Origin of the sequence: Streptomyces sp. NRRL F-5123 (assembly GCF_000721495.1) — a bacterium.
Lineage (GTDB): Bacteria > Actinomycetota > Actinomycetes > Streptomycetales > Streptomycetaceae > Actinacidiphila.
Window position 1 is genome coordinate 1 of the sequence record NZ_JOHY01000035.1, and the last position, 57,383, is coordinate 57,383.

Below are 57,383 nucleotides of genomic sequence, written 5' to 3' on the forward strand. Positions count from 1 at the left end.
GAGGAACCGGTGGCGTTCGACGGTCCGGAAGGCCTCGGTGACCGCGTGGGTGCGCAGGTGGCCGCTTTCGGTGAGGCGGTTGAGGAGCGCTTCGCGCAGGGCGGCGGGGGTGGTGCTCTCGGGGGTCAGCGTCTTCTCCATTTCGGTGAGGCTAGGGGTGGCGCGGAGGGCTTGGCGGGGGGACACGGCGTCTTCCGCTCGTTCGGGGAAGGCCACTGCGCGGCCCAACCAGGCTGCTGCGGCCTGCTGGTGGGCGGGTACGCCGGCGCGGTTGAAGGTGAAGACCGCGTGGTGGGCGAGGACCGGCGAGGACCGCGCGAAGGCCGCGGGTCAGTAGTCCGTCAGAGGCGAGCTGCTTGAGCTGCCGCCCAGCGCGCTCGAACGCGGCGACGCGCTCCGTCCAGCCGGTCTCGGGAGCCTGCCGGCGGGCGGCATCCGCGGTCATCAGGTGTCGCATGGATGTCACCGCGCGCTTGAGCGTTGCGCCGGTCGGCGGGATGGGCGGCGGTCGCAGGGCGCCGAGCTGCGCCCATACGTCTCCGGTCTCGAACGGATCCTGTCCGGCCGAGCGGAACATGGCGGACAGCAGCAGGATCGAGCGCTCGCGGCCTCCGGGGACACCGATCTGCGGCAGGGCGTCGCGGGAGTCCGTACAGAACAGCTCGTGTGCGACGCCCATGCCCTCGGGGCCGCCGAACGCGTGGGTCTCCGGTTCGTAGATGCCACCGGTCCAGCTGCGGATCTGCCCGTCGGCGACGAGCTTTTCCAGCAGGTCGAACATCAGGTACTCCGTACGCAGCCGCAGTCCGCCGTCCTTGAGGAGGAAGTGGAACCGCTGGTCGCGCAGCCCCTCACGCAGGGCTCGGGCGCTCTCCGGCGTGACTACGCTGCCGGGAAAGGCCAGGGTCGCGTGCCACCAGGCCGGTTCGTGGGTGATCGGGATCTTCTCGTCGTCGGTGTCCATGCGCGCCTCGGCGCTCCTTCACAGTCGGTGCGGGTCAGGTGATGAGCAGGGCCTTCGTCCAGCCCGTGGTGTCGGTCCCGTCGAGCGCGAGCTGTGCTCCTGCGCGGCCTTCCACGAGCCCTGGCTTCGGCAGCCGGTCCAGGTCTGCGGTCAGGTGCTGAAGCAGGCCGTCGAGCAGAGGGGTGAAGCGCTCGGGCGCGGGGCTGTCGGCCGCGACGGCACGGGTCAGGGTCACGAGGCCCGCCCAGCCGTGGCAGAGGGAGGCGTCGGTGATGCGGGCGAGGTGCGCCGGGTCGGACAGAATCGCCACGAAGGCGTCCTCCGCCGCCCGGCGGCGGTAGGGGTCGTCCAGGGCGAGCCCGGCGAGCTGCTGGGCGCGGGCGACACCGGGCAGGCCGTAGCACCACGAGGGGCGGGCGGCCTGGTGGACCGGGGGAACTCCCGCGTTCAGGTGGGCGCGCGTCGTCCAGTACGAACCGCCGTAGACGTCCAGCCAGTTCGCGATCAACTCGATCGCCTCGTGCTGCCCCGGCACGAGGACGTCCTGCCCGGCGGCCAGGCACAGGACCGAGAGGACCCCGGAGATGCCGTGCGCCATGCCGTTGTTGCCGTGCCCGCCGGGCATCTCCTCGCCGCCGGGCCCGGCGGCGGACCACCACCCTGGCAACTCCCGGCCGTCGATCCGGACCGGTCGCGTCAGGGACACCAGGTAGGCCAGTACGTCCTCCAACCGCGGAGACGCCTCCTCACGGGTGAGCAGCAGCGCCGCGAGCCCGGACAGGCCACGTACGAGGTCGAACTCCGCGAGGTGCGGCAGCTCGCCGCGGTTGTGCCGCGCGTGGGCGGCGGCAAGCCGGGCGTCCACGATGCGATCGACCGTGGCACGGACGTCGGGACGGACGCGTCCCGTACGGCCGAGGACGAACTCCAGCGCCGGGGCACCGTGGAAAAGCGACGCGTTGCCGCCGGCGCTGACACCGCCTGCCACTGCTCGGGCCAGATGCTGGTGCGCGGCGGGCAGGTTGCCGCGTTCGATGTGCAGCAGCGCTGCCCCGAGCGGGCCTTCGGACAGATCCTGCGTCCGGGGCAGGGCCTTCGCCGTCACGAGCGCGCCGCCATGGGAACGACGATGCTGTGGGCGCGCCCGCCGATCCATCCGTCCGCATCCTGCGGCGGAGCCTCGTAGAGGGACGCGGTGCTGGTCGCGCTTGCGGCGAGGTGCACGCGCAGCAGGTCCAGATGCATGTCCTGGCGCAGGTCGAGGGGGAGTTGCATGTCGTCCTCGGCGAGCAGCACACGGTCGGGCATCCTGAACCGGCTCTTCCACGCGTGCAACTCCCGGGCCCACTCGCCCAGCGACGCGGTACGGCCGGGCAGGTCCCGGGACCGGAGCTTCCACCGCGCGGGCACCAGGACGGTGCGTCGGTGGCGCAGGGCAGGGAGGACGGGCAGCGTCCAGGCCGCTCCCCAGTCGAACCACGTCACCTGGGGCAGGCCGGCCCTGCTGATCTCGGCCAGGAACCGGGCCAGCGGCGGGGCGCAGTTGTTCCACACGAAGTTGACGGCGGTCGGGATGACCGGCTCGATCCGCGTACCGGTCGCGGCCTCGACGAGGTGGAGACGGCCCTTGAGCGCACGGACAGCCAGATCCGCGGGGAACAGCACCTCCTCTCGGGGACGCCGGAACTCGCCGACGCTGAGCACTCGGGGAAGAGCCTGCGGAGCCCGCGTCAGCAGGTCCAACGGGACGCGTCCGGCGTGGAAGGACAGCTGTACCAGCTCCGAGTCGGGCTCGCCCGTGGGCAGCTCCGCACAGGCCGCGGCAGCGTTCGGGACGAGGTGCCAGAACCGTCCGGTCATGGTGCCGACTCCGCGAGACACGGTCGAGACCTCCAGCCGGAAGTCACCCCGGTCGAGGGCGTGCATCGAGCAGGACCGGACGTGCGCGCACAGTTCGAGGTGCGGCGCGGCGATCCGGCGCGTGCCCGCGGCGGCCTCCAGCTCTTCGATCAGGGCCCCGGACAGCACCACCTCGCGGCGGCCTTCGGCCGCGGCCGTTCCGGCCAGTTCCAGCAGCAGACGGTCCCGCCGCGTCATCACGCGGGGCGGCGCGTGCACCCCACCAAAGCCCACGGGCAGCCCGAGGCCACGACCAGGGTCCGTCACCTGCTCCAGCGGCACCTCGGCGCCCTCGCCGTAGCGGGCGATGAACTGCTCGGTGTAGTCGTGCCACGCCTCGGTGCCCGCCGGGTGCATCGCGAGCCGGGCGAGAACCGTCGCAGCCGTCTCCGCCTCGGTGAGCACCGTCTCGGGTAACCGTACGGTGGCGTCCAGCCGTAGGTCTGTCGCGGAGGGCCCGCGCCGGACCTCGTCGCGCAGGGCGGCCGGAAGCACGTCGGCCGGGTCGACGACGGTCGCGGGAGCGCGCAGCGCGGAGCGCAGGAGCCGTGCGTGCAGGAGTTGGGCGAGCAGCCGGGACCGAGCGGGCTCCGACGTGCGCGGGTACTCCGCGGCGAGCTTCTCCGCCAGGTCCGCACATCGGATCGGCGCCCGTGCAGTGTCGAGCACCAGGGCGACCGCGGGCGACAACACGAGCGAGATCTCCGCTGCCCCCTCGGAGGGGACGACGACGCGTCCGTCGCGCAGGCGGGCGAGGTTGTTGACGCACACCTCCACGTCGGCCATCCGCTCGCCGCTTGCCTCCCACCTGCTGACGGCCTCGTCCAGAATCACCGGATCAGGACGGGCGACGGCCCGGTGCCGGTCCCCGACGCGTACCTCGGCCCCGGCGCCGAAGTGGAGCGGCGCGACCCCGGCGAACAGCCCGAACGGGGTGGAACGGCCGGTGTACCGGATCGCATACCGGGCGAGGGCCAAGGCCGCACGCCGCGCACGGCGCGTCGGCACCGAATCCCCGGCGACGATCGACTCGACCTTGCGCGTGAGGTCGGGGCTGGCACCGGCCACGGCCTGCCGGAAGGCGTCATCCGCCCACATCGCGGTCAGCCATGCACGCCAGTCGTCCACGGCGGCGTCAGCCCCCGGCCACGGCGGCACGGTCAGGCCGGCGACGCTCGCCGCGGCCCGCAGCATCCCGTCGGCCACGCCTCGGTAGGTCCTGGCTCGCGAGCGCGTCATTTGGAGCTCTCCCTCCTTGTACGAAGGTGCGTGCCGGGCGGAGGAACCCGCCCAGCACGCACAGACGGACCTTGCTACTCCACCGAGGAGCCGCCGCAGGCGCTCGGGCACGACGAGCCGCAGTTGTCGCCGGTGGTGCACATCAGCACCGACTCGCTGGCCGGGGTGTTCTCGATGAAGGTGATGTCGAGCTCGAACGGGTCGTCGGGGACCTGGGCGCTCGGCGCGGGAGCCGAGGCCTGGGTAGCAGTGGTCATCTGCACGTCCTTCCTCTTGAGGGGTGGTGAACCTGACCCGCGCCCCAGGAAGGGCCGGCCAGGGGCTCGTGGTCCGGGCGTTCGTCGGCAGGGCCCGGCGCCCGGGAATCACAGGGGATTGGTGAGGGTGAAGCACACGAACTGAGCGAAGAGCGCGAGCCCGCCCGTGGTGAACCATGGGTCAGCCGGGGCCGGATCGTTGAGCTGGCAGAGCGGTTTGTCACCAGGCACCGGCAATTCCCGGAACAGCAAGGTGCCGACCACGAGGGCCATGGAGGACGTGATCCCGCTGACGGTTTCCAGGTCGCGGAACAGGGTCCGGGGCTCGAACATCATGCTGAGCAGGAGGAGGATCAGCGGCGCGGCGGTACTCAAGGCCGCAAACGCCAACCTCGGTCCGCGGTAGGCGCGGGCGTCCGCAATCTCCTGGTAGACGGCCCGGTCCTGTGGGGACGGCTTCCACAAGGGGTGGCAGGCCGGGCAGCGCATCGCCGTGCCGCACTGCGCGCAGAGGACGAGTACGGCGCCACAGCGGCAGTGGGTGCCCTCGGCATGCCGCCTGGTCACGGGGCTTCCGATATGGCGGGGTCGTCCACCTCGAAGGTGTGCCCGCCCGGGTGTCCCGCGAATTCGCAGCACGGTTCGCTGCCCCGCGCGGGCGGGCTGACCGCGTCGCAGTCGTCCCGCACCTCCAGAGCCACGGGAAATTGCCCTTCGGCCCAACTGGTCCAGACGGAGCCGGTGTCGCAGCCGTCGAGGTGCAGAACGAAGGCGTGGTGGTCGCCGGTGGCGTGAGTTCCGAGAGGGCACCGGAGTTTCCGTTCCACGTCCTCCACCCTGGCGCTGCCGGGAGTGGCGAAGGAGAGCGCCAACGCCGTGAGGTGCCGGGGGAGGAGTGCGCGCGCTCCACAGACGGGAACTCGGGGGCGGGGCTGAGCACGGAAGGTTTCCGACATCGGGCGAGAGGGTCCTTTTACGTGTGGAAGCTCGGCGGAGGTGAGGGCCGTTGCTGTCAGCACGCTGACGCGGAACGGCTCAGGCAGGGGAAGCCGACGGAAGTACGCCGGCTGGCCGGACGGGCGGGGCTCGGGCGGAGGAGGATCCCCTGGCCTTCTTCTCCCTCGCGTTGCACGCGGGAGCTCGGGGGCACCGGCATTGAGGGAAGCCGACGATCTTGACCGCCGTCCCCGGTAGCGGGTTGTCGGAGTCGTAGGTGATGGGCGGCCGGACCTCCACCTGCTCGGTGAACGACTCGCCCGTCGCGGACACCACCGTGTCGACGCGGAAGAAGCGGAAGCGGAGCACGGTCACAGCAGCCTCCGTAGTAGGCGGTCGGCGTGACGGTGGCCGCTCACGACCGGCCAGCCGCGCGGATTCGGGCGGCGCACCAGGTACGCGTGCCGTCCTTGCTGACGCCCCATTCGTCTGCGAGCGCGTCGACCAGGAGCAGGCCGCGGCCGCTCTCCGCGTCGGAGTCCGCGGCCCGGATGCTCGGCCGGGTGGGAGACCCGTCTTCGACCTCGACGACGAGGAAGTCGCCGACCAGCACCATGCGGAACACGATCTGCTGGTCGGCCCCGTAGCGCAGCCCGTTCGTGACCAGCTCGCTGATCAGCAGCAGCGAGCTGTCGACCACCGACGGCAGACCCCAGAGCGTTAGCTTCGCGCGGGCGACTCTGCGCAGTCGAGGGACCCAAGCGGCCGTGGCCTCAGATACCTCGGCTCCCCGTAACAGCGGCTCACGGTCGACCGTCAACGAGAGCATCTGCCGTATGCCCGATAAGGCGGTTGCCGGGTTCCCGGCGCGCAGCTCGGCGAGGATCTCCAGGCCGGGGGCAACAGCAGCCATTTCCCTCACCTCTCGGCAACTCGCGGGTGACGGCGCGGCTCACTGGCCGACAGCAGCCGACCCTTCGTCAGGTCTCGTGCGGGCCCAACTACGGTGGCGCAGGCCCCCGTAGAGTTGCAACTGGATCGCCACTGAAATTTCTGTGCAACTCAAAAAAGGACTATTCGTGAGATTGCGCAGAGGGATGTGGCGGCGGCGCAGAGGATGCGACACTCTGCGCACAGTGGTAGAGAGCTTGCACAAGTGCTTGGGGGTAGTGCACACATGGCAGCGAAACGCGGTGCGAGCGGCAGGCGGCTGGAGCTCGGCATCCAGCTCAAGCAACTCCGGGAGAACTGCCCGCCCGTCGAGGAGGGCCGAGCCCGCGGGATGACCCGCAAGGCGGCGGTACGCGGCCTCAAGGCGCTCTCCGAGCCGAGCCTTGCCAGGATCGAGAACGGCGAGCTGAACTTCCGCCGAAACCCCGGGGATCTGAGGACGCTGCTGCGGCGGTACGGCGTCACCGACGATTCGCTCGTCGAGCAGTTGCTGGAGCTGAACCGGGAGAGCGCGAACGACGAGTGGCTGACGCAGTACCGCAGCTTCATGCCGACCGGGATGCCGCACTACGTCGGCCTCGAAGCCGAGGCGATGATGATCAGCGCCTACCACCCGACGGTCGTGTACGGCCTGCTCCAGACCGAGGCGTACGCTCGGGCGCTCTTCGAAGTGCAGCGGCCCGTCGAGGACACCACGGCGGAGTTCGTACGCCGCAACGTCGAGCTTCGAATGGAGCGCAAGCGCCGCGTCCTGGAGCGCGACGGCTCGGTCCGGCTACGCGTCATCCTCGGCGAAGCGGCGCTGAGGATTCCGGTCGGAGACGACGAGGTGATGCGCGAGCAGTACGCCGAGATCGTCAAGCTGGCCAGGCTGGACCACGTCTCGATCCAGATACTGCCCTTCAAGCGCGGCTACCGGTCGAGCAACGACTTTGCGATCATCGACCTCGGTGAGTTGCCCGCGCGGGTGCAGACGGACAATGCATGGGGCGCGGTGTCGACGTCGGACAAGCCCCGCGAGGTCGATCGGTTCACCCGCCGGTTCGACGCGATGGTGGGCGTGGCCCTGGGCCTCGAAGACACCATCGACTTCCTGGAAGAACTAGCAAGAAGGTAGTAGAGCCATTAACACTTACGTTCCGGCCAACGAACTGCTTCCCGACGAGGCCTGGCGCAAGTCGTCCTACAGCGACGGCACCGGCAACAGCTGCGTCGAGTTCGCCGACGCGCTCGCTGTTCTCGGCGGCATCGGAGTACGCGACTCGAAGAACCCGAGCGGCCCGGCCCTTACCTTCAGCCCGGCCGCCTGGACCGAGTTCGTCGACCTGGTCCGTACGGGCGGGGTCGACTTCGGCACAATCTGAAGTTTGGCTGCGCTGTGGGTGAGGGTGGTGCCGAAGGACTCTCCTCCGGCGGTGCGGAGAGGGGTCGCGTCGTTGACGCCAGCGGGGCCGCCACCCCGGACGTTGCTACGGAGTAGCAACTGCGCCATAGCTGGACCGGGCGCCAAGGACATCACCTGCCCTCGCGTCATACCTGGCGCAAGCGCCCGTCTCGGGCCAGGTGCCCAGTGGGGCGGGATACCTCCGCTCGCGCGGAGAGGACACCCAGGCGGTGGCCGGACCCTGGTTCACCCCCGGGGCACCTCCGCTCGCGCGGAGAGGACATCTGAGACACCGGCCCGTCGAGCCCGGGGATGGGGGCACCTCCGCTCGCGCGGAGAGGACCTCGCCGCTGGCGTCGCCTCGTCAATGTGGTGCGGGACACCTCCGCTCGCGCGGAGAGGACTCCAGGACCAGGGCGACGCCCTGACGGACACGCGGGACACCTCCGCTCGCGCGGAGAGGACCCGGCGGTGTCGCCGTCTCCCAAGACGAAGACCGGGACACCTCCGCTCGCGCGGAGAGGACTCCGGCGACGAACTCGACAAGATCGTCACCGACGGGACACCTCCGCTCGCGCGGAGAGGACCCACACTCCGGGCCGGTAGCACGACCGCGGGGCGGGACACCTCCGCTCACGCGGAGAGGACTGCCGCGGCAACGGACCCATGCACATCAAGGGCGGGACACCTCCGCTCGCGCGGAGAGGACCTCGGCGGTTCCCGGCCAGTGGCTCCGGCCGTCGGGACACCTCCGCTCGCGCGGAGAGGACCGCTTGTGGGACTGCTCGATGGAGAAGAAGGCCGGGACACCTCCGCTCGCGCGGAGAGGACGGAAAACTCCCGTCCGCACCGGCCGTGCCCGGCGGGACACCTCCGCTCGCGCGGAGAGGACGCCCTGGTTCGCGGCTCCCTGGACACCGCTTACGGGACACCTCCGCTCGCGCGGAGAGGACTCGTCAGGTAGTGCGGTAACGGGTGCGGGGCGCGGGACACCTCCGCTCGCGCGGAGAGGACGGGGCAGACGTGCCTGAGGCCGACGCGTCGATCGGGACACCTCCGCTCGCGCGGAGAGGACGCCGGGAAAGGGGTCACCGGGAGATGTTCCACCGGGACACCTCCGCTCGCGCGGAGAGGACCGCACGGGCGCGCTCCACGGCGCGCTCCAGCTCGGGACACCTCCGCTCGCGCGGAGAGGACGCGCATCGCCCGCTGGAAGATCTCCTCCAGCCCGGGACACCTCCGCTCGCGCGGAGAGGACCTTCACCGAAGCCGAAGAACTCGCCGAAGCGGCGGGACACCTCCGCTCGCGCGGAGAGGACGACACCGAGGAGGTGACATAGTGCCCGTCCCGCGGGGCACCTCCGCTCGCGCGGAGAGGACCCCACCACCCCCGTCCCGCCGGCCTCCGGCACCGGGACACCTCCGCTCGCGCGGAGAGGACTGCCACAGGCACTCAGCCAGGTCGAGTCGCTGCGGGACACCTCCGCTCGCGCGGAGAGGACGAGCGCAGCTCCGTCAGGATCTCGGCGTACGTCGGGACACCTCCGCTCGCGCGGAGAGGACCGAAGCGGGCGTCACGGCCAGCCCCGCCGTCACGGGACACCTCCGCTCGCGCGGAGAGGACACCTGGGGGCCGGACACGGGCTTTCACGTGCACGGGACACCTCCGCTCGCGCGGAGAGGACGCCGGTTCCACGGCGATGGCGCTCCACACCATCGGGACACCTCCGCTCGCGCGGAGAGGACACCGACGCCCTGTTCGCCGCGTACATCGGCGACGGGACACCTCCGCTCGCGCGGAGAGGACACCTTCACGGGCGCCGGCGGGGCGGCGTCGTTCGGGACACCTCCGCTCGCGCGGAGAGGACGCCGGGCCGTCGGGGGCTGCGCCGGCGGCGAGCGGGACACCTCCGCTCGCGCGGAGAGGACACTTCGTGACCTGCGGCGTTAGAGGGGCTTTGCAATCTCTTTGCTCGACTCCGGTCGCGCCTGGATGCCGCGGGTGCAGGTCGGGGCAGGCCGGTACATGGAACGTCAGCCTACGGCTGGGGACGCCATGAGCACCACGCGGGCGGCTGCCGTATCGAACCCGAGCACCGGGTTCCCGTAATCGTCTTCGGCCCTCATCGCCACCGGGGCCGCCCACGACCGGGTGACGGTCCACCCTTCGGCCATGGGGCTCCCGGACGGCGTCGCTAGGCTGCGGTTCGCAGCCGACTCAGAGCCGCCGGAGGGGCCGTGGACATCGCAGAGGCGCAGAAGCTCGCCTGGGAGAACAAGAGCGCCAAGGGTTTCAACACCACTGACGTGGCACTGGAGTTCGGGCTGCTCACCGCCGAGGTGGGGGAGGCGTTCACCGCGTGGCGGAAGAAGCTGCCGGACTTCGGCGAGGAGCTGGCGGACATCGTGCTCTACGCCGCGGCGCTCGCCGAGATGAACGGGGTGGACCTCGACGTCGAGGTGGCGCGCAAGATCGAGAAGAACGTCCGCAGGACGTACGAGCGGAATGCAGACGGGGTGCCGGTCAGGACCAGCGACGGCTGAACGCCTACGTTCCGGTTCGAGAGAGTGCGCCTGCCGGATTCAGCCATGAAGGCTTCTGGAACACTGGCTTTCCGCCAAGTCCACGTTCCCGCACAAAAGTGGGAGCGCGCATAGCTCCGTTCCCACCTTGCAGTGGGAACGGGGCGCGGGGGTACGGATGGCTGACCGCAAGGTGAGCATCCCGACTACTCGTGAGGTGGGTGTGGCTATGGCGGTGCCCCCACGGGCCTTACGGCGCTACCGGACGCCGTTGTTGATCGGTGTCACCGTGGTTGCTGCGCTTGCCCTCGCTGGCTGCAACTCCACCGCTGACTCGCCCCCGGCCGGCAAGCACGTGACGCAGGCACCGAGCTCGTCCACCGTCCGGTCGGCAGTGCCCACAGCTTCCGGCGACGTCGCCCGGCGCGCTGCCGCCGCGGCGTATCTGGGGATGTGGCAGGACATGGCGGCCGCCGGTCGAACCTCGGACTGGAAGTCGCCGCTGCTCGCCCATCACGCCACCGGCGACGCCCTGTCGACGATCTCCCGCGGGCTGTACGCGGACCACCTCAACGGCCTGGTCAGCAAGGGCGCACCGAAGGACGACCCCAAGGTGACCTCGGCCGTACCCGCGGCGGCACCGACGACCGTGACGGTCTCGGACTGCGGGGATTCGACAGGGTGGTTGAAGTACCGCAAGGGCGGCAGCAGCCCCGTCGGGGACAAGGGCGGACGGCGGGCGATCACGGCCGAGGTCCAACGGCAGGCCGACGGCACATGGAAAGTTGCCCGGTTCGCGGTCGAGGGGCTGGGGTCGTGCTGAGGCGGGGACTCGCCGTGGGCGCCGCCACCGCCGTGCTGCTCGGCATATCCGCCCTGCCCGCCGCCGCGGACGGGTGGGGGAGTGTCGACTGCACGCAGTCGACGTACGCGGGCTGCTCGCTCGGAGCTGGAACCGGCGGCTCCAGCAAAGGCGGCGACCACGGCGATGCGGGACACCCCGCGCGCGGACACAAGAAGGCCTCCGGAGGCAGCGCGCACACGAAGCCGAAGGACCCGAACCCCGACCTGAACCTCGCGGACTGCTCCTACCGGCGCAGCGACTACGTACCGCCGACCGGCGTCCTTCAGACCGGCTACAGCGGGAACCGCAACGACGCGCTGCCCGCTGTCTACCGCCCTGCCCCACCGGCGAATGCCGTCCCCGTCGACGGCCCCAAGGCGAGCCAGCCAGGCGCCTGGTACGTGTACAAGTGCAGCGCCGACGGTGTGCGGGACGCCTTCTACCGGCCGCCCGTGTGGATCCCCGACGCCCCGCGGCGGACGGCCCAGCCTGCCGTCCTCCCGGACCCGGCCGAGCTGGCGCGGGCGGCGTACGAGCAGCTGCGGTTGCCGTCGCCGACCGTGGAGTCGAACCCGGCGGGGGATCAGCTGGTCGGCCTGCCGACGTGGCTCTGGCTGGACCACGGCGGTTGGGAGCCGGTCTCGGCGACGGCGTCGGTGCCAGGCGTCTCCGTGACGGCGGTGGCCCGGCCGGTCTCGGTGGTGTGGGCGCTGGGCGACGGCTCCACGGTGACGTGCTCAGGGCCGGGGGCGGCATACAGAGTGTCCTCGGGGTCGAAGAGCGCGTCGCCGGACTGCGGGCACACGTACCGCGCTTCCTCGGCCGGGCGTCCTGGCAGCGCGTACGAGGTGACGGCCACGGTGCACTGGACGGTGACGTGGTCGGGCGCGGGGGAGAACGGGGTCTTCCCGGACCTGACGACCGTGTCGAACGCGGCGTTCCGCGTCGCCGAGAGCCAGGGCCTGAACGACAGCAGCTGAGCAACGTGGCGGTCTGGCAGCCGCGCCCTCGTGATGACGCAGCCGCGCGCAGGGAGCGCGGCGCGAAGACCTCGTACGCCCGGAAGGCGGTGTTCGGTGAGCACCTTCGTACCTCCTCCGCCCGCAGCCCCGATGGGAACGGCGAACTCCCACTCCCCCAGCGGGGTTCGGCGGTCCGTCGGTGCCCCGCGGCGGCGGCGACTGCCCTATCTGCTGCTGGGCGTCCTGCTCGTGGTGGGGTGTTCGGCCGGTGGCGTCGTAGTGGCGTTGCAGCTCGGGCACCGTCAGCAGGTGCTCGCGCTGGCCCGGCCCGTGGTGGTCGGCCAGCAGCTCTCGGCCCGGGACCTGAAGGAAGTCAGCGTGCCGGCCGACACGGGGCTCCAGATCCTGCCAGCCTCTTCCAAAGCACGTGTCGAGGGCCGTCCGGCCGCTTACAGCCTGCCTGCGGGCACCTTGCTCACCGACGCCCTGCTCGGGACTGCCCGCGTGCCCCAGACCGGCCAGGCAGAAGCTGCCGTGGGGTTGAAGGCCGGGCAGTTCCCGCCGGGCCTGCAACCCGGCAACCGGGTGACCGTCGTGGTCGCTCCGCCCGCCGACGCCACGAGCGGAACGGCACCAAGCCCGCTGTCATGGACCGGCGTGGTCACCGGCGTCCGAAAAGACACGACCGAGCAGACCACCGTGGTTTCGATCCAGATGGCGCAAGCCGACGCGCAGGCCCTCGCAGCGCAGCCAGCCGGGCAGATCAGCGTGGTCATCGTGCCGGAACAGCGGGGAGGCGGACGGTGACGCTGATCGCGCTGCTCAGCCTGAAGGGCTCGCCGGGGGTGACGACCACGGCGCTCGGTCTGGCGGTGTGCTGGCCCTCGGGGGAGCAGCCGGTGGTCGTGGAGTGCGACGCGGCCGGCGGGGACCTGCTGGCCCGATTCCGGCTGGAGCTCTCGCCGAGCCTGATGAGCCTGGCTGCGGCGGCCCGGCACGGCGCGGACGCCGGACTGCTGTGGCAGCACACCCAGCGCCTTCCCGGCGGTCTGCCCGTGGTCGTGGGCCCGGCCGGCGGCGACCAGGCCCGTGCCGCGCTCGCCCAACTCAACGCGGGAGTGGGAGAGGTCGACGTGCTGCGGCAGGCGGCCGACCGTGCAGGAACGGTCGTGATCGCGGACTGCGGCCGCTTCTCCGGCGACGAGGCCGTGATGCGGATCGTACGAGCCGCGGACGCCGTACTGCTGCTGGCGCACGCCCGGGACGACGCGCTCTCCCATCTCGCCACGCTGCTGGCCCGCCCGCCCTCGTGGCTGCGGGACCCGCTGTTCGTCCTCGCCGGTGACGGCTATCCCACACCGGAGGTCGCCGAGGCGCTGAACGTCACCGTGCTGGGACGGCTTCCCGACGATCCCAGGGGAGCGGCGGCCCTGGCCGGTCGTCCGGCCCGCCGGCCGGCACCCGCGAAGTCGCCACTGCTCCGGGCGCTCGCGCCGATCACCGCATCCGTGGCGCACCGTGCGGCCGCGTGTCCGCGGCACCGCTCCCGCAGCGCAGCCGGCGCCGTGTCCGACCCGCGCACGGTATGGGGCGGGGCGAGTCGATGAGCCAGGCCGAGTCGACGTACGCGGAGGGCTTCGATCCCCGCGGGACCGCAGACAACGACTTCGCCGCCGCCCCCGCCGAGCAGTTGCGGCAGGAACTGCGCCGGAAGCTGTCGCAGGAGCTGTCCGACCGCATCCGCGCGGACGAGGCGGGCCACAGGCCGGCCATGACGGAGGCAGAACGTCGGGCGCTGGCCCGGCAGATCCTCACCGACGCAGCCGAGGCGCATACCCAGGCCATGCTCACCCACGGACGTCCTGTCGTCGCTCCGGAGGTCGAGGAGCTGGTCATCGTCTCGGTGATCGACGAGGTCTTCGGCCTGGCCGGGCTCGAACCGCTGCTGCAGGACCCGCAGATCGAGAACATCAACGTCACCGGGGACCGGGTCTTCGTACGGTACGCGGACGGGCGTCGCGAGCAGCTGCCGCCGGTGACGGCGTCGGACACCGAGCTGGTGCAGCTGATCCGCGACCTTGCCGCGCGCTCGGGGGTGGAGGAACGCCGCTTCGACCGCGGGAACCCCGGTGTGGGCTTCCAGCTCCCCGGTGGGGAGCGGGCCTTCGCGGTGATGGCGGTGACGGTCCGGCCCTCGCTGTCCATCCGCCGGCACCGCTTCGAGCACATCACCCTCGCGCAGCTTCGCGCCAGCGGCACCGTCGACCCCGGCACGGAGCAGCTGCTGCGTGCGATGGTGCGCGCCCGCAAGAACATCCTGGTCACCGGCGGAACGGCCATCGGGAAAACGACCCTGCTCCGGGCCCTCGCCGCCGAGATCCCGCCCTGGGAGCGGCTGATCACCATCGAGGACGTCTTCGAGCTGGGCCTGGACCGCGACAGCGCCGCACATCCCGACGTCGTCGCGATGCAGGCCCGGGAGGCGAACATCGAGGGGCAGGGGATGGTCAGCCAGGCGGAGCTGGTGCGGTGGGCCCTGCGGATGTCCCCGGACCGGGTCATTGTCGGCGAGGTCCGCGGGCCTGAGGTGATCCCGATGTGCAACGCCATGTCGCAGGGCAACGACGGGTCGATGGGCACGCTGCACTCCTCGACCAGCCGCGGCGCCTTCACCAAGCTCGCCGCGTACGCCGTGCAGGGGCCCGAGCGACTGCCGCTGGAGGCGACGAACCTGCTGGTGGCCTCGGCCCTGGACTTCGTCGTCCACCTGGACAAGCCGCGCGGTGACCACGCCAGGCGGGTCGTGTCGTCCGTTCGCGAAGTCGTCGACGCCGACGAACGGCAGATCGTCTCCAACGAGGTGCTGCGCCCCGGACCTGACCTGCGTGCCGTGCCGGGCGTTCCGCTGCGCAGCGCCACCGTCGACGACCTGGCCGCCGCTGGCTTCGACCCAGACGCCTTCCACCGCGCCGGGTGGTGGCGTACGTGAACGGCTACGTGCCCCTGCTGGGGCTGCTCGGACTCGGCCTCGGCGCCGGGCTCCTCGTCCTCCTCCGCGCGTGGCGCACCCCGGACGCCCCGGCGGTCAAGCCCCGGATGCGCAAGCCGCGGCGGATACACGCGGGGCGGTGGGCCGCCGTCTCCGCGGCCGGCGGTCTGCTCGCCGCGCTGCTGACGGGCTGGATCGTCGGCGGTCTGCTCGCGGCGCTCGCCGTGTGGTGGCTGCCGCGCATGCTCGGCGCCGACGGGACGCGGGAGCGGACCGCGCGGATCGAGGGCATCGCCGGGTGGACGGAGATGCTGCGCGACACGCTCGCCGCAGCTGCGGGGCTGGAGCAGACCGTCGTGGCGACGGCCGGCACCGCACCCGAATCCGTACGACCACAGATCCTCGACCTGGCCGCACGGCTGGAGTCGGGCGAGCGTCTTCCGAACGCTCTACGGCAGCTCGCCCAGGAACTCGCCGACCCGACCGCGGACCTGGTCATCGCCGCACTCGTCCTGGCCTCGGGGCATGAGGCCCGCCGGATCTCCCCGCTGCTGGGGGAGCTGGCGGCGACGGCCCGTGCACAGGTCGAGATGCACCAGCGGATCGACGCCAACCGGGCCCGTACGCGTACCACGACCCGGGTCGTCGTCGGGACGACGCTCTTCTTCGCGGGCGGGCTGATCGTGCTCAACCCCGCCTTCCTCAGCCCGTACGACACGGCGACCGGGCAGTTCGTGCTGCTGCTGATCGGCGGCCTGTTCTCCGCCGGCTTCGCGTGGCTGCACCGCATGGCGCACTTCGACGAGCCCGAGCGCTTCCTCACCGCGCTCGGTGCAGTCCCCGCAACCGAGCGGGAGATGAGCTGAGATGCTGCCGCTGCTCGTCCTGCTGGGCGCCGGACTCGGCTGCGGCCTGTGGGCGACGGCGGTATGGCTCGTACCGCCGCATCCCCCGCTCGCCGAACTCGTCTCCCGGCTCCGTACGCCGCCCAAGCCCACGCCCGTCCTCCGCGGCACCGACGACGCCGGATGGGCGATACGGCTGGGCAGCCCCTTCACCGGCCTTCTGCGCGAGCTCGGACTGCCGGGCCACAGCCTCACCGGGGACCTGGCGGTCACCGAGCGGTCGCCGGAAGCCTTCCTCGCGGAGAAGGCCGCACTCACCGTGGTGGGCCTGCTGCTGCCCGGGACCGTCGAGATTCTGCTGGTGCTCGGCGGCCGTCCGCTGCCCTGGCAGATGCCGCTGGCCGGCTGCCTTGCTCTCGCCGTCGGCGGATTCCTCCTGCCGGACGTGACCGTGCGGCAGGAGGCCGCCCGCCGCCGCGCCGCGTTCCGGCACGCCCTCGGCGCCTACCTCGACCTCATGCACGTCCTGCTCGCGGGCGGCGCGGGCGTCGACGGCGCGCTCACCGACGCGGCGGCCATCGGCGAAGGCTGGGCCTTCCGACAGCTGCGCCGGGCGCTCAACACGGCGCGCCTCACACGCTCGTCGCCCTGGTCGGCGCTCGCGCAACTCGGCGACGAGTTGCAGGTCGCCGAGCTGTTCGAACTCGCCGCCGCACTGTCGCTCGCCGGAACCGAAGGCGCCCGTGTCCGCGCCTCCCTCGCCGCAAAAGCCGCTGCCATGCGCCACCGGGCCGGTGCCGAAGCCGAAGGCGCGGCCAACGCTGCCACCGAGCGGATGGCATTACCCGGGATGGTCATGGCCATCGGCTTCGTCGTCTTCGTCTTCTATCCCGCCCTCACCCAGATCACCGCCTCCCTGTGACCGAGGCAGGTCAGCCCAGCCGAAAGGACACCCGCCGTGGACCGTCTGACCTCCCTGTGGACCCGCCTCACCACCAGGCTGCGCGTGCTCGCCGCGGACGACCGCGGGGTGACCACCGAACACGTCATCTGGATCGCCTTCCTGGCGGCACTCGCCCTCACCGTCACCGCGCTGTTCGGGCCGAAGATCCTCGACGCCGCCCGGAACATCAGCTTCGAATAGGGAGCCGATGATGTCCCTCCACAGGCTGTGGACGTTCCTTCGCCGGGACGACGGCGGCTCGGTGACCGCCGAGATGCTGTTCGTCCTCCCCGTTCTGTTCACCCTGGTCCTCCTGCTCGCGCAGGTCACCGTCTGGTGGCACGCCACCCACATCGCCCAGGCCACCGCCGCCGACGCCCTCGCCGCCACCCGCGTTCAGGGCGGCACGACCGCGGCAGGGCAGACCGAGGCAGACCGGGTCCTGGACCAACTCGGCCGCGGCCCACTGGAGTCCGTGCACGTGAGCGTCACCCGCGGGGCCGACCGCGCGCAGGTCCGTATCACCGGCACCGCGAGCAGCGTCGTGCCGTTCGTCCACCTGCCCGTACGTGCGACGGCCGCCGGCCCCGTCGAACGCTTCCGCCCCGCGGACGGCACGTCGTGAACCGCAGCAGGCAAGAACAGGGGGAACGTGGCTCGGCGACGGTCGAACTCGTCCTGGGCGTGCCCGTGCTCGTCCTGATGTTCTGGCTGCTGATCTACTGCGGGCGGGCGTCCGACACCCGGCTGCGCATCGAGGACGCGGCGCACCAGGGCGCCAGAGCGGCGAGCTCGGACCCTACGGCGTCCGTGGCGGCTGCCGACGCGCGCGCGACCGCCACGGCTGCGCTGAGCGACGCCGGCGTCGCCTGCCGATCGGTCACCGTGACCACCCGCGGCAGCCTCGCTCCCGGCTCGGCCGTGACCGTGACGGTCGCCTGCACCGTCGGCCTGGAGGACCTCGTGCTGCTCCACCTTCCCGGCACCACCACGATGACCGCGCACTTCACCGCACTGGTGGACGTCTACCGCTCGACGGACGGAACGGCACCGTGACTGGAAAGTGCTTGTCGCGTGACGACCACGGTCAGGTGACGGCGTTCATCGTCGTCTTCACCGCCGCCGTCGTGATGTTCGCCGGCCTGGTCCTGGACGGCGGCCTCGCGCTGGCGGCAAAGGTGCGCGCCCTCGGCGAGGCCCAAGAAGCCGCCAGGGCGGGCGCGCAAGCGCTGGACCTCGCCGCCTACCGGCGCGACGGCACCGTACGTCTCGTACCCGCCCAGGCCCGCGCGCTCGCCCTGCGCTACCTGGCCACGACCGGCGACGAGGGAAAGGTCAACGCGACCGCCGAGACCGTGACCGTCACGGTCACCGCCCGCCAGCACACCCAGCTGCTCAACCTGGCCGGTCTGCACACCCTGACCGTGACCGCCACGGGTTCCGCCCACCCCGTCCGCGGCATCAACGCTCCCGACTCGTGAGGCACGGCATGTCTGCTCAGCCCACCGCGCACGTCCGCACCCGCCGAACTCTCCGGCGGGCGCGCGACATGGGGCGGGCATGCCTCGCCGCCGCGGCCCTGGCCGTGCTCGTCGCCGGGCTGCCGTACGGGCTGGCGCACTTCATCGGCTGGCCGCTGCCCCGTCACCTACCTGCCCGCGAGGACGTCACGGCTGCGCTCACCACGCCGATGAGCGCGACCTTCCTGCTTGACGTGCTGGCATGCGTTCTGTGGCCCACCTGGGCGCTGTTCGTGGTCGACACGGCTCGCGCGGTGGTACGGGAGGTTCGCGGGCTGCCGGTGCCCTCAGTGCCCGCGGCCCGGCCGCTCCAGTCGCTCGCGGCAGCACTCGTCGGCGCCCTCGTGCTGTCCCTGCTCGTTCTTCGCCCCGCGGCCTCCGCGTCCGCGGCTCCCGCCCCGACACGAGCGGCAGCGACCGCCCCCGCCCAGCCCGGCAGCACGCCCACCAGCAGCGCGGACCGCCGGGTTGACGCAGCTACCGTCGAGGTACGAGCGCCCCGCGACGGCGTCTACGACAGCCTCTGGCGCATCGCCGACCGCGAGCTCGGCGACGGAAGCCGCTGGCCCGAGATCTACGCCCTCAACCGCGGGCGCCCCCAGGCCGACGGACGGAGCCTCACCAGCCCCCACCTGATCCGCCCCGGCTGGATCCTGCGCCTTCCGGCCCCCGCGGTGTCACCGCGCCGTACGCCTTCGCGCCCGACGAGCCCCGCCCCGCCCACCACTACGGCACCGTCGCACCCTTCGACTCCGAGCCCGCCGCCCTCGCCGACCAGGGCAGGAACGCCAGCTCCACATGAGAGCCGACACGACTCCCACGGCCCCGGGATCGTCCTGCCCACCGGCGGATTCGTCGGAGCAGCCCTGGCAGCGGTCGTGGCCGGCGCGCTCGCCACCGCCCTCCGGCGCCGCCGCATCCGGTACGAGCCGGGCAGCGGCGACCGGGGCGACCTGGCCGTCGCGCCGGTTGTACGGGCGCTGCGGGTTGCCCACGGCCAGGCCGCTCCGGAAGTCCAGCCAGCTCCCCGCCCAGAACCCGCCGACACCCCCGGGCCTTCGAAGGCGGCCCTCTCCATCGGCGTCCGCGACGGACGCGCCCTCGCATGGGACCTGGCCCGGACCCGCGGGCTCGGGCTCATAGGCCCGGGCGCCCTCGACGCCGCCCGCGCCCTGCTCGTATCGCTTCTCGCGGAGCAGGCTGCGGACATCGTGACGCCGCGCGCCGACGCCGAACTCCTTCTCGACGGCACAGCGGCGGGAGGCTCGACCTCCGGCCTCCAACTCGTCGAGGATCTGGACGCCGCGCTCACGCAGCTGGAGAGCGAATTGCTGAGCCGGGCACGGGTGGCTGCCGACAGGCACGACGCCGTCGTGGCCCGGAGGCTCGTCCTGGTCGCGGCACCGAACACCTCCACCAACCGGAGACTCCAGGCCGTACTCGACAACGGCTCCAGCCTGAACATCGCCGGTGTCCTCCTCGGCCAGTGGCTGCCCGGCGGCACCCTGCGAGTCCGCGCCGACGGCACCGTGGCGGCGACGAGCCCGGACCTCGCAGCCACCTTCACCAGCGCCTGTCTGTTCCACCTGCCCCCCGCCGACGCCCGGGATCTGCTCGACCTCCTCAACCGGGCAGCGCCACCGACATCTCCGGAACCGACTGCCCTCGCTGCTGTGACCGCTCCCCGCGCGCCAAACGGACACCGCCCGGCGCCGTCCCACCCCGGCCCGCCGGAAGCGCGGCGGCCCCGGCGCAAGCTGGGCACGGGATCCCCGTCCGACACCGCTCCCCAGCAGGTTCAAACCGTGTCGAGCCCGAGCCCGGGAGCCCCCGACGAGGGCGAGCCGACACCGGCCGCGGAAGAACCCGAGCCGGACGACGCGCGGCTCCCGCTCGAACTCACCTTCCTCGGCCGCGTCCGTCTCACCCACCACCTCCCCGACGGCGACACCCACGCCGACCTCACCTCATCCCTGACCCCCAAACACCGCGAACTCCTCACCTACCTGGCCCTCCACCCCGACGGCGTCCGCAGAGAAGCCCTCGGCGCGGCCATCTGGCCCGACGCGCCGCGCACCCGCCCGTACAACAGCTTCCACGCCACCCTGAGCCAACTGCGCCGAGCACTGCGGACCGCCACACACGACGAGCAGACCGACGTCACCCTCAACACGGACGGCGTCTACGCCCTGGACCCGCACCGCGCCTCGGTCGACCTCTGGGCCCTCAACGACGCCCTCCGCGCCGCCCGCATCGACGCACCCGCCCGGCGCCCGGCAGTGGAGCAGGCCCTCACCCTCTACACTGGCGACCTGGCCACCGACGTCGTAGCCGAGTGGATCGAAGCACCCCGCGAAGCCCTCCGCCGCGACCTGCTCGACGCCCTCAGCGCCCTGATCCGCGACGTCCGCCCCACGCACCCCGACGAAGCTCTCCGCCTCCTCGAACGCGCGCGGTCCCTCGACCCGTACAACGAGGCGGTCTACCGCGCGATCGCCCGCCTCCAGACCCACCTCGGCCACCACGACGCCGTCCCCCGCACGGAGAGCCTCCTGGCCACAGTCCTCGCCGAAATCGACGAGCGCCCCTCCGCCGAGACCAGCACCCTCTTCACCGAGCTCCGTGCCCGGCGGAACCGAAAGCCGGCACCACCGACATCAGCCGTCGGATCCTGACGTCTCGCGCCGGTTCCCGCGGGAGCGGACGCCGCCCTGTTCCGGCACCGCGGAGTCAGGCCGGTGCGCGGGCGGGTTGGCCTCTTGCCGCGCAGCCATGAAGCGGCCCAGCAGGACCCACACCACGGCGCAGCTCTCCACGTACTCGATGGCGGAAATCCCCGAGATGTCGATCGAGTGGGCGGCACGGTTCCTGAGGGCGACCAGTTCGGCGATGAGATCGGCTACGTCGGCGTCCAGACCGGCCGCGACCAGGCGCTCCGCCCACCGTCGTGGGGTGATGGGGAAGACGCGGTAGGACGGCTCGCCGCCGTACGGAGTGCTGTCCCCGACGATCTGCTGCGCCTCGGAGAGCCGTAGTTCGACGCGGCGCCACGCTGCCATGATCGCTGCTTCCGGGGCGGTGACGGCGACATCGCGAAGTGCGTCGAACGCGCTGGGCCGCTGAGCGTCACCGCCATGTGCGGCGTCGGAGCCCCTACCGGCGTGGTCGTCTTCGTCCGCGGCCTCGACGACCGCCTCGTGGAGCTGGTTCACGTCAGCGGCGAATTCGAGTTCGCCAGCAGGCGTGCTGATGACCCGGATTCTGTCAACGAGCCCGGTTAAATGATCACGTAGCAGGTAGATGAGAGTGACGGTGACAGCGGGCCAAGTGAGCGTCCTGATGTACGCCAGTACGATCTCGGCGATCTCCACGAGTTCATTGTGTCCAATCAGGTCGCCCGGCGCTACGGTACCGAGTTCTCGTCGTGGCGGCGCTGTCTCACGCGTTCAACAAGGTCCCCGTGCTGCTCTGCCCACTTGACCAGGGACTCCTCCGCGACCAGGAGGTTCCTTGCAGCGTCGGTGAGTTGATAGGTGGCGTGGTAGGGAAATTCGGGCTCTCGAATTCCCACGACCAGCTCGCTCTGTTCCAGCCTCCGCAGTGTCCGGTTGAGCGTGCTGTCGCGCAGGTGGCGGTGCTGACGGCCAGGCCAGCCGTCGTCGGTGGAACGCTCCTGGATGGCGTTGAGCAGCTCGGTGTATTGGGAGGGGCCGCGGCGCAGGACGACAAGCACGTCCCATACCCACTCCCCATTCGTCATGTGACGTACGTCAATGGAGCGTTGCAAATAGGTTTCATCATCCGGAGGATGCGATTCCGGTACTTCTCGGGTGCGCAGCCATCTGCCAATATTGACGGAGCCGTTCTGACGTGTGGTGATGGTCGAATCGGAGCGTCTTCTCGCGCGTTTCGGCACGGCCGGATCCTCCAAGGATTGAGGCGGGCAATCGCCACGGTACGTCAGGCGCGTGGGTGGGCGAGACGTTTTTCGTGAACATGCCTTGGTGGTGCAGGTGTTCGGACCCGACGTGTGTCTGCGCGACGGCCGGCTCGCGACGCTCAACCTGATCACGCCTTGTGGGAGACCGATGCGCCTTCCTGTATGGGTTCTTTTGTCGGTTCCCTCTGGAAGGGAAGGGGGGAAAGACACTCCGTCGCTGGTGGGAGTGGTGGTGCCAGTGCTCAGGGTGCACGCAACTCGTCAGCCGCCAAGCGGGGTCATCAGACGGCGCGGTGCTGATGGTGGTGAACATGTGAATATCTCCTGGCTGCGAACTTTATGTGATGTGCTGGCCGCACTCACTCACTTCTATTGTTTTTCAGTAGGGAATAACTATTCGCATGCGCGTTGGTGAGGGGGTGGGTATGGGTCGCCATTGAGGAAGTATTGGACTGTTGAATATCTTGGAATTCTTTGCCGCACTCCCTTGAAATGAGTGAATTGGATGGGATAATCGAATTAAAAGGGGCGGTGCTCAAGGTGAGCGCACCGCGGGATGATGGGAGATGATCGTGGGAAGCGATTCGCGGTACCAGGGTCGGAGTGCGATCGATGTCCTTCCGGAGGAAATGAAGCACGTCACCGAGAACGACTTCCGTGAACTTCAGCGGATGGCCCGCGGGTACTGCCGGGCCGTCGATGCGACGCGTTCCCGGCGGCGCATGGACGGAAGCGCTACGGCGGTACGTGGCGGGCGTGCCCTTTACGGCACCGATGACGTGAGCGACGACGTCACGCAGGACGCCGTCCTGATGTTCGCCAAGCGGCTCCACAAGATCGTCACGACCTGCGAGGTGTCGGCGTTCCTGGTCGCCACCCGGCAGCCGTCGGCATGGCAGTACGTCCGGCGGGACGGTGACGTCATCGTGGTCAGCCGGCGGACCGTGGGGTATTGGGCCGTGCGGGATGCGGCGGCGCGGAACGGGTATCGGTTGGACGTCCGGCCCGACGCCGCCGACACGGTCGCGGGGCTCCAGGCGATGCGCGGCGTCCCGCACGCCGACAAGCTGCCGTCCCTCGCCCTGGCGCCGTACCTCGCCGGGCACTCCGAGACGATCTTCCGGACCGCGTGGGGTGACGGGACCAAGTTCCCCATCCTCGCCGACGTGCTCGACCAGGCCAGCACGGCGGACGATCTTGGTCGCGCCGGAATCATGGGGAAGACCGCGCAGAAGATCTTCGGCGGGCCCCGGAACTCCTCCTCGAAGGTGCAGCGAACCAGGGATGCCGCGCTCGCGGAGTGGCGGGACTTATCGGCGTCGTTGGACGCGGTGCGCGACGACATGGTGTTCCGGAGCGCGCAGTCGCAGTAGCGGACGCCGAGTGCAGGAGCGGCCGGATGTCGGTTCAGGAACCGCCCCGGCCGCTCTTTTTTGCGCCCGAGAAGTTGCTGAAAAAACTCCTCATGATCGGTATTCGGGCCGGTTCTGGTGCCGTATTTAGGTGACAGCGAAAACGAACCGAGTCTTCGCCCGGCTACGAGCGAAGGGGGCTCTCGATGAAGGAACCTGAAACGCCCAAAGAGGAAGAAGTACGGTCGGACGTACTTCCGTGGATCGCCACGGTCGCAGTCTTCCTCATGTATCTGATCATCGCGCTCGCGGTATTCGTCGCGGGCTGACTCGCTGATCTGTCGCGTCGCATGGGCGGTAGCCCGGATCCTTGTCCGGGCTACCGCCCGTCCGTTGCAGCAACATGATCGCACAGGAGAGGGAATATGCGACTCATGTACAGCGAATCCGGCGACGTCATCCGTCCCGGAACGATGATCCACATGACGTCCGGCCCGTCGATCGGGCAGGCATGGCGGTTCGAGCGGATCACTCCGCACCAGGACGGCCACCGGATCCATTGCACGCGCTCACACCCGCGCACCGGTCGCCTTCACCGCGAATTCCACCCGAGGGTCTTCGGGTGCCACGTCGCGGCCGACATCTGCTGGTATCGCGACCGCGCCCGGATAGCCCGATGGGTTTCGGTCCTGGTCACGCAGACCGTTGTCCTGACCATCGGTGGCGTGATCGCGTGGCTGGTCGCGGAGTACGGAAACGCGCAGTGGGGCGGGCTTCTCAGCGCGTTCGGCGTCCACCACACCCAGTAGCCCGCGCCGAACCGACCTGTGCGGACCCGGGCGTGCTCCTGCACGCGCGGGGCCGTAAGTCGGCCCGGCCTCGCTCCGCCGCCCGCACCACAGCCTGACCGGCAAGAACTCCCGCGCCCCGTCCAGCTCCCCTGGCGGGGCGTGGGTCCTTCACCCCGTCGCCCCCCGCCGAGTCGACACTGCGCGCCCGGCGGGACCTCACATGAGAGGAGTCGTGCAGTGATCCCCGTCGACGCGTCCGAGCGGACGCGGGAGGAGTACGTGCAGAACATCATCGACGTCTGGCTGTTGGCGACGCCCGAGCAGATGCGCCGTGGGCGGCGCTGGTACCGGACCGCGCACGAACTGGCGGAGAAGATCACCGACGGGAGCGCCCGTACCGGCGCGGGGGTCATCGCCGCGCTGTCGGCGAACAAGTCCTGGCCGGAGAACTGCCGCCTGGCGCAGGCTGCCTGCGGCACGGAAGGGCTTGCGTCGGGTCACTTCGCCGATGCGCTGCGGAAGGCCGCGCGCATCCTGGCTGGGGCCGACCCCCAGGACGTGCTCCCGATGGAGCGCAAGACCGGCCACTTCTTCCGCTGCATCGCCAGCCCCGAGGATCCTTCGGCCGTCGTGGTCGACCGGCACGCTCACGACGTGGCGGTGGGCGAGACCTACGGCAGCCGCGAGCGCGGCCTGTCGGCCGCCCATCGGTACGAACTGCTCGCGTCGTGCTACCGGGAGGCAGCGCGGCGACTCGGTGAACTGCCCAGCACCGTGCAGGCGGTGACCTGGGTCGTCCACACCGACCGGATCGCCGGTACGAGCACGCGCGGCCCGCGCCCCGACCAGCGCGCGCTGCTGGCAGCCTGACCCGTCTTGCCGCTGATCGGTAATCGGGCACCCCGACACCCCGTATCTGTACGGGCCCCCGTACTGCCGCGGCCGCACGCCCTGCCCCGCGTGCGGTAGGGCGTGCCCCCACACGCCCGGGCACCTCCGTCCCTCCCCCCCCACCGGAGGTGCCCGGGTCCGCATCGGAAGAGGAGGACGTCGTGACCGGGGCAACGCCCGCCGCCGAACGGTACGTCGAGCGTCCGCAGGACCCGGACCGGCTGCTCCCGTACCTGGGCTGCCGGATCACTGCGTTGCCGGACGGCTCGCCGCCGTGGAGCGGCGTGCTCATCGCGCTCGGCGAGCGTGCACACATCCGGGCAGCGACCGGGGAGATCAAGGAGTTCCCGTTACCCGGCACTGTCTTCGCCGTCCCGCGCTTCCGGTGACGGCGCGCCCGAAGCACCTCCGCTCGCGCGGAGAGGACCACAGCCCGAGCCGGGCCGCCAGGCCAAGCCGCGGGACACCTCCGCTCGCGCGGAGAGGACAGCCAGACCAGCATGCCCGCGAGCGTGGCGTCCGGGACACCTCCGCTATCGCGGAGGGGGCAAAGCCTGCCACCAGCCCGGGGAAGTTCGCCTCTGAGGTGCCTCATCCCGCCGCGAAGAGGGCGGCCACTGGTGGGCGAAGCGTACAAACCATCCCGAACCCCAGGAGGAGTTGATGAGCCAGTTCGAATACTTCCAGTTCCTCGGCTACCGCTGGAACGTCGTCCACGCGAAGACGATCGCCGCCGACCTGCCGGTCGGAACCGTCGATGTCCGACCGTTCTTCGCGTCACTCGGCTTCGTCCGCATCGACGCCGATCACGTCCCCCACGTCGACCTCACCAAGCCGCTCATCCTGGTTCGCATCGCCGAGCTCGGCGGCGCGGCGTTGCTCATCGACGGATGGCACCGCGTCGCCCGCGCCCGCCGCGACGGCGTCTCCGAGTTGCCCTGCGTCGTCCTCGACACGACGCAGGAGCGGACCGTCCGGCTCCTCGGCGGCACCGTCGACGACGTCCCCGCGCCCGCGCCTTTCGCTGAACAGGACATCCGGGCCGCGGTACTCGGCGAGATCACCGACCACTTCACCGAGTGCCGCGAGGAGCAGCAGACGTACGCAGGCCTCGACATCACCGAGGTCACCCATGAGCAGGACGGTGTCGTCGTCCACGGCTACGACCGCCGGTCGCGCCGCCGATTCACCGCCACGGCCACCGCTCGCGTCACCACCGAGCCGGGGCCCGCCCCCACCGCGTAGCCACCACGCCACCCGCACACCTTCCACCACCTGCGCAGAAGGGAATTCCGCATGTCCATCGACGTGAACGAGGCGTTCGCCGCAGGGCGCGAGCGCCAAGCCATCACCGCCCGCGACCGGCAGGGTGAACTCCGGGCGGGCGTCGAGGCCGGACGGCTGCGGCGGCTGCCGGACGGCCGGTACAAGGTCCTCACCGGATTCGACGCCGGAGAGATCCTCAGCGCGCTGGGCGAGCCGGTGCACGGCCTGGACGAGAAGGCCAGGGGAGCCGTGGCCCTGTACTCCGCCGTCCCGGCCTGGCACCACCTGGGGCAGGTCGTCCCGGGCGGCACCACCGACATCGACACGGTCCTGTCCCTGGCCGGGATCGGCTTCGAGGTCGTGACCGTGCCCGCCTTCTACCTCTGGGACGGCCGTTACCTCCCCCACCCCGGGCAACGCCACACCGTACGGGCCGACACCGGGCAGGCGCTCGGCATCGTCGGTCCGGACTACGAGGTGATCCAGAACCGGCGCTCGTTCGAATTCCTGCAGGAGCTCGTCAGCGACACCGACGCCGTGTGGGAGTCCGCCGGGTCCATGCGCGGCGGCAGCAAGGTCTTCGTCGCGCTGCGCGTCCCCGGCCACGTGGTGGTCGACCCCGGCGGTCTCGACGACCGGATCGTCCCGTTCATCGTGGCGATCAACAGCCACGACGGCCGTTCCGCGTACGAGGTCGTTGCCACGCCGTGGCGGCCGGTGTGCGCCAACACCGAACGCCTCGCCGTCCAGCAGGCCGCAACCCGGTGGAAGGTCCGCCACACCCGCAACGCCACCGAGCACATCCGCGAGGCGCGCCGCACGCTGCGGTTGACCAGCCACTACTACGACACCTGGGCCGCGGAGGAGACAGCGCTGGCGCGCACGAACCTCGCCATCGACGAGTTCAACACCGCCATCGACGAGTTGTGGCCGCTGGAGGAGAACGCGACGGCACGGCAGCAGCGCACCGCCGAGCAGCGGCGCGACCGCCTGCACGCACTCTTCGGGGAGGAAGCGTCGCGCAGCGGGCGTACGGCGTACGCCGCCGAGCGCGCTGTCACCGACTACACCGACCACTTCGCGGCGATCCGCCCCAGCGCAGCCTCCGGGCTCAAGGGAAACGAGCCCGCCGCCCGCGGCCTGCGCCTGCTGGAAGGCACCGACGACGCGGTCAAGTCCCACGCGCACCAGCGCCTGATGCTCATGCGCCGCCGCTGAATCGACGGTCCACCGGTAGGGCCCGGCCTCGCGAGGCCGGGCCCTACCTCCCATTCGACAAGGAGGTCCCGCCATGACCCCGAACTCCCCCGGCTCCTTCGACGCACCCCTGGACGGCGCCTTCAAGGACCGGATCCTCCGGGCAATCACTCTGCTCTCCGAGCTCGCCGCCGCGCTCGGGCCCGGTCGCCACAGCATCACCTGCTCCGCCATCCGAGTCGGTGAAGGCTTCAGCCTCTCCTCGGAACTGCTGGTCGGCACGACCGGTGTGGACAACCCGGAGGTGGTGCCGCCACTCGCCCTCGCCCTGTCGGAAGGCCTCCAGCCCGACTGGTCAAGCGGATTGGTCGTGCGCAGCCACCACCACGAGGGCGGCCATGACCTCCTTCGCGGCTGGGTGACGGTCGACGACGGGCTGCGCCCTCTCACCGCTTCGGAGATCGAGCTCGCCCACACCACCGACCCGCTCACCGGCCAGCACCTCCCCCCGGAACCGGGCACGGTTTTCGGTGACGCCTTCCCGCTCGGCGATCCTGAGGGGCCTGACGACGGGGGTGACGAGCGTGGCACCGCCCTTCACGATGTCTGAGGAATCCGCCCAGGCGTGGCTTACCGAGCTGGTGGTGATGCACGAACTCACCGAATGCCTCGGCGAACCTCCCCTTTCTCATGGGGAGTTACCGCTAATCGGCATGACCTGGGACCCCGTTGACATCGGCGAGGAGGACACCCCGAGCGCGCTCGTGCGCGCCGCCCAACGCGCCGGCGTCATCGCCAAGCCTGCCCACGCCGAGCTGGCCTTCGAGTACATCGACGACGGGGACACCGGACGCTACCGCTGGCTCCTGGACCTGACCGCGCCGACTCCGCTCAAGCTCTCGACCCTGTCGGAGTCCCTCTCCCTCCTCGGCCGACCCGGAGCTACGGGCATCGCGGCGGCGCTGGCAGTCCTGCGCGAGGCGGTCGAGGCGGCTAACCTCCTACTGCACCAGCTGTCCGACTACGTACGGGCCAGCACACCGTCGCCGGACGGCGAACCTGGAGCAGAAGGCCTAGGCCCACGCTGAGCACACCGCCCGGGAGGCGATGCGGATGGACACCCGCTGCCGTACAAGGCGCGTCGCTGCCGCACTCCTTCCGGGCCGGGCCGCACGGTGAACCACGACACCGAAACGCTGATGTTCGGCGCCACCGAGCGCGTCCAGCAGGCCATCCTCGACCACGAGGCCCCCGCCGTCGTCGTCCTCCAGGGCGACCGCCTCCTGGTCATGTCCGACTACGACTACCACCGCGACCGCGACACCGCCGCCACCTTCGAACGCCGCGCCGCCGCCCAGGCCCACGAAATCCACGCCGTCCGCTTCGTCTTCGCCGTCCCCCAGATCTGGGAGCCGACCGAGTCCGGCATCAACGCCGGCCCCGTCTCCAACACCCCTCTACGCGAGGGCGAACACGAGGTCATCGCCTGGCTGGCCTACGACACCACCGACGGCATCGACTACGGCCACGTCCCTTACACCCGCCGCCCCAACGGCAACCCGGTCTTCGACACCCCCGAGATCTTCACCAACCCGGTGCAGCCGTACGACCGCTACCCGGGCTGGTTGCTGCTGCGGCTGCTGCTCGAAGCGGAGGATGGGCCGCTCGGCGACTGAAGGCTGAGCTTCTGCGCCTGCCGGTCGCTCTTGGGACGTGCGACTGGATGGAACCTCCGCTCGCGCGGAGGACCTGCGGGCCCACTGGCCGTAGTCGCGGACGGCCGGGACACCCCCGCTCGCGCGGAGAGGACCTGCCCGGCGTTGTCGGTGAGCAGGGCGGCGGCGGGACACCTCCGCTCGCGCGGAGAGGACACCAGCAGTCGGTCACAGGTCCGTCACACCGCCGGGACACCTCCGCTCGCGCGGAGAGGACGGTGTCTCCCACCGGGCCTGCCAGCGCCTGCCCGGGACACCTCCGCTCGCGCGGAGAGGACGACACCCTCAGCACGGCCATCATCAACAGCACCGGGACACCTCCGCTCGCGCGGAGAGGACGGGTCGTGATCCGTGCCGCACCCCGTGCAGTGCGGGACACCTCCGTTCGCGCGGAGAGGACATGTCCGACCTGCGCGACCGGTACGCGTGGTGCGGGACACCTCCGCTCGCGCGGAGAGGACCTCGCCTGTGCCCATGCGGGCCCGGCGATCACCGGGACACCTCCGCTCGCGCGGAGAGGACGGAGGAGCGCTACCGCGCCGCCCAGACTGCAGCGGGACACCTCCGCTCGCGCGGAGAGGACCCCTTGACGGTCTTGGAGCCCTCCACGCCCGCCGGGACACCTCCGCTCGCGCGGAGAGGACTACGCCACCGACGGCACCCACTGCTTCTACTACGGGACACCTCCGCTCGCGCGGAGAGGACCCGTCCTGCTGCGGTTCGGATGTCAGCCGCGCCGGGACACCTCCGCTCGCGCGGAGAGGACCGGCTATAAGGATGTTCACCCCGCAGGACATGCGGGACACCTCCGCTCGCGCGGAGAGGACGTCGCTCGATGGCGCCTGGTAGGCGCGCAGGTCGGGACACCTCCGCTCGCGCGGAGAGGACCCCGCCATGAGGATCTGCGCGTTGGGGAACAGCGGGACACCTCCGCTCGCGCGGAGAGGACACTTTTTGACCTGCGGCGTTAGAGGGGCTTTGCAATCCCTTTGCTGTCTTGGCCGCGTAGGCCCGGAAGCTGGCCAGCTTCCGAAGAGATGTCGTTGTGCACGTGGTGAGTATGGGGCGAGGAGTCGCGGCTTGGAGTCATTTGCCCAGGTCAGCCCGCATTGTCAGAGGGGGGTGATAGCTCTGGGGCATGGAAGCGAGCGACTTCGGTGCGGCGGCGGGCGTCTGCCTGGACTGCCGGTTATGGGGCAAGGAGAAGGGGCTGTTGCGGCCCTACCCGGTGGTGTGTCACATGCTGGATGCCGCCGCGGTGTTCTCCGCGCTCTGGGATGACCTACTGGGAGCTGAGCTGCGATCCCGTATCGCGGCAGCGCTGGGGCTCGACGAGGCGAAAGTGCGGGCGGTGCTGGCCTTCTGGGCAGGGCTGCACGACCTGGGGAAGATCACTCCGCCGTTTCAGGCGCAGGTCAAGGAGGAATTCGCCAGGCTGCGGCAGGACCCGGCGTACGCATTCGCGCGGGGCGCCGAGCGCGAGGGGGAGTTCCGGCACGAGGTAGCCACACACTGGGCGTTGGCCGAGCTCTTCGCAGATGCAGGTTATCCCGCCGGGACCGGTAACAGGCTCCTGAGGGCCGTCAGCCACCAGATCGCCCAGATGCTCGGAGGCCACCACGGAACCGTGGGGTCGGCACTGAGTCGGCATGAGGTCGAGGGGGCTGACGCGTACAAGGCGGGGCTCGGCGGAACTGGTTGGGCCGACCAGCGGCGTGCGCACTTCTTGGAGCTGAGGCGGATCACCGGCGGAACCGCCGTTCCGGCCGAGCTGCTGCCGGCCGAGCTGGCCGTGATCGTCCTCGGCCTGGTCATTCTCGCCGACTGGCTCGCAAGCAGCACCGAGCACATCTCCGGGCTCATGCCGTCGGCCGGGTGGAGCGGGACGCCGGACGAGCTGGACGCGCACTGGAAGCTGACGAACGCTGCGGCAGCAGGCCAGGTGCGCAACGCGCGGATCGGACGGGTGACCTTCGACGCCCAGGCGTTCGACGAGATGTTCCCGTTCGTTCCCAACCCGCTCCAGCAGGACATCGCCACGCACCTTCCCGCGCTCGTCGCAGGCCACCGCGGGGGATTGGTTCTGGTCACCGCGCCCACCGGCGACGGTAAGACGGAAGCCGCCCTGCACGCGACCTCGATCCTCGGCCGGGCCTCCGGCGCCCGCGGCTTCTACTTCGCCCTGCCCACCATGGCGACCGCCGATGGCATGTTCCCCAGGGTGCGCGACTTCGCCGGCAAGTCCCTCGGCGGCGAACGGGCCCTGGCCCTCGTCCACTCCATGTCGTGGCTGAGCCCGCTCTACGCCGCCCCGACGGAAGACGACGCAGAAGTAGACGCGGGCCTCAGCGCAGACGCCCCGACCGCCCTGGAAGCCGATGCCTGGCTACGAGGTCCACGGCGGGCCCTGCTCGCGCCCCTGGGCGTCGGCACCATCGACCAGGCGCTCGCCGGCGTCCTCCCGCTGCGGTACAACGCCCTGCGCCTGTTCGCCCTCAACGACAAGGTCTTCGTCGTCGACGAGGCGCACGCGTACGGACCGTGGATGCACAAGCTGCTGACCGTCCTGCTCGAATGGCTAGGTGCCTTCCGTGCTCCCGTCGTGCTGTTGTCGGCCACCCTGACCGGCCGGACGGCCGCTTCCCTGGTCGACGCCTACCGTCGCGGCGCAGGTTTCGCCGAGCCTGCGCAGATCGCGCCCTGCTACCCGGGGTGGCTGTACGTCGACGCAGGGACCGGCGTCGTCCACCAGCCGCGCCACACCCCGAGCGCCCGCGAACGCGTCCTCGACGTCCAGGTGCGAACGGTCCGCTGGGATGCGATGAGCGATCCGTCCTTTTCCCCTCGGCGCGGCGGTCGCCGCGCCGAACTCCGGAAGCTGCTCGCGCCGGTCGCAGAAGGGGGCGGCACGGCCCTGGTGTGCTGCACCACCGTCGCCGAGGCCCAGAGCACCTACCGCGACCTCGTCGCCGCCTTCCCCGAACTCGCCGCGTCCGACGGCGGAATCCGGCTGCTCCACTCCCGCTACCCCGCTTACGTCCGCCAGCGCATCAGCGCCGCATGCGAAACCGCCTACGGCAAGCCGACCAGTCCGCAGGAGACTCCCGCCGGGCCGCGGCCCGCCTCGATCCTTGTGGCGACGCAGGTGGTCGAGCAGTCCCTCGACCTGGACTTCGACCTCGTCGTCAGCGACCTCGCCCCCCTCGCGCAGCTGCTCCAACGCGCCGGCCGCGCCCGCCGCCACGCCCGAGGCCCCGCGGGACGTCCCGCTTGGGCTGCCGAGGAGGACCGGCCGCAACTCGTCGTCCTGGAACCGATCAACGAGGAGGGCCGCACCGCACCGCCGGTGACCTGGGGGACGGTGTACCCCCACTCGCTCCTTGTGCGGACAGCGCAACTCCTGCGCTCGCGGACGGGCGGCATCAGCGTGCCGGGGGAAGTCCAGGAGATCGTCGACGAGGTCTACGCCGAGGAGTTCGTCGACCGGCTGGACGCCAGCGTGCAGGTCGAGCTGCGCGCGATGGATGCGCAGCACCAGGCCGAGGAGCACGCCGAGACCCACCTCGCCGACATCGTCAGCATCCCCGCCCCGGCCGAGTTCCGCGGCGACCTCCACCCGCTCAGCCGCCGTGAGGCCGGCGTGACTGAAGAGCTGCTGACGACGCGGCTGGGCGCGGACACCGGTCGGCTCCTGTGCCTGTTCGAGCAGCCCGACGGCGCGCTGACCCTGGACGCGGAGGGCGACGTCCCGCTGCCGAAGGGCACCTCGCGGGCGGCTTTGAGGCAGATCGTGTCGCACGTCGCGCCGGTCCCGGGGCGGTGGCTGAGGGGCGAGGGCGAGGAGGGGCTGGTCCCGGCGTCGTGGCGTAAGCACTCGCTGCTACGGGACCTCGTGCCGCTCCGTGTGCGCCCGGACGGTGCTGGGGTGTGGGTGGGGTGGTACGGGTCGAGCCCAATTCGCCTGTCGTCACAGGGGGTTGAGAGCGGGTGACCGAGTGGGTACAGTGATCGACGACAGCGCGTCGTAGTGCTAGCGACTTTTCCCAAAGGTGGCAGCCTTATGGCATCAGCTGTCCCCCGCCGTGGCCGCCCGCTACTGGGAGGCGGCGTAGTCGGCCACGGCGGGGTCAAAGCCCGCTTGCGCAGGCGAGTGGTGATCTCTGCCCTGCTCCCAGAGGTAGCAGCGGGCCCACCTCCACACACCTGTGGAGTCACCTTGTGTAGGGACAGTATAGGAATTGACTCACGTGGCCAGCATGTTCAACCTCCTCACGGAGCCCTGGATCCCCGTCCGCTGGGCTCAGCCCGCCCCCTCCGACGACGACCCGCCCGACCGCGTCGGCCTGCGGACCGCGCTCGTCGACGCCCACCGCATCAAGCAGCTCGCCCCGGCGCAGCCCCACGTCCACGCTGCCCTCCTCCGCATCCTCTACGCGCTCACCGCTCGCGTGACCGGGCTGGACGAGCAGGGAGCGGCGGGCGACTGGCTGGAGCGGCAGGATGAGGTCATCGACGCCGGGCAGCTCTCCAGCGCAGCCGTCGACGCGTACTTCGGCCGCTACCCGGACCGCTTCCACCTCTACGACGAGGACGGTGGGCGCCCGTGGATGCAGGACCCGCGGCTCGCCCGGCAGTGCGACCCGGCCAACACCGCGGGCGTCAACAAGCTGGTCATGACGCGGCCCTCGGGCAACAACCACGCGTGGTTCCGGCACGGAGGTGACGGTGCCCCCGACCTCCCCTCGTCCGCGGACGCGGCCCTGCACCTCCTGACCTGGCACTACTACGGCCCGTCCGGCCGCTGCTCCTCCCGCGAGGTCAACGGCGTGAAGTCGGCCAGCACCACTGCGGGCCCGCTGCGTACGGCCCTCTCGTACCACCCCGAGGGCGAGAACCTCTTCCAGACGCTGCTCGCGGGGCTGGTCCCGCCCAGCTCCACCGTGCGCCGCGACGAGGACCTCTGCCCGTGGGAGTGGGAGAAGCTCCCTGACCCCGAGAAGGCGCCGGACGCCCCGACCGGGCCCTGCGCGCGGCTAACGGCGTGCTCGCAGCACGCGGTGCTGCTCGTACCGGGCGGTGAGAAGGGCGAGCTGGCGGCGGACGCGTACATCACGTGGGCATACCGGGAGGGGCGCATCCCGCGTGACGACCCGTACCTGATCTGGCAGATCAGCCAGCAGGGCAACCGCTACCCGCGGCCCGCCGACTCCTCGCGCGCGCTGTGGCGGGACGTGGACACGCTGCTTGAGCACCGTGTCAGCGACTCGGACGGGCCGCAGCCGCCGCTGGTGTTCGAGACCGCCCGTGGGCTGTGGCCGCACATGCGAGTGCGTGCCCTCGGCTTCGACCAGGAAGGGCAGGCCAAGAACGTCCAGTTCGTCGAGGGCGTGACGCCGTACATCCTCGGTGAGGCGGAGCAGGTGGAGCCGTCCAGCCGCCCCAAGGTCGCGCGGCTGCGGCAGTTGGGCGAGCGGTACGGGCGTCGGCTGGACCGCGCCGTACGGAGGGCCTACCGGATGTACCTCGACGACAAGAAGGCCGACGCCGGCGCCTGGTCGGCCGACGCAGCAGCGCGCTACTGGCCTGCGGCGGAACGCGAGTTCTGGGCCCGCTTCCGTCCACTCCAGTCCAAGGACGACGGCGCTCCGGAAGCCGCCGACTTCGACTTCGACGCCACCCGCTCGGCCTTCCTGCGGATCGCGGAGCAGGCGTACGACGTCGTCACCGAGCGGGCGGGCCGCACCCTGCGCGGCGCGCAGGCCGTCTCCGACGCGCGCATCGAGCTGTACGGCGGCCCCCGCCGCCGCTGACCACGCCGAGTTCGGACCCCGTACCCACCCTCACCGAGAAGGCCCCGCATGACGACGATCTCCGAGCCCGCGCGCTCCACCGACCGCCTCACCCGCTACCAGGCGTACGTGCGGTGGGTCGAATCCACCTGCGGCAGGGATCCCGGCGCACGCACGACGCTGCGCAAGGGACTCGGCCGCGGCCTGGACGACATCCGCTACGTCCGCGGTATGCACCGGCTCATCGCGCGCTGGCTGCCGCAGGGCACCGAAACGTCCGACGCCGAGCAGCGGGCGTACTACTCCGTCGCCTCGCTGATCGCCGCCCAGCCCCGGCACAGCTTCGCCAAGGACGAGCCTGAGCTGGACGTGGATGCGGCCGAGGACGTCGTGCCCCCCGCCGAGCCGGAGGACGAGCAGGAAGCCGCCTCCCCCGGGAAGGCGTACGGCGACAGTCTGGGCATCGCCTTCGCCGACGCTGTCCTCATCGGCGGCGGCAACCGCGAGATGCGCCTGTCCACCGCCGAGACGCGGCTGCATCTGCTGACGCGGCAGAGCCTGGACGGTCTGCACCGCCATCTCCCCTCCACCGTACGGTTCCTGCGCGACGCCGACGCGAAGATCGACTACGCCCGGCTGATGTCCGACCTGGCGGACTGGCCCGCCCGGCAGGGGCGGATCTCGCGCCGCTGGCTCCAGGACTTCTACTCGCGCTACGCGAAAAGCAAAAACGAGGCCGCGAACGCCGCCGACGCCGACGAGACCCAGGACCCTGACGCGGGCCAGTAGCCCACCCCAGCCGCACCCCACCACCCTCACCACGGAGTCACACCATGCGCAGCACCGATCCCGCCCGCTTCATCGACATCCACATCCTCCAGTCCGTGCCTTTTTCCAATTTGAACCGAGATGACACGAATTCGGTCAAGACGGTGCAGTACGGCAACGCGCTGCGCACCCGCGTCAGCAGCCAGTCCTGGAAGCGGGCCGGCCGCGAGGCATTCGAGGAGCTGACCGGGCACCGCACCCTGCGCACCCGCCGGATCGGCGAGCGCGTCACCCGCGAACTCGTCGTGAAGGGCTGGCCGGACGCCCTGGCCCAGCGCGCGGGAGCACACGTCGCGGCGGGCAGCAGCATCAAGTTCGAGCTGGGCACCGACCGCGAGAAGAAGGTCATCACGAACAGGGTGCTGACCAACGCGATGATCTACCTGCCGGACCCCGCCGTCGACGAGCTCGTCGCGCTCGCCGAGGAGCACCGGGCCGAGCTGGAGGCGGCCAAGGACATCAAGAAGACCGGCGACAAGAGCGTGCTGCCCAAGAAGCGCATCGAGGAGCTGCTGCGCGCCCGCAACGCGGTCATCAACCTCTTCGGCCGGATGCTCGCCGAGGTGGACGACGCGGGCGTCGACGGTGCTGTGCAGGTCGCGCACGCGCTGACCACCCACCGCTCGGACGTCGAGCTCGACTACTTCTCCGCCGTCGACGACATCACCGACTCCTGGAACGACGCCACCGGCAGCGGGCACATGGGCAACGCCGAGTTCAGCGCCGGCACCTTCTACCGCTACGCGACGATCGACCTGCGCGACCTGGCCGCGAACATCGGTCCCGACCCTGAGAACCAGACCGCCCGCGAGCTGGCCGAGGCGTTCCTGAGCTCGTTCATCACCTCCCTGCCGCAGGCGAAGAAGAACGCCACCGCCCCGCACACCATCCCCGACCTCGTGCACGTCGTCGTCCGCTCGGACCGTCCGCTGTCCTACGCCGCCGCCTTCGAAAAGCCCGTCGCCGCCACCGCGGAGGGCGGCTACGTCCAGCCGTCCGTCCGGCAGCTCGCCGCCTACGCGCACGCCGCCAACACGCTCCTGGGCCAGGACCGGGTGCTGTCCGCCGCCTGGGCCGGGCTGCCCGCGGGCGAGATCACCGCCGCCGACCTGACCGGGCTCGGTCAGCGCAAAGCGGCCTTCGACGCCCTCGTGCGCGGCGCCGTCGAGAGCGCCCTGGGCGGCAGCCCGGCGGAGGCGTCCGAGTGACCACCGACACCCTTCCCGCCACCGCGGCCGCCGAGGGCATCCCGCCCTCGGCCGTACCGGAAGCCGGCCTGCTGCTGCGGCTGACCGGGCCCCTCCAGTCCTGGGGCGAGCACAGCCACTTCAACGACCGCGACACCGCCGCCTTCCCGACCCGCTCCGGCATCCTCGGGCTGCTCGCCGCGGCCCTGGGCCGCCTGCGTACGGAGCCGGTCGACGACCTCGCGTGCCTGTCGGTGACCATCCGGATGGACCGGCCCGGCGTATACCTGCGTGACCTGCACACCGTCGGCGGCGGCCTGTCCGCGGACCGGACCGTCACCACCGCCGACGGCGGAAAGCGACCCGGCGACACCGGCACGCTGCTCAGCCACCGCCACTACCTCGCCGACGCCGCCTTCACCGTCGCCGTCACCGCTCCCTCCGCGGACGGCGACCTGCTGGACCGGTGCGCCGACGCCCTGCGCACCCCGCGCTGGCCGCTCTTCCTCGGCCGCCGGGCCTGTCCGCCCGAAGGGCCCCTGCTGCTCGGCCGCAGCAGCGACGCCCTGCGCCACCTCATCCGCCTGCCGCTGTCCGCCCGCACCCCGCGTGGTGACGGGCGCCCCGCCGTGGAGTTCCTGTCCGACCGGCCGCTGGACCGGCTGCCCGTTCCCGCCACGGCGACCGCCCCGCGCAGCAACGACGGCGTCCACCCGGAGTCCGAAGTCAGCGATGACCCGGTGTCCTTCGCCCCGCGCGACCGCGCGTACCGCTCGCGGCCGCTCTACCGCCGCAGTGTGCTGCTGCCCGACACCGAGTACGCCGGCCTGGGCGCCGATGCCCTCCGAAGCCTCGCCCGCTACCTCGACGGTGAAGGGGGTCTGCGGTGAACGTCTGGCTCACCCGCGTCATCCCCGACCCGCGCAACCGCGCCGCCGCCTTCGACCTCGGTGGCGCCGGCTCGGCGGTGAACCTGCACCGCCGGCTGATGTCCCTCTTCCCCGACGGCATCGGCTCGGACGCGCGCGCGAAGCTCGGCGTCCTCTTCCGCGCGGAGGATACGCCGACCGGCACGCACCTGCTCCTCCAGTCCACGTACCAGCCCGATGTCGGCCGTCTCCCCGACGGCTACGGCACCGCCGTCTCCCGCCCGCTGGACCCCCTGCTCGACGCGCTGCGCCCCGGACTGGCCGTCCGTTACCGGTGCGTCGCCAGCCCCGTCCGCAAACCCGGCGCCACCACGCGGGCCGCCTACGGCCTGCCCGCCGTCGTCGCCCTGAGTGGCGCCGCGGCCGACGAGTGGTGGGCGCGCCAGTCCGAGGCGTGCGGGCTGCGCACCCTCACCCTCACCTCGCAGCAGCTGGACGGCATCCGCGGCCAACGCGGCAAGAACGGCGCCGCCGCCCAGCAGCGCATCAGCCACAACCGCACCCGCTTCGACGGCACCGCGCTCATCACCGACGCCGAGCTGCTGCGCACGAAGCTCGTCGAAGGCATCGGACGCGCCAAGGCGTACGGCTGCGGCCTGCTGTCCATCGCGCCTGCCAGGACGCCCGGATGAGCGCGCCCGCGCGTCGCCGCCCACGTGGGTCCGGGCCCGGCCCGGGCGACGCGCGGCGCAAACTCGCGGCCCCCACGGTTGCGATGCTGCCGCGCGTTGCCGACTCGCTGTCGTTCCTCTACCTCGACATCGTCCGTATCCACCAGGACGACACCGGCGTCTGCGCGGAAGTGACCAGCCAGCAGCGCGGCACCGAGACCCTCTACCTGCCCACCGCAGCCCTCGCGTGCGTCCTGCTCGGCCCCGGCACCTCCATCACGGCCCGCGCCCTGGCCACCTTCGCGCGCAACGGCACCACCGTGCTGATCACCGGCTCCGGCGGCGTGCGCTGCTACGCCGCCACTCTCCCGGACTCCCTCACCACCACCTGGCTCGAACGCCAGGTCCGCACCTGGGCCGACGACACGCAACGCCTGAGCGTTGCCACGGCGATGTACGAGCAGCGGTTCGGCGCCGGCACCGTCCCGGCGGGCACCACCCTTGCCCAGCTGCGCGGCATGGAGGGCCAGCGTGTCCGCGCCCACTACCAACTCCTCGCCCGCCAGTACAAGATCGGCCGCTTCCGCCGCGCCTACGACCCCGAGTCCTGGGACACCCAGGACCCCGTCAACCTCGCCCTGTCCGCCGCGAACACCTGCCTGTACGGCATCGTCCACGCCGCGATCCTCGCCCTGGGTTGCTCACCCGCCCTCGGCTACGTCCACCACGGCAACCAGCAGGCCTTCGTCTACGACGTCGCCGACCTCTACAAGGCCGACCTCACCATCCCCCTCGCGTTCTCCCTCAACGCCTCCACCAACCCCGAGGCCGAGGCCCGCCGCTCCTTCCGCGACGCGCTGCGCCTCTTCCGTCTCCTCCCGCGCATCGTCACCGACATCCAGCATCTCCTCGACCCCACGACCGACCGTGAAGCCCCCGACCCCGAGGAACAACTCGTCGACCTCTGGGACCCCGTCACCGGCCCCATCCCCGGCGGCACCAACCACGCCACCTGACCCCTACGCGGGAGGCCCCGCACCATGCCCTCCATGACCGTCATCGCCGCCACCGCCGTCCCCGACCACCTCCGCGGCGCCCTCACCCGCTGGCTCCTCGAAGTCACCCCCGAGCTCTACGTCGGCTCCGTCTCAGCCAAGGTCCGCGAAGAACTCTGGTCCGCCGTCTCCGCCTCCACGGCCGCCGGCACGGCGGTCCTGGCCCACCCCGCCGACAACGAACAGGGCTTCACTCTCCGCACAGCCGGCACCCAGCGGCGAGAGCCGCTGGACTTCGACGGAATGACGCTGATCGCGTTCAGGAGGGAGGGTCAAGGGATGGCAAAGGCCCTCTAACGGTCCAGGTCAGGAAGTGTCCGCTCCGCGCGAGCGGAGGTAGCCCGCGGCTGACGCCGCTTGGAGGCCGGCGGCTGACGTCCGCTCCGCGCGAGCGGAGGTAGCCCGAAACCCACCAGCGCGTGAGCCTGGGCAAGACCGTCCGCTCCGCGCGAGCGGAGGTAGCCCGCGCCGCGCTGCTGCTGCCCTCACCGACGCGGAGTCCGCTCCGCGCGAGCGGAGGTAGCCCGAACACCCCGGCGTACGAGGCGGCGGCGAGGACGTCCGCTCCGCGCGAGCGGAGGTAGCCCGGGACACCACACCGCCCTGAAAATGGTCAACGGGTCCGCTCCGCGCGAGCGGAGGTAGCCCGGCCCGCCAGGGCCTGGAGTGGTGCGCGAAGCGGTCCGCTCCGCGAGCGGAGGTAACCCGTCGGTCAGCGAAGGCGCCGACGTGCCGTTCCTGTCCGCTCCGCGCGAGCGGAGGTAACCCGGCGCTAGACCGCTTTTCCGACGCCGTCGACGAGTCCGCTCCGCGCGAGCGGAGGCAACCCGAGCTTCAGCCGCTCCTTCAGGCCGTCATCGACGTCCGCTCCGCGCGAGCGGAGGTAACCCGCGCTTCAGCGTATCGCTGGCCTGGGCGAGCGTGTCCGCTCCGCGCGAGCGGAGGTAACCCGCAGCGTGGGCGGCAGGACAGGTCGGGCTGGAGGTCCGCTCCGCGCGAGCGGAGGTAACCCGATCGTGTTCGAGAACCCGCCGCCACGTCAGTCGTCCGCTCCGCGCGAGCGGAGGTAACCCGGAGTTGCAGGAGGCGCTCGCCGGGTTGGCGCCGTCCGCTCCGCGCGAGCGGAGGTAACCCGGAACCGTTGCTCCTCCGCGGGGCTCAGGCCCAGTCCGCTCCGCGCGAGCGGAGGTAACCCGGCAGTCTGGGAGGCCTCGCACTCTGGGCTGAAGTCCGCTCCGCGCGAGCGGAGGTAACCCGACCGCCCTGGGCCCCCTGGTACGCGGCCTGGGGTCCGCTCCGCGCGAGCGGAGGTAACCCGACTCCGCGTCAGGCCCCGAGCGAGGCGTGAAGGTCCGCTCCGCGCGAGCGGAGGTAACCCGTTGGTGATGGGGCCGATGTCGGGGCCTGCGGGGTCCGCTCCGCGCGAGCGGAGGTAACCCACCGAGCCGCTGGGTCTACCTCATCGGGTCCACGTCCGCTCCGCGCGAGCGGAGGTAACCCGATCCAGCCCGGCCCCCTGCTGCGGGACCGTGTGTCCGCTCCGCGCGAGCGGAGGTAACCCGTAGACGAGCGGCCGGTGTTTGCGCGGCGGGATGTCCGCTCCGCGCGAGCGGAGGTAACCCGGTGGACTTGTCCAGCCTGATCGCCGCGGCGCGGTCTGCTCCGCGCGAGCGGAGGTAACCCGGCGACGGCGGCGCGGTCCCCGGTGTCACCCCGGTCCGCTCCGCGTGAGCGGAGGTAACGCGCCCAAGAGTCCCTAACGGTGCATAACCGATTTGCGTGCGAGGACACGGTTTCATGAGATGTGCGAAAGGCTGTCCGGAGTTTCGCCCGGTCCGCTGTCGGCACAGTCGCCGGTGCCGAGGGTGTTGGCGATGTTGTACGCGGTCTTCAGAACGCCGTTGAGGTGGTCGACGGCCTTGTTGGTCGTGGCGATCGCTGTGGCGTTGTTTGCTTGAGCAGTCGCAATGGCCGCACCGGCGCCCGGCACCGAAGGCAGGCCTGCGGCCGTCAGGGCGGTCAGCGCCTGCTGCAGCGTGGATATCTGGGTCCGTACACCGTCTATGTTCTGCTGTTCCTGGTCGACGTCGTAACTAGCGTTGGAGGTGACGTCGTAGCCCACTACGTTCTCCGCGTCGTAGCCGACCACGTTCTCCACGTTGTAGCAGCCGTCGCCGTTGCCGCCCTTGGCGTCCTCGCGCTCCTTGGCCAGGTCCGCGTCAGTCGTGGTGACGTCGTCACGCACCGTCTTGGCGTTGGTGAAGGAGCGGTTGGTGCCTTGGAGCGTCGCGAGCGCGTTCTCGGCCTCTCGCAGGGCAGACGCTTGGGCACTGGCTCGGGCGTTGGCCTCGTTTGTGGCCTGGTCCTGTTGCTGGCCTGCCTGCTCGGCCGCCGCGTCTTCGGTCCAGCCGCCCTGTACCAGGGCGCTGCACACGCTCTGCCCGTATATCTGACTGCTGCTGTCACGGACCACGATCACGACGCCGTCTTTCTGGACGCCGCAGACCACGGGGACGACACCCTGCGTGCTGCTTGCCTGCGTGGTCCAGAAATCGCCGCCCCTGGAGAACGACTTCGCGAGTCCACCGCACAAGTCACTGGGATCCAAGGAGCCGTTGCCCGTCACCTCGGCACGTGTTGCGTGTCCGTACAACCAGATCGTGCAGGTACCCCCCGGAGCTTGACGCGGCGCTGGGGTACTTGCGCCGGGGGTTCGTGACGGCGCGGCGTGGGCGCCAGGCTTGGCGGCGGGGGAGGACGAACAGGCGGTGAGGAGCACGCCGGAACAGAGCAGGACCCCGGCGGCAGCGCCTGTTCTCATTGTGTGTTCTCCTCGTGGATTCGCTGTGAAGCAGATGTGTTGGGAGGCACTGTCCCAAATCCGTGCCGCTGATGTGGCCAGGTCCGGAATTTGTGGCTGTGCGGCCTGACCAGTGCGAGCGCATGGCCGGTGGCCGGGGTGTGTATTGGGTTGCGTCCGCCTCGCGCGACGCCTGGGGATGACGGCTCTTCGGCGTCCGTCCCCTACTACGCCCGTACCTGTCGGAGAACCCGTGTGGCAGTGCACGCCACCGACGGTGACCTGTGCGGGTCAGACGCGCGCCGGGGCGGCGGGCACCTTCTGCGTAGGCCTCGTCGCGCCCACGTAGTCGTCGCCCTCGTAGCGGTACGGCTCGACGCGGACGGTGGCTCCGGTGTGCGGCGCGTCGATCATCTGGTCGGCGCCGATGTAGAGGCCCACGTGGTGGATGTGGCTCGGGGCGCCGTAGAAGACGAGGTCCCCGGGTAGCAGGGGCGCGCCCGCAGGGAGGTGCGGGCCGCGGTGATACTGCTCCTGGGCCGTGCGGGGGAGGGGGATGCCGGCGGCTGCGTAGGCGGATTGGGTGAGGCCGGAGCAGTCGAAGCTCGTGGGGCCCGTGGCGCCCCAGGCGTAGGGGAGGCCGAGTTGGCCCTGGGCGTAGTTGAGGGCTTCGAGGGCGGCCGGGGTGGCGGCCCGGGGGGCGCCGAGGGTTGAGGGGCTGGTGTAGAGGGCGGCCTGGGTGAGGACTTGGGAGACGTACCACTCGGCGTGGTTGTAGGCGTAGACGGCGCGGTGGAGGTCGGTGGGGGCGCCGGAGCGGCAGAGGTAGGTGGCCGCTGCGTAGATCGCGTCGTGGGGGTCGTACGGGGACGGACCAGGGTCACCCGGCGGACGGGCGGTCACTGCGGTGAAGGTCGCCGGGAGGAACTGCATTGGGCCTTCCGCCCCGGCGGAGTTGGCCCCTGTCTGGACGCCGGGCAGGCCTGAGCGGCCGTGGTCGCTCTCGATCTTGCCGATGGCGGCGAGCACGGGCCAGTCCAGCCCCGGGCAGGTCTGAGCGGCGTCGACGTAGAGGGCGAGGTAGTCGGGCGGGATGTCGGACAGCGCGGTGGCGCTCGCCATGCTCGCTGTGCCGGTGAAGGGGGAGAGGAGGGACGTCGCACCCGCCGCGGTGAGTGCGACGAGGAGGGTGAAGCAGGCCAGCGCTGCCGCGACCGCTTTCGCCACGGGCGTCAGCCGCTCGTGCGTACGGAAGCTGGCGGGGGCGTGGGCGACGGGGGAAGGAGTCCGCCCGGGCTGGGGGCGGCCACACCGCCGCTGCCTACCGGCGTGACCTGCGGCCACGCGGCGAGGAGCCCCGCGAGGCGCAGCCGGCCCGGCGTCGGGCGGTGCGCGTAGACGGGGAGCCAGTGCTCGCCCGCCGGGTTGCCGTCGGTGGTGAGGTGGTCGGTGGACGCCGTGGCCACGGGGACCCGGGCAGGCTGGTCGAGTTCGGCGAGGGCCGCGGTCAGGGCGCGGCGTACGGCCGCTTCGCGGCGGGCGGTGGGGAGCCAGAGCAGGAGCGGTGTGGTGATGCCCGTGGTCGTGGCGAGTTTGGCGTACGCGGGGAGCTTCGCGGCGACGCGGTCGGGGCGCTCGGTGGCGAGGTCGTACTCCAGGAACCACTCGACGGTGGAACCGGCCTCCTGCCAGCGGGCGTACGCGTCGGGGCGGACGATGTCGCCGAAGTGGCGGGCGCAGCGGGCCTCGGACCACCAGGTGGTCAGCTGCCCGCTTCCGCCGCGCCGCGCACCCGCGATCAGGGTGGTGAAGACCTCGTTGGTGCCGACGGTGTGGGCCAGGCGCAGCGAGTGGGCGATGCCGATGGCGCGTTCGTGGCGGTAGCCGAGGTCGCGCGGGTCGAGTCCGTCCTCGTGGGCGAGGATCGCGGCGCCCGCGGCGTCGAGGACGTAGTGCATGGGCGCGGAGCCGGACGGCGCGTACGGCTGGAAGCGGTCGACGACGCGCCAGGTGAACAGCTCGCGCAGCCGCATGTTCGCCGAGCGCTGCGAGGGCCAGGCCATGGCGGCGAGCTGGGTGCTGGTGAGGACCTTGTGCTCGTGGAGCATGCGGGCGATCCAGCGGTCGCGGGCGGTCAGCCGGGAGGCGAGGCGGGCGATGTACTCGCCGGTCGCCGCCGCGCGGGGGGTCGGCCGGGGCGGGCGGTGGGCGCGGAGGGCGCGCTGCGGGATGGGGTTGGTGATCACGGACGGGTTCACCTCCGGGGAGGTCAGGGGGTGCGGCGGGGGTCCGCGGCGGGGGCGGTGGGCTGCGGCGCGGGGTCGGGCGGCGGCAGGGCGTTGCGGCGGGCCGCGGCGCGGATGAGGCGGGCGCGGCCGGGGACGGGCGGCGGGAGCTTCTCGGTGACGGCGGTGAAGGCAGGGGCTTCGGCGCCGTGGAGGACGGGGCGGACGACGGCGTGGAAGGCGTCGAGGTTGGACAGGTCGTGGGCGGTGAGGCGGGGTTCGGTGTGCCGGGCGAGGCGGTGGGCGTCCTCGGGGGAGGCGTTGAAGAAGATCTTGGTGCGGGCGTTGGTGCTGACGCCCTCTTCGAGTTCCTTCGGCAGCTGGCGCAGGTGCTGGTGGGCGAGGGTCATGGACAGCCGGTAGGCGCGGGCCTCGGCGAGCATGTCCTCCAGGGCGTAGGGGAGGTTGAGGAAGTTGTGGGCCTCGTCGAGGTAGAGGCCGGCGTCGTGGCGGCGGGGCTGCGGGATGTGGGCGCGGCGGGTGGCGGCCTGCCAGGTGGCGGCGACGGCGATGGAGCCCATGAGGTGCGCGGTCTCGGTGCCGAGGGCGTCCTTGGCGATACGGACCAGGCAGATGCCGCCGTCGAGGACGGCGTCCATGCTCACGGTGGAGGGGCCGCCGGCGAGGGCTGCGCGGACGAAGGGGCGCAGCAGGAAGCCGCGGAGCTTGTTCATCAGCGGGGCGGTGACCTGGGCGCGGGCGGGCGCGGACAGGTCGTCGTACCAGGACCAGAAGCCGCGCAGGATGTCGTCGTGGATCTGGGCGGTGGCGCGCTGCCGGAAGGCGGGGGAGGTCAGGAGCTGGGGTAGCTCGCTGAGCAGCGGGGTGCCGGGGAGGGCGCGCAGGGTGAGTAGGCCCGCGCGCAGGATGTCGTCGGTGCGCGGGCCCCAGGACGCGGAGTAGACGCGGGAGAAGATCGACACGAGGTTGTCGACGGTCGCGGCGGAGTCCTCGCCCTGGAGCGGGTTGAGGACCGGCGGGCGGGCCTTGCTGCCCGCGTCGAAGAGGATCACCTTGTCCCCGGCGTCCTCGGGCAGCCGCATCAGGATGTCGGTGATCAGGTCGCCCTTGGGGTCGACGACGACCAGACCCCGTCCGGCCTCGGCGTCGGCGAGGATCATGCGGGCGAGCAGCTCGGACTTGCCCGAGCCCGTGGCACCCAGGACGTGCAGGTGGTGGCGGGCGTCGGGGACGCGCAGGCCGACGGGCCGGGAATGGCCGGAGTCGGTCAGACCGACGGGACGGACGGCCGCGCCGGTCGTGGGTACGCCGGGAGGGGGCGGGACGGCCCGCGCCCCGGCGCGCTGCAGAGCGGGGACGGCGTCGTCCCAGGGCAGGTGCGCCAGCGCGGCCAGTTCAGGGATGGACAGCAGGTCGCCGCGGTCGAGGCGGCGTTCGTCGACGCGCGCCCGTACGCGCCGCAACCGGACGCGGCGGTAGTAGTTGTGCTCGGTGTACGCCGAGAACGCCGCCGCGAGGGCGTGCGCCCGCCCGCGCAGCGCCGCCTGCTGGGACGGGCTCCGCTCGGCGGTTCCGGCCGCGGCCACGGCGTAGCGGATCCGGGTCTCGTACGACGCCCCGCGCTGCTTGACCACGATCGCCCGGTCCTCCGCGGCGGTCGCGAGCACGGTCTGCCGCTCCTGGACCGGGGGAGACGGGCGGGCTGGACGGTTCGCACCGGGGGTGAGCAGGTCCAGCAACCGGGCGACTACGCGGGCCGAGGCCCCGGCGCCGGTGCGGCGGGCGCGTTTCACCCGGCGGCCGGTGACCGGCCGGGCCAGGACCTGCACGATGGCCTGCTCGTCCACGCCGAGCCCGGCCGGAGCGCCGAGGAGCGCCCGGATCGGGTCGGCGGGGAAGTCGGTACGGATCGGCAGTGCTTCGGTGCGGGCGAGCCGCAGCTCGCCGCCCGCGGCCGCCACTGTGCCCTTCCCCGTGAGGAATCCGCTTCCCGTGGACGTCGTCCGGGTACGTGCGCCGGGCCAGGCCGCCTCGATCGCCCGCTCCACCATGCCCGGCGGGATGACGCCGGGCACCCACATCCGGATGCGGATCGTCTCGCGGTCGAAGACGTACTCCCAGGCCAGGTGCGGCTGCCCGGTCCAGTAGCGGCGCCATGCCGGACGGAGCAGGCCCAGCAGGTTCGCCCACAGGGCCGCGGAGCCGGCCGGGTCGGTGCCGGGCGGGGGCAGGATGCCGACCAGCCGGGCGTCGGCGGCCAGGCGGCGGCGGAGCCTGCGGCGCCACCACCGGCGGCCCCACGCGGCCGAGCCGAGTACGGCCGCGAGCGCCGGGGCAGCGATCGGCGCCCACGCGGTGGCCGTCACGAAGCTCTGCCGGAGGACCGAGTGCAGCGTGCCGCCCGGGTCGACGAGGAAGCGGCCCAGCGGGGAGGCGCTTACGGTCGGGTTCGTCATGTCGGCTCCCCGGACCGAGCCGCGCGCCGGGACGAAGGGGCGGCGCCGGCCCCGCGGCGCTCGGCGTCCACCTCGGCCTGCCAGGTGCGGAAGGTCCTGGTGCCGAGGCGCTTGAGGTAGTGCGGGATGCGGTTGGCGGGGATCCCGACCAGCCGTGGGCCGAGGACGGCCAGCAGGTCGTTGGCCTCCTGGGAGTTCCAGCCCGCGTCGTGGACGGCCTGCTCGTCGGGGAAGACGTCGGCGACGCGGTCGCGGGCGACGTCCAAGGCCGCGTCCTGGGTGCCGCCGAAGCTGTAGACCCACAGGAGGTTGTCGGGCGGGTCGGGCTCGACCAGGGCGCGGAAGCGGGCGACTTCCTTGGTGTAGGCGTAGAAGCCGGTCGCGTCCCGGGCGCATATGACGCGCAGCCACGCCAGCAGGTAGGCGTCGGAGAAGAAGTCGCCGCTGTCGTGGATCCGCACCCACGCGCCGTGGAAGCGACGGCCGCCGAGTTCAGCGGTCATCGCTTGCTCCCACCCCGGCAGGTCGTCGAGGACGAAGGCGAGGTTCGCGTGGTGCTTGGCACGGACCTTCGGCCAGCGGTAGGTGCCGTTGCGGGCGTAGCAGACGTGGCGGCAGATCCCGGCGGACGGGCACGTGTTGTACGTGCGCCCGTCGGGCAGCCGTCCGGCCCAGGCGGGGAGCGTCCAGTTCCAGACGCCGATGGCCCGCATCTCGCGGTTCTGCGTCAGGAGCCGTGAGGGTCGGTCGGAGGAGGGGCAGGGCGCTGGAGGCATGGTGAGCCCTTCGCAGCAGAGGCAGGGGGAGCGCGCCGGTCAGCCGGCGCCGAGGTCGAGGTAGCCGTCGTCGTCCTCCGCCAGCGCGTACGCCCCGTCGGTGTCCTCGTCGACGTCGAGGGAGAAGTCGTCCGGTGCGGCGTCGTAGGCGGCCAGCTCGGCGGGGTCGGTGGTGACGAGGGTGTGCTCGGCGGGGGAGGCGACGGCCTGGAAGGCGACGCGGTGCGTGCCGGTGGACAGCAGCCCCTGTCCGCGGTCGGCCGAGAGCAGGAACTGGCGCTCGCCGTCGGACAGGTTGAAGGTCGTGGTGATCTCGTCGATGGCCTGCGGTGCCTGCCGCAGCAGGATCTGGGTGGCGGCGTTGGCGACGACGGCTTTGCCGAGGTCGGTGCCGAGGACGTCGGCGGTGTCCTGGGTGGCGACGGTCAGTCCGGCCCAGCGTTTGCGGCCGGCCTTCGCCATCCGGAACAGGAAGTCGGCCCCGGCGGGCTCCCGCATCAGCAGCCACGCCTCGTCGACGACGACGAGCCGCGGGCGGCGCAGCGCGGGGTCGGAGATCTTGCGCCAGACGGCGTCGAGGGTGAGCAGCGTGCCGATGGGCTTGAGCTCGTCGGCCAGGTCGCGCAGCGAGTACACGACCAGGTGCCCCTCGGGCCGGGTGGTGGTGGGCCCGTCGAACAGGCCGGAGAAGGCGCCCTCGACGTACGGGTGCAGGCGCGCGGCCAGCTCGTCGGCCGTACGGTCCCCGGCCCGGCTCAGGACCTCGGCGAGGTCGGCGAGCAGCGGTGCCGGACGGGCCCAGGTGCGCGGGTCGCCGGTGATCCCGGCCCGCTGGTAGGTCGAGGTGATCGCGCGGTCGAGCACCGCCCTTTCGGCGGGGGCCGGTTCGGCGCCGAGCAGGACGGCGAGCGCGGTGTGGAGGAACAGCGAGCGGCGCAGCAGGGCGTCGCGCGGTGCGCTGCGGCGGCCGTCGGGGCGGGTGTGGAGCGGCAGGTCGAAGGGGTTGATGCGTACGCCCTGGTCGCCGAGGTGGACGTACGTGCCGCCGACCGCGGCGGTGAGGCGGGCGTACTCGTCCTCGGGGTCGATGACGTGGACCTCGATGCCGCGGTAGAGCGACCGCAGGAGTTCGAGCTTGACCAGGTACGACTTCCCGGCGCCGGAGCGGCCCAGGACCACGGAGTTGTGGTTGTCGAGGGCGAAGCGGTCCCAGTGGACCAGGCCCTGCGAGCCGATGTTGTAGCCGTAGAGCACGCCGCTGGGCGCGGTTGTGCCGGCCGGGTCGGGCGGCGGCAGGTCGGGGTTGGTGAAGGGGAAGCTCGCCGCCAGGGCGGCGGTGTCGAAGGTGCGGCGCATCCGGATCGGGTCCAGGCCGAGCGGCAGGCAGGTGACCCAGCCCTGGAGGCTGCGGTACGTGGTCGGCTTGGCGTCCATCAGCAGGCTCGCGGCCAGCGAGCGTACGGCGGTGACCTCGTCGGCGAGGGACTCGGCCGTGGCCGCGTGCACGGTCAGGTACAGGCCGGTGCGGTAGAGCTTGCCCTCGCCGCGGGCGACACGGGCAGATAGCTCGTACGCGTCCTCGGTCGCTGCCTCGACGTGCGGGTCCAGGAGCTTTCCGTGCTCCTGGGTGTGGCGGCGGCCGGACTCCATCTTGGCCAGCTGGCGCTTGAGGCGGTTCGCGGCGGTGACGGGGTCGATGGGCTCGACGTGCAGGGCGACGTCGACCCGGCCGGGGTAGGTGAGCAGCGGCTGGAGCCAGCCGGGGTGGACCTCGCGCGGGTAGCCGGTGACGGCGAAGGACGCGACGTGGTCGGTGCCGACCTCCAGCCGGCGCGGGGTGACGGCGAGGGTGTCGGGGGCGAAGGGGCTCGCGGTGCGCTGCCGTGCCGGGGTGCGGGGCTTCTTGCTCATGACCGGTCCTCTTCGCCGTCGGGCCACGCTCCGGTGATGACGTCCTGCGGGCCGGCGAGTTCGGCGGACGGCGGGAGGAGGCTGTCCGGGTTGCAGGCCGCGGTGAGGACGGCGGAGGCCTGGTCGGCGTCCAGCGGCGTGATGGTGATGCCGGTCGGGCCCAGCAGCTCGGCCGCCTCGCTCAGCCGCCGGGCCAGCCGGTTCTCCGCAGCGCGCAGGGCGGCTTCGGTGACGAGGCCCGAGCGGCGTCCCGCCCGCAGTTGGGCGAGCGCGGCCAGCGGTGAGGCGCCGCCGAGGCCGTCGGTGGGAGGTGCCGCGCCGAGCGGCTCGCGCAGGACGAGCAGGACCTGGCGGCGCAGCAGGACCGACGAACGCCCCAGCTCGACAAGGTAGTCGGCGTGCTCGCGGGCCGCGTTCTCCAGCGCGGGGTGCGGCAAGCCCGCTGCCTGGGCGTGGAGTTCGGCGATCTGCGCGGACAGGTCCAGGCGCTCGGCTCGTACCAGGACCTGGACGGGGGCGGTGAGCGAGTGCAGGTAGCGGCCGAACGCCGCGACGAGAGCTTCCTGCTCGGTCGGGGTGCGCAGCGCGAAGTTGACCGTGCCGCATGCCGCGACCGCGGCGAGACCGTCGGAGCCGAGGTCGATCACCCCCGCGTCGTTCACGCCGTCGACGGGGAGGCTCGGCGGGCCGGCCGCTTTCCCGAGGTGCTCCGTGCCTGACGTGACGCGGGCGGCGAGCCAGGCGGGTGCCGGGTCGGTCCCTTCCGGGGCGGCGATCTGCAGGCGGGCGGCGGCCCGTTGCCGTACCGCGGCCAGGACCAGCCGGTCCATCGACATGCCGTCGCGCCGCCCCAGTGCGAGGAAGGCCGCGGCGCCTGCGGTCGGGACGGCGCCCAGCAGGAAGACCACCGCGGGGACGAAGCCGCGGCTCAGCGACCACGTCCCGTAGAGGACGACGCCGGTGACGGCGAGGATGAGCAACTGGCGTCCGGTGAGGTTCGCGACGACGGTGTCCTCGCGGTCGACGTCGGCCGGGATGCGTACAGGCTGGCTCACCGGCGATCACCTCCTGGCGGTGTGCGGCGGGGCGGTGGGGGTACTTGGGCGGCGCCGGCCCGGGGGCGCGGCTCGCGGAAGGTGGCGGGCGGGGGCGGCGCAGTCACCCGCCGGGGCTGCACCGGATTTGCGGGGACCGGCTGTCGGAAGAGCGGCTGCCGGGGCGGAGGGCCCGTGGGTCGAGCGGTAGCCCGTACCCGCGCAGGCGCACCCGGAGCGCGGAACGTCGGCGTCCCCGGCGGTTGCGCGGGCCGCGGTACAGGGGCGGGAGTCCCAGGGGCGCCCGGAGCCTGGAACGTCGGCATGGGCGGCGGACCGGCCGCCCGACGCGGAGATGCCGCGGCCTGCGGGCTCTGCCCCGGTGCCCGGAACACCGGCTGCCCGGGCGGCCGCCGACGCGCGACGGGTGCGGCTGCCGCCGGGTTGACGGCCCGCCGCGGCGCCACCGGGGCGGGCGCGCCGCCCGGCCGCCGCGGTGTCCCGACTCCGTTCGGCCCGCTGGGGACAGCGGCCCTCGCGTTCCCGGCGCCGCGCAGCATCCCCAGCGTCTGGTACATCAAGTACGCCCGCGCCGCCCGTCCCGCGAACGACCGGCCCTGGCCGACCCGCACCGACCCCAGGATCCAGAACGGGATCTTGAACAGAATGTACGTCAGCGCCAGCGTCACCAGCAGGTTGACCAGCCCGCTCGACACCCCGCCGAACAGCCCCTTCCCGGCGAGCCCGCCGGGGTTCAGGAAGACGCGGATCCCGGTGATGAGCGTCAGCGACTGCGCGACCTGGATGGCCAGCACTCCGCCGAACGTCCGCCACCACCACCGGGCGATCCCGTCCGTCTGTGGCAGCGCATGGCACATCAGCGCCAGCGGCGCGCCCGCCACGAGGATCACCGTCAGCGCCACCCGCACGACGTACGTGATCAGCAGCGCCACCAACACGCCGATGACGACGACCCACATGATGTCCGTGAACAGGTCAGCTCCCGGCACGAAGCTGCTCAGCACGAACGTCGCCAGCGTGTTGCCGGCTCCCTCGCCGTCCGCCCCGGCGCCCATCACCGCGTGCGAGAGCGCGTTGGCCAGGTCGACCGCCTTGCCCGCCAGGAACAGCGACAGCCCGGCGGCCAGCAGCCCGACGGGGATCCGCGGGGCGATCTCCTTGACCGAGTACCGGCTCTGCAGAGACTCGTACGACATCAGCACGATCCCGGCGAGCGCGATGAGGATCGCGTAGACCGCCAACACGATCTCCCACGAGTTCTGCCACAGTTCCCCGACCCGCGGGAGCGACGACAGGCTCGGCGTGGCCAGCAGGGTGTCGCCGAGCAGCTTCAGTAGCGGGTTCAGCGCCGCGGTGATGATCGTCTTGAAGAAGGCGCCGATCGCGGCGTTGATGCCCTTCGTGATCCACCCGGTGATCCCGCCGGGACCGCCGCCCGCGTCCGGCGGCGGGGACGTCGCTCCTGGCGCTGGGGTATCGGTGGGTGCCGAACTGCCCGGTTGCGGGATGCAGTCCTGCGGCGCGCACGAGGACGGGGCGGGCGTGGGGGCGGCGGTCAGCGGCGCGGTCGTGGTCGTCGGGGCAGGTGCGGTCGTCGTGGTGGTCGGGCCCGGCGAAGGTACGGGGTCGGCCCGCGCGGGCAATCCGCCCACGACGACCGCCACCGTGACGGCCACGGCGGCAGCCAACGCGCGACGCCGGCGCCGTCTGCGGACAGGGGAGCCGCGCCGGGCACGACGGCCCGGCGCGGCAGGAGCGCTGGTCACTGCGCGCCCACGATGCCCTTGAGGATCTGCACGATGAGCGGCGCGAGCGCGGCCAGCCCGTATCCCCACCCGGCGCTCTTGAACGCGGTCTTGGCCTTCTCGACCTCGCCGGGGTCACCGCCGGCCATCAGGTAGCGGACGCCGCCGATCGACAGGAACACGGTCGCCAGACCGGCGAGGATGCCCATGATCCAGTTGCGGATGTTGTTCAGGACCGTGCTGACCGAGGTGGCCAGCGCCAGCACCTGAGACGGCTCGGCGGCGGTCGCCGCCGGCACGCCGACAGCGCACAGCACGAGGACGGCGGCGGTGACCGTCAGCGCCCGGCGGCGGACGAGGCGGCGGCAGCGACGGACAACGGGAATCAGCATCGGTGGCCCTCCAGGGACAGCTGGCGGTTCGGGGCGGGCGAGGTGCTCCCGCGCTTCCCCAGGCCCGGATCCGGGACCGTTTTGGACACTCCGTCGGTGCTCTTCCGCGGCTGGCCCGGCAACCGGTCCAGCGCGGCCGTCGCCGCAGGGTCGTCCGGATCAGCCGTCCGGCACTCCTCGCGGATGAACGCGACGAGCCGGGCCTCCGCACGGCTGCGTGCCTTGTACGCCGCTCCCACCGTCGTCCCGTGCCGGTCCGCCCACGTGGCCACCGGCATGTCCTCCAGCCGGGTCGCCCCGATGAGGTCCGCCTCGCCCCGCGACACGACCGCCGCCCGCACCGCCCGGGCCAGCACCAGATCCGGATGCCCGACCGGCGACCGCGGCGCGACCGAACGGAACCCGCTCCCGCTCACCGGCACCGGCGCGTCGAGCGCCTCCATCAGCGCCGCGTACCCCTGCCGGTACGCCGCCCACCGCAACCGCGGCAGCACATGCGGCCGCCCCAGATCCACCGTCGCCAGCCCACCCAGGAACCCGGCCAGCACCTCGGCGTGCACGTCGAACGCGTCCCCCGGAAACCGCGCACCCAGCCACCGCGCCACCCCGCTCAACGCCGGCAACGCCATCCCGGTGCACGCCAGCGTCCAGGCCGCCCCCTCCCGCCGCGACCGCCGCACCAGATACGCCCACACCTCGTCCCGCGCGCCGGCCGAACACCGCCGCCGCAACATCCGCTCCCTGACCTCGTCCAGCGCCACCTTCCGGTTGGGCAGCGCGCTGAACCTCCGCCCGTTCAACGCCAACGGCGCCGGCCCGGCCACCAACAACGCGAACGACGCCCTCGCGCTGTCCAGCGGCAACGGATCCCGCAACCCCTGCTGATCCCTTCCGACACGTCGAGCACCCATGACGCGGCGCCTCCTCGATCGACGACGAGCTGACGCCCATCACCGAGCCAGACCCACGCCAAGAAACCGCCACGACCGCACCAAGACAGTGATCTTTAGCAGCGGACCGGCGACAAAGACGGAGCGGCTATCGGCGACGGGGGGCTACCTCGTGTGCCTCTTCGCATACGCGCACGGGCGATCTTCCTGAGGGGCGCCCCTCGCGGTGAACGGTCCGGTTGTCCCCGGCGTCGAGGCCGTAGGCGGCAGCCAGATGTCGGCCCGCGGGGGCGGTTGAGCCGCGACGGGCGGGTGCTCACCATCGAAACTTTTTCGTTTCGTTCCGACACTGGACCGGGTGTTCGATTTCCTGTCATGATCCATCGGCCTGCGGATTTTCCGTGAAGATCCGGGGGCTGATTTGTGCTGTCTGGGGGATGGGAATGTGAATGCGCGCGTGGGGTCTGTGGCTTCGGAGAGTGTCGCTGACGGTCTCGCTGGGACTGGTCGCGGGCGTTGCGGTGCCGGTGGGAACCACCTTCGCCCAGGGCGTGCCTGCGTCCGCCCCGCAGAAGGTGGCCGGTTCGGCGCCCACGCAGCGTTCTGGAACGGCGTCCGGTCGTAGCCACAAGGCGTCGGCCGCCGCGACCGCGGCTGCCAAGAAGCTTGGCGGAAGCGGTGCCGTTCCCTCGCCGAAGGGCGCCCTGCCGCCGGAAGCGGATGTCAAGCCGGTGGCCCTGCCCGGCAAGGCGGCGGCGCAGCCCGACCTCGTGGATGTGCTCCCCGCCGAGGCGAAGCCGCAGCCGCACGGGTACGACGCGGCCACCAGCCATGAGGTGACCAGCCAGCGAGGCAAGTACGTCCAGACCTTCGCCAACGCTGACGGCACCTCCACCACCCGGGTCTACAAGGACCCGCAGTTCTACGAGACGTCCGACGGCTCGTGGGAGCCGGTGGACACCACCGTCAGTGCGGCGGCCGTGGAGCGCAGCGCCTTCATCTCCGGCCCGATGACGACCACTTCGGGCTGGGCGGTGGACAGCAGCCAGAGTCCGCTGAGCTTCGCTCCGACGGCCGCGGGCGATCCCGTGGTGACGATGAGGCTGGACGACTCCCACTCCGTGGGCTACGGCGTTGCGGGCGCGGCAGCAGTTCCCGGCCAGGCGTCCGGGGACAGCGTTTCCTACGCGGACGCACGCCCCGGCGCGGACCTGGAGCTCAGGGCGACCGCCACCGGGGTCAAGGAGGACGTCGTCCTCAAGTCGGCGGACGCACCGGCGGACTGGGTCTTCCCGCTGCGTCTCGAAGGGCTGACGGCGTCCCAGGCGGCTGACGGCTCGGTAGTGTTCACCGACGAGGCCGGTACGGCGCGCGCCTCCCTCCCCAAGGGCTGGATGGAGGACTCGGCCGTCGACCCGCACTCCGGCGACGGTGAGATATCCACCGCCGTGACGCTCTCCCTGGTGACGTACCAGGGTGCGCCGGCGGTGCGGATGCACGCTGACGAGGCATGGCTGCACGACGCGGCCCGGGTCTTCCCGGTGCGGATCGACCCCACCGTTGTCGGCAGTGTCGACGACAACTCCGACACCTACGTGGAGTCCCCGTACAACCAGGACTTCTCCGGTGACCTCGAGCTGAAGATCGGCACGTACGACGGCGGCGCGCACAAGGCCAACGCCTTCATGAAGTTCGACAGCGTGAGCACCTCCCTGAAGAACCAGTACGTGCTCGGCGCGCAGCTGTACATGTACAACACCTGGGCGTACTCCTGCACCGCGGCCTCGGTCAGCGCCTACCCCGTCACCCAGTCGTGGACGTCCACGTCCGCGACCACCTACCCCGGCCCCTCCGTGGGTTCGGCGCTGGGCAGCGCGAGCTTTGCCAGGGGGTGGCGGCCGGACGGCGTGACGTCCTCGTCCTGCCCGGCGAAGTGGGAGCCGGTCAACCTCGGTACAGCCGGCAAGACGCTCGTCGAGGGGTGGACGCACGGCAAGGCCAACTACGGCCTGGCGCTGAAGGCCTCGACGAGTTCGAGCACGGGCTGGAAGAAGATCGTGAGTGCCAACAACGGCACCGGCGACCCGTATCTGTCCATCACGTACACGAAGTACGGCGCCGCCTACACTCTGTCCTCCGCCTCGCCGAAGCCGCCGGTCACCGGCTCACAGGACGGCAAGGTCTCGGTCAAGGTGACCAACCTGGGCACCGACACCTGGACATCGAGCAACGGCTACAAGCTGGGCTACAAGGTCTACGGCTACTCCAGCGGCAAGCTGATCACCACCAACACCGCGGCGGCCGCCATGCCGTCGAACGTGGCGCCCAACGCGTCGATCACCCTGAATCCCACGATCAAGGCCCTGCCTCCGGGCAAGTACCTGATCGACTGGGACATGTACTCCGGCAGCACCGCCTTCTCGTCGCAGAGCGTCCCGGTCGGCAAGATGGCGCTGACGGTGCCGGCGGTGGCGCCCACCGTGAGCAACGTGCTCCCGCCGAGCGGCTACTCCGCGCAGACGCTGTCGCCGCAGCTCACGGTCATCGCCTCCGACAACAACGGCGCGGGACTGACGTACCACTACACCGTGCTGGACGGCACCACCACGGTGGCCGACTCCGGCGCGATCACCGACCACGTGTGGACCGTGCCGCAGACGCGGCTCCAGTGGGGCAAGACGTACACCTGGAAGGTCGTGGTCGCCGATTCCCAGGCATCGCAGACCATCGGCCCCAGCACGCTGCTGACCCAGGTCCCGCAGCCTCCCGTGGCCTCGCACTTGGGCACCACTGGCGGTGACCACGGCTTCAACGCGGAGGTCGGCAACTTCACGACCTCGGCCACCGACGCCTCCGTCGCCACGGTGGGACCCGATCTGACGGTGGGCCGCACGTACAACAGCCTGGACGCCGGCACCACGCATGCCTTCGGCGCGGGCTGGTCCTCCCGGTTCGACATGAAGGTGACCGCGGACGACGACGGCTCGGGGAACGAGGTGGTCACCTACCCCAACGGCCAGCAGCAGCGGTTCGGCCGCAGCTTCATGACGCTGACGCAGATGATCGGGGTCGGAGACCTCACCGGCGACGGCCTGAACGACATGGCCGCGGTCGATCCGGTCACCGGTGCGCTCTGGCTCTACCTGGGGCCGGACTTCTCCGGCACCGAACGGATCAAGATCGGCAGCGGCGGCTGGACCGGCATGTCGCAGCTGACCGGCGGCGACTTCAACGGCGACGGCATCGGCGACGTCATCGGCGAGCAGACCAGCACCGGGATCCTCTACCTGTACACGGGCCGCTCC

The 57,383-nt window shown here is 71.6% G+C and carries 55 protein-coding genes and 4 CRISPR repeat arrays (1 of these 59 running past the window's edge); of the genes, 35 read left to right on the forward strand and 20 right to left on the reverse strand.

Annotated elements, in window-relative coordinates:
- Window positions 1-151 precede the first annotated feature (151 nt).
- The 8 genes from IH54_RS40175 to IH54_RS42515 all read right to left on the reverse strand — a co-directional run bounded on the left by IH54_RS40175 (window position 152) and on the right by IH54_RS42515 (window position 6,208).
- Window positions 152-964, reverse strand: a complete 813-nt coding sequence (locus tag IH54_RS40175; protein ID WP_052397826.1) for a thiopeptide-type bacteriocin biosynthesis protein — start codon at window positions 962-964, stop codon at window positions 152-154.
- A gap of 34 nt (window positions 965-998) precedes the next feature.
- The gene (locus tag IH54_RS0124615) at window positions 999-2,069 is read right to left on the reverse strand and encodes a lanthionine synthetase C family protein (RefSeq protein ID WP_031520575.1); all 1,071 of its coding nucleotides are present in this window, start codon (window positions 2,067-2,069) and stop codon (window positions 999-1,001) included.
- Window positions 2,066-4,102, reverse strand: a complete 2,037-nt coding sequence (locus tag IH54_RS0124620; RefSeq protein ID WP_234343800.1) for a lantibiotic dehydratase family protein — start codon at window positions 4,100-4,102, stop codon at window positions 2,066-2,068. Before IH54_RS0124620 ends, IH54_RS0124615 begins: the two co-directional genes overlap by 4 nt.
- A 74-nt stretch (window positions 4,103-4,176) precedes the next feature.
- Window positions 4,177-4,359: an FxLD family lanthipeptide gene (locus IH54_RS0124625; protein WP_031520580.1), complete on the reverse strand. Its 183-nt coding sequence runs from the start codon at window positions 4,357-4,359 to the stop codon at window positions 4,177-4,179.
- A 108-nt stretch (window positions 4,360-4,467) separates the two neighbouring features.
- On the reverse strand, window positions 4,468-4,926 hold the full coding sequence (locus IH54_RS0124630; protein WP_031520581.1) for a hypothetical protein: 459 nt from the start codon (window positions 4,924-4,926) through the stop codon (window positions 4,468-4,470).
- A complete protein-coding gene (locus tag IH54_RS0124635; protein ID WP_159012039.1) occupies window positions 4,923-5,186 on the reverse strand; it encodes a hypothetical protein in 264 nt (87 codons plus the stop codon). Before IH54_RS0124635 ends, IH54_RS0124630 begins: the two co-directional genes overlap by 4 nt.
- A 208-nt stretch (window positions 5,187-5,394) precedes the next feature.
- Window positions 5,395-5,670, reverse strand: a complete 276-nt coding sequence (locus IH54_RS0124640; protein WP_031520585.1) for a hypothetical protein — start codon at window positions 5,668-5,670, stop codon at window positions 5,395-5,397.
- A 40-nt stretch (window positions 5,671-5,710) separates the two neighbouring features.
- The gene (locus IH54_RS42515) at window positions 5,711-6,208 is read right to left on the reverse strand and encodes an ATP-binding protein (RefSeq protein ID WP_043182140.1); all 498 of its coding nucleotides are present in this window, start codon (window positions 6,206-6,208) and stop codon (window positions 5,711-5,713) included.
- A 264-nt stretch (window positions 6,209-6,472) separates the two neighbouring features.
- Between IH54_RS42515 and IH54_RS0124650 the strand changes: the two genes are divergently transcribed.
- The 15 genes from IH54_RS0124650 (at window position 6,473) to IH54_RS0124720 (ending at window position 20,931) form a co-directional block, all read left to right on the forward strand.
- Complete coding sequence (locus IH54_RS0124650) at window positions 6,473-7,363, forward strand: helix-turn-helix domain-containing protein (RefSeq protein ID WP_031520589.1); 891 nt, start codon at window positions 6,473-6,475, stop codon at window positions 7,361-7,363.
- 34 nt (window positions 7,364-7,397) lie between these two features.
- A complete protein-coding gene (locus IH54_RS43565; RefSeq protein WP_107060246.1) occupies window positions 7,398-7,610 on the forward strand; it encodes a DUF397 domain-containing protein in 213 nt (70 codons plus the stop codon).
- Between the two features lie 212 nt (window positions 7,611-7,822).
- Window positions 7,823-9,559: a CRISPR direct-repeat array (repeat unit 29 nt; unit sequence CGGGACACCTCCGCTCGCGCGGAGAGGAC).
- Window positions 9,560-9,868: 309 nt separating this feature from the next.
- The gene (locus tag IH54_RS0124660) at window positions 9,869-10,174 is read left to right on the forward strand and encodes a MazG-like family protein (protein WP_031520591.1); all 306 of its coding nucleotides are present in this window, start codon (window positions 9,869-9,871) and stop codon (window positions 10,172-10,174) included.
- 373 nt (window positions 10,175-10,547) lie between these two features.
- Window positions 10,548-10,976, forward strand: a complete 429-nt coding sequence (locus tag IH54_RS0124665) for a hypothetical protein (protein WP_199923454.1) — start codon at window positions 10,548-10,550, stop codon at window positions 10,974-10,976.
- The gene (locus tag IH54_RS0124670) at window positions 10,970-11,977 is read left to right on the forward strand and encodes a hypothetical protein (protein WP_052397828.1); all 1,008 of its coding nucleotides are present in this window, start codon (window positions 10,970-10,972) and stop codon (window positions 11,975-11,977) included. Before IH54_RS0124665 ends, IH54_RS0124670 begins: the two co-directional genes overlap by 7 nt.
- Window positions 11,978-12,238: 261 nt before the next feature.
- Window positions 12,239-12,766 carry an SAF domain-containing protein gene (locus IH54_RS0124675; protein WP_052397829.1) on the forward strand — a complete coding sequence of 176 codons (528 nt, stop codon included), beginning with the start codon at window positions 12,239-12,241 and terminating at the stop codon, window positions 12,764-12,766.
- Window positions 12,763-13,566, forward strand: coding sequence for a hypothetical protein (locus IH54_RS0124680; protein WP_052397830.1), 804 nt, complete (start codon window positions 12,763-12,765; stop codon window positions 13,564-13,566). The genes IH54_RS0124675 and IH54_RS0124680 overlap by 4 nt, the downstream gene beginning before the upstream one ends.
- Window positions 13,563-14,948: a CpaF family protein gene (locus IH54_RS0124685; RefSeq protein WP_199923455.1), complete on the forward strand. Its 1,386-nt coding sequence runs from the start codon at window positions 13,563-13,565 to the stop codon at window positions 14,946-14,948. The genes IH54_RS0124680 and IH54_RS0124685 overlap by 4 nt, the downstream gene beginning before the upstream one ends.
- Window positions 14,945-15,814 (forward strand): type II secretion system F family protein, encoded by an 870-nt coding sequence (locus IH54_RS0124690; protein ID WP_043182142.1) that lies wholly within the window; start codon window positions 14,945-14,947, stop codon window positions 15,812-15,814. The genes IH54_RS0124685 and IH54_RS0124690 overlap by 4 nt, the downstream gene beginning before the upstream one ends.
- A gap of 1 nt (window position 15,815) precedes the next feature.
- Window positions 15,816-16,715 (forward strand): type II secretion system F family protein, encoded by a 900-nt coding sequence (locus IH54_RS0124695; protein WP_031520609.1) that lies wholly within the window; start codon window positions 15,816-15,818, stop codon window positions 16,713-16,715.
- Window positions 16,716-16,751: 36 nt separating this feature from the next.
- The gene (locus IH54_RS0124700) at window positions 16,752-16,937 is read left to right on the forward strand and encodes a hypothetical protein (RefSeq protein WP_031520611.1); all 186 of its coding nucleotides are present in this window, start codon (window positions 16,752-16,754) and stop codon (window positions 16,935-16,937) included.
- A gap of 10 nt (window positions 16,938-16,947) precedes the next feature.
- Window positions 16,948-17,361 carry a TadE/TadG family type IV pilus assembly protein gene (locus IH54_RS0124705; protein WP_031520613.1) on the forward strand — a complete coding sequence of 138 codons (414 nt, stop codon included), beginning with the start codon at window positions 16,948-16,950 and terminating at the stop codon, window positions 17,359-17,361.
- On the forward strand, window positions 17,358-17,792 hold the full coding sequence (locus IH54_RS0124710) for a TadE/TadG family type IV pilus assembly protein (RefSeq protein WP_031520615.1): 435 nt from the start codon (window positions 17,358-17,360) through the stop codon (window positions 17,790-17,792). The genes IH54_RS0124705 and IH54_RS0124710 overlap by 4 nt, the downstream gene beginning before the upstream one ends.
- 35 nt (window positions 17,793-17,827) lie before the next feature.
- A complete protein-coding gene (locus IH54_RS0124715; RefSeq protein ID WP_052397832.1) occupies window positions 17,828-18,217 on the forward strand; it encodes a hypothetical protein in 390 nt (129 codons plus the stop codon).
- Between the two features lie 8 nt (window positions 18,218-18,225).
- Window positions 18,226-20,931: a LysM peptidoglycan-binding domain-containing protein gene (locus IH54_RS0124720; RefSeq protein WP_159012044.1), complete on the forward strand. Its 2,706-nt coding sequence runs from the start codon at window positions 18,226-18,228 to the stop codon at window positions 20,929-20,931.
- Here IH54_RS0124720 and IH54_RS0124725 read toward each other — a convergent pair.
- Complete coding sequence (locus tag IH54_RS0124725) at window positions 20,914-21,627, reverse strand: hypothetical protein (protein WP_031520620.1); 714 nt, start codon at window positions 21,625-21,627, stop codon at window positions 20,914-20,916. The genes IH54_RS0124720 and IH54_RS0124725 overlap by 18 nt on opposite strands.
- Window positions 21,628-21,659: 32 nt before the next feature.
- Window positions 21,660-22,172: a winged helix-turn-helix transcriptional regulator gene (locus IH54_RS0124730; RefSeq protein WP_159012045.1), complete on the reverse strand. Its 513-nt coding sequence runs from the start codon at window positions 22,170-22,172 to the stop codon at window positions 21,660-21,662.
- Between the two features lie 803 nt (window positions 22,173-22,975).
- Here IH54_RS0124730 and IH54_RS0124735 point away from each other — a divergent pair.
- The 18 genes from IH54_RS0124735 to cas2e all read left to right on the forward strand — a co-directional run bounded on the left by IH54_RS0124735 (window position 22,976) and on the right by cas2e (window position 40,104).
- Window positions 22,976-23,569, forward strand: a complete 594-nt coding sequence (locus IH54_RS0124735; RefSeq protein ID WP_199923457.1) for a hypothetical protein — start codon at window positions 22,976-22,978, stop codon at window positions 23,567-23,569.
- A gap of 185 nt (window positions 23,570-23,754) precedes the next feature.
- Window positions 23,755-23,877, forward strand: a complete 123-nt coding sequence (locus IH54_RS47765) for a hypothetical protein (protein WP_267965227.1) — start codon at window positions 23,755-23,757, stop codon at window positions 23,875-23,877.
- 105 nt (window positions 23,878-23,982) lie between these two features.
- A complete protein-coding gene (locus tag IH54_RS0124740; RefSeq protein ID WP_159012047.1) occupies window positions 23,983-24,357 on the forward strand; it encodes a hypothetical protein in 375 nt (124 codons plus the stop codon).
- A 219-nt stretch (window positions 24,358-24,576) separates the two neighbouring features.
- Window positions 24,577-25,209: a DUF7178 family protein gene (locus IH54_RS47070; RefSeq protein WP_234343802.1), complete on the forward strand. Its 633-nt coding sequence runs from the start codon at window positions 24,577-24,579 to the stop codon at window positions 25,207-25,209.
- A 182-nt stretch (window positions 25,210-25,391) separates the two neighbouring features.
- Window positions 25,392-25,619, forward strand: a complete 228-nt coding sequence (locus IH54_RS0124750) for a hypothetical protein (RefSeq protein WP_031520630.1) — start codon at window positions 25,392-25,394, stop codon at window positions 25,617-25,619.
- Window positions 25,620-25,893: 274 nt separating this feature from the next.
- Window positions 25,894-26,475, forward strand: a complete 582-nt coding sequence (locus IH54_RS0124755) for a hypothetical protein (protein ID WP_031520633.1) — start codon at window positions 25,894-25,896, stop codon at window positions 26,473-26,475.
- 51 nt (window positions 26,476-26,526) lie between these two features.
- Window positions 26,527-27,714 carry a DUF932 domain-containing protein gene (locus IH54_RS0124760; protein ID WP_031520636.1) on the forward strand — a complete coding sequence of 396 codons (1,188 nt, stop codon included), beginning with the start codon at window positions 26,527-26,529 and terminating at the stop codon, window positions 27,712-27,714.
- A 73-nt stretch (window positions 27,715-27,787) separates the two neighbouring features.
- Window positions 27,788-28,303 carry a hypothetical protein gene (locus IH54_RS0124765; RefSeq protein ID WP_031520638.1) on the forward strand — a complete coding sequence of 172 codons (516 nt, stop codon included), beginning with the start codon at window positions 27,788-27,790 and terminating at the stop codon, window positions 28,301-28,303.
- Between the two features lie 103 nt (window positions 28,304-28,406).
- The gene (locus IH54_RS0124770; protein WP_159012049.1) at window positions 28,407-28,781 is read left to right on the forward strand and encodes a hypothetical protein; all 375 of its coding nucleotides are present in this window, start codon (window positions 28,407-28,409) and stop codon (window positions 28,779-28,781) included.
- Between the two features lie 87 nt (window positions 28,782-28,868).
- On the forward strand, window positions 28,869-29,369 hold the full coding sequence (locus IH54_RS0124775) for a hypothetical protein (protein WP_031520643.1): 501 nt from the start codon (window positions 28,869-28,871) through the stop codon (window positions 29,367-29,369).
- A 105-nt stretch (window positions 29,370-29,474) separates the two neighbouring features.
- Window positions 29,475-30,357: direct repeats of the CRISPR family, unit length 29 nt; unit sequence CGGGACACCTCCGCTCGCGCGGAGAGGAC.
- A gap of 189 nt (window positions 30,358-30,546) precedes the next feature.
- Entirely contained in the window at window positions 30,547-33,399 is a 2,853-nt protein-coding gene (locus IH54_RS0124780) for a CRISPR-associated helicase/endonuclease Cas3 (RefSeq protein ID WP_031520646.1), read from the forward strand.
- Window positions 33,400-33,664: 265 nt separating this feature from the next.
- The gene (gene casA / locus IH54_RS0124785; RefSeq protein ID WP_031520649.1) at window positions 33,665-35,218 is read left to right on the forward strand and encodes a type I-E CRISPR-associated protein Cse1/CasA; all 1,554 of its coding nucleotides are present in this window, start codon (window positions 33,665-33,667) and stop codon (window positions 35,216-35,218) included.
- 48 nt (window positions 35,219-35,266) lie between these two features.
- The gene (gene casB, locus IH54_RS0124790) at window positions 35,267-35,986 is read left to right on the forward strand and encodes a type I-E CRISPR-associated protein Cse2/CasB (protein ID WP_031520651.1); all 720 of its coding nucleotides are present in this window, start codon (window positions 35,267-35,269) and stop codon (window positions 35,984-35,986) included.
- Between the two features lie 44 nt (window positions 35,987-36,030).
- Entirely contained in the window at window positions 36,031-37,233 is a 1,203-nt protein-coding gene (cas7e, locus tag IH54_RS0124795) for a type I-E CRISPR-associated protein Cas7/Cse4/CasC (RefSeq protein ID WP_031520654.1), read from the forward strand.
- A 38-nt stretch (window positions 37,234-37,271) separates the two neighbouring features.
- On the forward strand, window positions 37,272-38,102 hold the full coding sequence (cas5e, locus tag IH54_RS0124800) for a type I-E CRISPR-associated protein Cas5/CasD (protein ID WP_031520655.1): 831 nt from the start codon (window positions 37,272-37,274) through the stop codon (window positions 38,100-38,102).
- Window positions 38,099-38,773: a type I-E CRISPR-associated protein Cas6/Cse3/CasE gene (cas6e, locus tag IH54_RS0124805; RefSeq protein WP_031520656.1), complete on the forward strand. Its 675-nt coding sequence runs from the start codon at window positions 38,099-38,101 to the stop codon at window positions 38,771-38,773. Before cas5e ends, cas6e begins: the two co-directional genes overlap by 4 nt.
- 83 nt (window positions 38,774-38,856) lie before the next feature.
- Window positions 38,857-39,768: a type I-E CRISPR-associated endonuclease Cas1e gene (gene cas1e / locus IH54_RS0124810; protein ID WP_107060242.1), complete on the forward strand. Its 912-nt coding sequence runs from the start codon at window positions 38,857-38,859 to the stop codon at window positions 39,766-39,768.
- A 24-nt stretch (window positions 39,769-39,792) separates the two neighbouring features.
- Complete coding sequence (gene cas2e, locus IH54_RS0124815; protein ID WP_031520660.1) at window positions 39,793-40,104, forward strand: type I-E CRISPR-associated endoribonuclease Cas2e; 312 nt, start codon at window positions 39,793-39,795, stop codon at window positions 40,102-40,104.
- A gap of 18 nt (window positions 40,105-40,122) precedes the next feature.
- A CRISPR array of direct repeats spans window positions 40,123-40,457; the repeat unit is 29 nt.
- Window positions 40,458-40,547: 90 nt separating this feature from the next.
- Window positions 40,548-41,552: a CRISPR direct-repeat array (repeat unit 29 nt; unit sequence GTCCGCTCCGCGCGAGCGGAGGTAACCCG).
- A gap of 50 nt (window positions 41,553-41,602) precedes the next feature.
- Here the strand turns inward: cas2e and IH54_RS0124820 are convergent.
- From IH54_RS0124820 to IH54_RS0124865, 10 genes are all read right to left on the reverse strand, one after another.
- The gene (locus IH54_RS0124820) at window positions 41,603-42,433 is read right to left on the reverse strand and encodes a hypothetical protein (protein WP_031520662.1); all 831 of its coding nucleotides are present in this window, start codon (window positions 42,431-42,433) and stop codon (window positions 41,603-41,605) included.
- A 465-nt stretch (window positions 42,434-42,898) separates the two neighbouring features.
- Entirely contained in the window at window positions 42,899-43,834 is a 936-nt protein-coding gene (locus tag IH54_RS0124825; protein WP_199923458.1) for an NlpC/P60 family protein, read from the reverse strand.
- Between the two features lie 5 nt (window positions 43,835-43,839).
- On the reverse strand, window positions 43,840-44,853 hold the full coding sequence (locus tag IH54_RS0124830) for a replication-relaxation family protein (RefSeq protein WP_031520668.1): 1,014 nt from the start codon (window positions 44,851-44,853) through the stop codon (window positions 43,840-43,842).
- A gap of 23 nt (window positions 44,854-44,876) precedes the next feature.
- A complete protein-coding gene (locus IH54_RS0124835) occupies window positions 44,877-47,309 on the reverse strand; it encodes a helicase HerA domain-containing protein (protein WP_031520670.1) in 2,433 nt (810 codons plus the stop codon).
- Complete coding sequence (locus IH54_RS0124840; protein WP_159012051.1) at window positions 47,306-48,085, reverse strand: GP88 family protein; 780 nt, start codon at window positions 48,083-48,085, stop codon at window positions 47,306-47,308. The genes IH54_RS0124835 and IH54_RS0124840 overlap by 4 nt, the downstream gene beginning before the upstream one ends.
- Window positions 48,086-48,124: 39 nt before the next feature.
- Entirely contained in the window at window positions 48,125-49,996 is a 1,872-nt protein-coding gene (locus tag IH54_RS0124845; protein ID WP_052397834.1) for a VirB4 family type IV secretion system protein, read from the reverse strand.
- Window positions 49,993-51,051 (reverse strand): PrgI family protein, encoded by a 1,059-nt coding sequence (locus tag IH54_RS0124850; protein ID WP_031520677.1) that lies wholly within the window; start codon window positions 51,049-51,051, stop codon window positions 49,993-49,995. The genes IH54_RS0124845 and IH54_RS0124850 overlap by 4 nt, the downstream gene beginning before the upstream one ends.
- Window positions 51,048-52,727 (reverse strand): hypothetical protein, encoded by a 1,680-nt coding sequence (locus IH54_RS40185; protein WP_052397835.1) that lies wholly within the window; start codon window positions 52,725-52,727, stop codon window positions 51,048-51,050. Before IH54_RS40185 ends, IH54_RS0124850 begins: the two co-directional genes overlap by 4 nt.
- Window positions 52,728-52,813: 86 nt before the next feature.
- The gene (locus IH54_RS0124860; protein ID WP_031520681.1) at window positions 52,814-53,188 is read right to left on the reverse strand and encodes a pilin; all 375 of its coding nucleotides are present in this window, start codon (window positions 53,186-53,188) and stop codon (window positions 52,814-52,816) included.
- Window positions 53,182-53,817 carry a hypothetical protein gene (locus IH54_RS0124865; protein ID WP_234343805.1) on the reverse strand — a complete coding sequence of 212 codons (636 nt, stop codon included), beginning with the start codon at window positions 53,815-53,817 and terminating at the stop codon, window positions 53,182-53,184. Before IH54_RS0124865 ends, IH54_RS0124860 begins: the two co-directional genes overlap by 7 nt.
- Before the next feature lie 4 nt (window positions 53,818-53,821).
- Here IH54_RS0124865 and IH54_RS47075 point away from each other — a divergent pair, with 4 nt between their 5' ends.
- Together IH54_RS47075 and IH54_RS41890 are read left to right on the forward strand one after the other, a co-directional pair.
- Window positions 53,822-54,073: a hypothetical protein gene (locus tag IH54_RS47075; RefSeq protein ID WP_234343808.1), complete on the forward strand. Its 252-nt coding sequence runs from the start codon at window positions 53,822-53,824 to the stop codon at window positions 54,071-54,073.
- A 484-nt stretch (window positions 54,074-54,557) separates the two neighbouring features.
- A protein-coding gene (locus tag IH54_RS41890; protein ID WP_159012053.1) for an FG-GAP-like repeat-containing protein crosses the window boundary here: on the forward strand, window positions 54,558-57,383 show its 5' portion. Its footprint extends 6,987 nt past the window's final position; 2,826 of the gene's 9,813 nt are visible here — the first part of the coding sequence; the start codon lies at window positions 54,558-54,560; its stop codon lies beyond the right edge, outside the window.

Excerpts from the sequence above, each read along its gene's own strand:
- IH54_RS40175 (WP_052397826.1), bottom strand. The coding sequence starts at position 964 with ATGGACACCGACGACGAGAAGATCCCGATCACCCACGAACCGGCCTGG.
- IH54_RS0124620 (WP_234343800.1), bottom strand. The coding sequence starts at position 4,102 with ATGACGCGCTCGCGAGCCAGGACCTACCGAGGCGTGGCCGACGGGATG.
- IH54_RS0124625 (WP_031520580.1), bottom strand. The coding sequence starts at position 4,359 with ATGACCACTGCTACCCAGGCCTCGGCTCCCGCGCCGAGCGCCCAGGTC.
- IH54_RS42515 (WP_043182140.1), bottom strand. The coding sequence starts at position 6,208 with ATGGCTGCTGTTGCCCCCGGCCTGGAGATCCTCGCCGAGCTGCGCGCC.
- IH54_RS0124650 (WP_031520589.1), top strand. The coding sequence starts at position 6,473 with ATGGCAGCGAAACGCGGTGCGAGCGGCAGGCGGCTGGAGCTCGGCATC.
- IH54_RS0124685 (WP_199923455.1), top strand. The coding sequence starts at position 13,563 with ATGAGCCAGGCCGAGTCGACGTACGCGGAGGGCTTCGATCCCCGCGGG.
- IH54_RS0124695 (WP_031520609.1), top strand. The coding sequence starts at position 15,816 with ATGCTGCCGCTGCTCGTCCTGCTGGGCGCCGGACTCGGCTGCGGCCTG.
- IH54_RS0124705 (WP_031520613.1), top strand. The coding sequence starts at position 16,948 with ATGTCCCTCCACAGGCTGTGGACGTTCCTTCGCCGGGACGACGGCGGC.
- IH54_RS0124720 (WP_159012044.1), top strand. The coding sequence starts at position 18,226 with ATGTCTGCTCAGCCCACCGCGCACGTCCGCACCCGCCGAACTCTCCGG.
- IH54_RS47765 (WP_267965227.1), top strand. The coding sequence starts at position 23,755 with ATGAAGGAACCTGAAACGCCCAAAGAGGAAGAAGTACGGTCGGACGTA.
- IH54_RS0124740 (WP_159012047.1), top strand. The coding sequence starts at position 23,983 with ATGTACAGCGAATCCGGCGACGTCATCCGTCCCGGAACGATGATCCAC.
- IH54_RS0124755 (WP_031520633.1), top strand. The coding sequence starts at position 25,894 with ATGAGCCAGTTCGAATACTTCCAGTTCCTCGGCTACCGCTGGAACGTC.
- IH54_RS0124760 (WP_031520636.1), top strand. The coding sequence starts at position 26,527 with ATGTCCATCGACGTGAACGAGGCGTTCGCCGCAGGGCGCGAGCGCCAA.
- IH54_RS0124765 (WP_031520638.1), top strand. The coding sequence starts at position 27,788 with ATGACCCCGAACTCCCCCGGCTCCTTCGACGCACCCCTGGACGGCGCC.
- IH54_RS0124770 (WP_159012049.1), top strand. The coding sequence starts at position 28,407 with ATGACCTGGGACCCCGTTGACATCGGCGAGGAGGACACCCCGAGCGCG.
- IH54_RS0124780 (WP_031520646.1), top strand. The coding sequence starts at position 30,547 with ATGGAAGCGAGCGACTTCGGTGCGGCGGCGGGCGTCTGCCTGGACTGC.
- casA (WP_031520649.1), top strand. The coding sequence starts at position 33,665 with ATGTTCAACCTCCTCACGGAGCCCTGGATCCCCGTCCGCTGGGCTCAG.
- casB (WP_031520651.1), top strand. The coding sequence starts at position 35,267 with ATGACGACGATCTCCGAGCCCGCGCGCTCCACCGACCGCCTCACCCGC.
- cas7e (WP_031520654.1), top strand. The coding sequence starts at position 36,031 with ATGCGCAGCACCGATCCCGCCCGCTTCATCGACATCCACATCCTCCAG.
- cas1e (WP_107060242.1), top strand. The coding sequence starts at position 38,857 with ATGCTGCCGCGCGTTGCCGACTCGCTGTCGTTCCTCTACCTCGACATC.
- cas2e (WP_031520660.1), top strand. The coding sequence starts at position 39,793 with ATGCCCTCCATGACCGTCATCGCCGCCACCGCCGTCCCCGACCACCTC.
- IH54_RS0124835 (WP_031520670.1), bottom strand. The coding sequence starts at position 47,309 with ATGACGAACCCGACCGTAAGCGCCTCCCCGCTGGGCCGCTTCCTCGTC.
- IH54_RS0124840 (WP_159012051.1), bottom strand. The coding sequence starts at position 48,085 with ATGCCTCCAGCGCCCTGCCCCTCCTCCGACCGACCCTCACGGCTCCTG.
- IH54_RS0124845 (WP_052397834.1), bottom strand. The coding sequence starts at position 49,996 with ATGAGCAAGAAGCCCCGCACCCCGGCACGGCAGCGCACCGCGAGCCCC.
- IH54_RS0124860 (WP_031520681.1), bottom strand. The coding sequence starts at position 53,188 with ATGCTGATTCCCGTTGTCCGTCGCTGCCGCCGCCTCGTCCGCCGCCGG.
- IH54_RS0124865 (WP_234343805.1), bottom strand. The coding sequence starts at position 53,817 with ATGGCGTTGCCGGCGTTGAGCGGGGTGGCGCGGTGGCTGGGTGCGCGG.